General features: G+C 72.8%; 55 protein-coding genes, 2 pseudogenes and 1 riboswitch (1 of these 58 cut by a window edge). Of the genes and pseudogenes, 27 read left to right on the top strand and 30 right to left on the bottom strand.

Annotation, left to right across the window (positions count from 1 at the left end; genetic code table 11):
* A pseudogene (locus ACZ3OF_RS34610) lies at positions 1–94 on the top strand (dihydrofolate reductase family protein); the annotation flags it as partial.
* Positions 95–122: 28 nt separating this feature from the next.
* Here ACZ3OF_RS34610 and ACZ3OF_RS34615 read toward each other — a convergent pair.
* Together ACZ3OF_RS34615 and ACZ3OF_RS34620 are read right to left on the bottom strand one after the other, a co-directional pair.
* Positions 123–3,278 (bottom strand): sacsin N-terminal ATP-binding-like domain-containing protein, encoded by a 3,156-nt coding sequence (locus ACZ3OF_RS34615; protein ID WP_361676748.1) that lies wholly within the window; start codon positions 3,276–3,278, stop codon positions 123–125.
* A gap of 369 nt (positions 3,279–3,647) precedes the next feature.
* Positions 3,648–4,568, bottom strand: coding sequence for a DUF3027 domain-containing protein (locus ACZ3OF_RS34620; protein ID WP_361676745.1), 921 nt, complete (start codon positions 4,566–4,568; stop codon positions 3,648–3,650).
* A 327-nt stretch (positions 4,569–4,895) separates the two neighbouring features.
* Here ACZ3OF_RS34620 and ACZ3OF_RS34625 point away from each other — a divergent pair, with 327 nt between their 5' ends.
* The 4 genes from ACZ3OF_RS34625 to ACZ3OF_RS34640 all read left to right on the top strand — a co-directional run bounded on the left by ACZ3OF_RS34625 (position 4,896) and on the right by ACZ3OF_RS34640 (position 8,439).
* The gene (locus ACZ3OF_RS34625) at positions 4,896–6,260 is read left to right on the top strand and encodes an MFS transporter (protein WP_361676742.1); all 1,365 of its coding nucleotides are present in this window, start codon (positions 4,896–4,898) and stop codon (positions 6,258–6,260) included.
* Between the two features lie 169 nt (positions 6,261–6,429).
* On the top strand, positions 6,430–6,909 hold the full coding sequence (locus ACZ3OF_RS34630; protein WP_361676739.1) for a DUF2771 domain-containing protein: 480 nt from the start codon (positions 6,430–6,432) through the stop codon (positions 6,907–6,909).
* Positions 6,910–6,916: 7 nt separating this feature from the next.
* Complete coding sequence (locus tag ACZ3OF_RS34635; RefSeq protein WP_467308800.1) at positions 6,917–7,591, top strand: futalosine hydrolase; 675 nt, start codon at positions 6,917–6,919, stop codon at positions 7,589–7,591.
* On the top strand, positions 7,588–8,439 hold the full coding sequence (locus tag ACZ3OF_RS34640; RefSeq protein WP_361676732.1) for a 1,4-dihydroxy-6-naphthoate synthase: 852 nt from the start codon (positions 7,588–7,590) through the stop codon (positions 8,437–8,439). Before ACZ3OF_RS34635 ends, ACZ3OF_RS34640 begins: the two co-directional genes overlap by 4 nt.
* A gap of 19 nt (positions 8,440–8,458) precedes the next feature.
* Here the strand turns inward: ACZ3OF_RS34640 and ACZ3OF_RS34645 are convergent, their stop codons facing one another.
* Positions 8,459–8,842: a cold-shock protein gene (locus ACZ3OF_RS34645; protein ID WP_129767066.1), complete on the bottom strand. Its 384-nt coding sequence runs from the start codon at positions 8,840–8,842 to the stop codon at positions 8,459–8,461.
* A 151-nt stretch (positions 8,843–8,993) separates the two neighbouring features.
* On the opposite strand from ACZ3OF_RS34645, the gene ACZ3OF_RS34650 reads away from it, so the two are divergent.
* Positions 8,994–9,257 carry a hypothetical protein gene (locus ACZ3OF_RS34650; RefSeq protein ID WP_361676729.1) on the top strand — a complete coding sequence of 88 codons (264 nt, stop codon included), beginning with the start codon at positions 8,994–8,996 and terminating at the stop codon, positions 9,255–9,257.
* Here ACZ3OF_RS34650 and ACZ3OF_RS34655 read toward each other — a convergent pair.
* Complete coding sequence (locus ACZ3OF_RS34655; RefSeq protein ID WP_361676726.1) at positions 9,254–9,883, bottom strand: HAD family hydrolase; 630 nt, start codon at positions 9,881–9,883, stop codon at positions 9,254–9,256. The two genes, ACZ3OF_RS34650 and ACZ3OF_RS34655, sit on opposite strands and share 4 nt — an antisense overlap.
* A 108-nt stretch (positions 9,884–9,991) precedes the next feature.
* Here ACZ3OF_RS34655 and ACZ3OF_RS34660 point away from each other — a divergent pair, with 108 nt between their 5' ends.
* The 3 genes from ACZ3OF_RS34660 to ACZ3OF_RS34670 are packed head-to-tail and all read left to right on the top strand — an operon-like array spanning position 9,992 to position 12,869.
* Positions 9,992–10,996, top strand: coding sequence for a FecCD family ABC transporter permease (locus ACZ3OF_RS34660; protein ID WP_361676723.1), 1,005 nt, complete (start codon positions 9,992–9,994; stop codon positions 10,994–10,996).
* Positions 10,993–12,066, top strand: coding sequence for a FecCD family ABC transporter permease (locus ACZ3OF_RS34665; protein ID WP_467308805.1), 1,074 nt, complete (start codon positions 10,993–10,995; stop codon positions 12,064–12,066). The genes ACZ3OF_RS34660 and ACZ3OF_RS34665 overlap by 4 nt, the downstream gene beginning before the upstream one ends.
* Positions 12,063–12,869 (top strand): ABC transporter ATP-binding protein, encoded by an 807-nt coding sequence (locus ACZ3OF_RS34670; RefSeq protein ID WP_361676717.1) that lies wholly within the window; start codon positions 12,063–12,065, stop codon positions 12,867–12,869. Before ACZ3OF_RS34665 ends, ACZ3OF_RS34670 begins: the two co-directional genes overlap by 4 nt.
* A gap of 67 nt (positions 12,870–12,936) precedes the next feature.
* Here ACZ3OF_RS34670 and ACZ3OF_RS34675 read toward each other — a convergent pair whose 3' ends face one another.
* Positions 12,937–13,842, bottom strand: a complete 906-nt coding sequence (locus ACZ3OF_RS34675) for a hypothetical protein (RefSeq protein WP_361676714.1) — start codon at positions 13,840–13,842, stop codon at positions 12,937–12,939.
* 63 nt (positions 13,843–13,905) lie between these two features.
* On the opposite strand from ACZ3OF_RS34675, the gene ACZ3OF_RS34680 reads away from it, so the two are divergent.
* Positions 13,906–16,458, top strand: coding sequence for a helicase C-terminal domain-containing protein (locus ACZ3OF_RS34680; RefSeq protein ID WP_361676711.1), 2,553 nt, complete (start codon positions 13,906–13,908; stop codon positions 16,456–16,458).
* Between the two features lie 87 nt (positions 16,459–16,545).
* Positions 16,546–18,207 (top strand): DNA repair helicase XPB, encoded by a 1,662-nt coding sequence (locus ACZ3OF_RS34685; protein ID WP_361676708.1) that lies wholly within the window; start codon positions 16,546–16,548, stop codon positions 18,205–18,207.
* A gap of 120 nt (positions 18,208–18,327) precedes the next feature.
* Here ACZ3OF_RS34685 and ACZ3OF_RS34690 read toward each other — a convergent pair whose 3' ends face one another.
* Complete coding sequence (locus ACZ3OF_RS34690; protein WP_361676706.1) at positions 18,328–18,672, bottom strand: hypothetical protein; 345 nt, start codon at positions 18,670–18,672, stop codon at positions 18,328–18,330.
* Positions 18,673–18,719: 47 nt separating this feature from the next.
* Complete coding sequence (locus ACZ3OF_RS34695; RefSeq protein ID WP_361676704.1) at positions 18,720–18,899, bottom strand: hypothetical protein; 180 nt, start codon at positions 18,897–18,899, stop codon at positions 18,720–18,722.
* Between the two features lie 257 nt (positions 18,900–19,156).
* On the opposite strand from ACZ3OF_RS34695, the gene ACZ3OF_RS34700 reads away from it, so the two are divergent.
* On the top strand, positions 19,157–21,181 hold the full coding sequence (locus ACZ3OF_RS34700) for a HelD family protein (protein ID WP_467308808.1): 2,025 nt from the start codon (positions 19,157–19,159) through the stop codon (positions 21,179–21,181).
* A gap of 172 nt (positions 21,182–21,353) precedes the next feature.
* Here the strand turns inward: ACZ3OF_RS34700 and ACZ3OF_RS34705 are convergent, their stop codons facing one another.
* The 3 genes from ACZ3OF_RS34705 to ACZ3OF_RS34715 all read right to left on the bottom strand — a co-directional run bounded on the left by ACZ3OF_RS34705 (position 21,354) and on the right by ACZ3OF_RS34715 (position 23,665).
* A complete protein-coding gene (locus ACZ3OF_RS34705) occupies positions 21,354–21,872 on the bottom strand; it encodes an RICIN domain-containing protein (RefSeq protein WP_361676699.1) in 519 nt (172 codons plus the stop codon).
* Between the two features lie 92 nt (positions 21,873–21,964).
* Positions 21,965–22,657, bottom strand: coding sequence for an esterase/lipase family protein (locus tag ACZ3OF_RS34710; RefSeq protein WP_361676697.1), 693 nt, complete (start codon positions 22,655–22,657; stop codon positions 21,965–21,967).
* A gap of 141 nt (positions 22,658–22,798) precedes the next feature.
* On the bottom strand, positions 22,799–23,665 hold the full coding sequence (locus tag ACZ3OF_RS34715) for an aminoglycoside phosphotransferase family protein (RefSeq protein WP_467308811.1): 867 nt from the start codon (positions 23,663–23,665) through the stop codon (positions 22,799–22,801).
* A gap of 83 nt (positions 23,666–23,748) precedes the next feature.
* Between ACZ3OF_RS34715 and ACZ3OF_RS34720 the strand changes: the two genes are divergently transcribed.
* Entirely contained in the window at positions 23,749–24,486 is a 738-nt protein-coding gene (locus tag ACZ3OF_RS34720; RefSeq protein ID WP_361676691.1) for a glucose 1-dehydrogenase, read from the top strand.
* A 112-nt stretch (positions 24,487–24,598) separates the two neighbouring features.
* Positions 24,599–25,465: an AraC family transcriptional regulator gene (locus tag ACZ3OF_RS34725; RefSeq protein ID WP_361676690.1), complete on the top strand. Its 867-nt coding sequence runs from the start codon at positions 24,599–24,601 to the stop codon at positions 25,463–25,465.
* 107 nt (positions 25,466–25,572) lie between these two features.
* Here the strand turns inward: ACZ3OF_RS34725 and ACZ3OF_RS34730 are convergent, their stop codons facing one another.
* Both ACZ3OF_RS34730 and ACZ3OF_RS34735 read right to left on the bottom strand, forming a co-directional pair.
* Positions 25,573–26,262, bottom strand: a complete 690-nt coding sequence (locus ACZ3OF_RS34730) for a copper homeostasis protein CutC (RefSeq protein ID WP_467308813.1) — start codon at positions 26,260–26,262, stop codon at positions 25,573–25,575.
* 51 nt (positions 26,263–26,313) lie between these two features.
* A complete protein-coding gene (locus ACZ3OF_RS34735) occupies positions 26,314–27,258 on the bottom strand; it encodes a hypothetical protein (protein WP_467308815.1) in 945 nt (314 codons plus the stop codon).
* A gap of 163 nt (positions 27,259–27,421) precedes the next feature.
* On the opposite strand from ACZ3OF_RS34735, the gene ACZ3OF_RS34740 reads away from it, so the two are divergent.
* From ACZ3OF_RS34740 to ACZ3OF_RS34755, 4 genes are all read left to right on the top strand, one after another.
* Positions 27,422–27,712, top strand: coding sequence for a heavy-metal-associated domain-containing protein (locus ACZ3OF_RS34740; RefSeq protein WP_361676681.1), 291 nt, complete (start codon positions 27,422–27,424; stop codon positions 27,710–27,712).
* Between the two features lie 141 nt (positions 27,713–27,853).
* The gene (locus ACZ3OF_RS34745) at positions 27,854–30,124 is read left to right on the top strand and encodes a heavy metal translocating P-type ATPase (RefSeq protein ID WP_361676679.1); all 2,271 of its coding nucleotides are present in this window, start codon (positions 27,854–27,856) and stop codon (positions 30,122–30,124) included.
* 9 nt (positions 30,125–30,133) lie between these two features.
* A complete protein-coding gene (locus ACZ3OF_RS34750) occupies positions 30,134–30,292 on the top strand; it encodes a metal-sensing transcriptional repressor (protein WP_467308818.1) in 159 nt (52 codons plus the stop codon).
* A gap of 391 nt (positions 30,293–30,683) precedes the next feature.
* Positions 30,684–31,145 (top strand): PIN domain-containing protein, encoded by a 462-nt coding sequence (locus ACZ3OF_RS34755; protein ID WP_467308868.1) that lies wholly within the window; start codon positions 30,684–30,686, stop codon positions 31,143–31,145.
* Here the strand turns inward: ACZ3OF_RS34755 and ACZ3OF_RS34760 are convergent.
* The 6 genes and pseudogenes from ACZ3OF_RS34760 to ACZ3OF_RS34785 all read right to left on the bottom strand — a co-directional run bounded on the left by ACZ3OF_RS34760 (position 31,084) and on the right by ACZ3OF_RS34785 (position 34,185).
* Positions 31,084–31,710 carry a LysE/ArgO family amino acid transporter gene (locus ACZ3OF_RS34760; protein ID WP_361676670.1) on the bottom strand — a complete coding sequence of 209 codons (627 nt, stop codon included), beginning with the start codon at positions 31,708–31,710 and terminating at the stop codon, positions 31,084–31,086. The two genes, ACZ3OF_RS34755 and ACZ3OF_RS34760, sit on opposite strands and share 62 nt — an antisense overlap.
* Positions 31,707–32,006, bottom strand: a complete 300-nt coding sequence (locus tag ACZ3OF_RS34765; protein WP_389576039.1) for a DUF2087 domain-containing protein — start codon at positions 32,004–32,006, stop codon at positions 31,707–31,709. Before ACZ3OF_RS34765 ends, ACZ3OF_RS34760 begins: the two co-directional genes overlap by 4 nt.
* A gap of 48 nt (positions 32,007–32,054) precedes the next feature.
* On the bottom strand, positions 32,055–32,603 hold the full coding sequence (locus ACZ3OF_RS34770; RefSeq protein ID WP_467308821.1) for a GNAT family N-acetyltransferase: 549 nt from the start codon (positions 32,601–32,603) through the stop codon (positions 32,055–32,057).
* Between the two features lie 38 nt (positions 32,604–32,641).
* Positions 32,642–32,917: a hypothetical protein gene (locus tag ACZ3OF_RS34775; RefSeq protein ID WP_467308822.1), complete on the bottom strand. Its 276-nt coding sequence runs from the start codon at positions 32,915–32,917 to the stop codon at positions 32,642–32,644.
* A gap of 417 nt (positions 32,918–33,334) precedes the next feature.
* Positions 33,335–33,502 (bottom strand): annotated as a pseudogene (locus ACZ3OF_RS34780) (cobalamin-dependent protein); the annotation flags it as partial.
* Positions 33,503–33,669: 167 nt separating this feature from the next.
* On the bottom strand, positions 33,670–34,185 hold the full coding sequence (locus ACZ3OF_RS34785) for a PfkB family carbohydrate kinase (RefSeq protein ID WP_361676659.1): 516 nt from the start codon (positions 34,183–34,185) through the stop codon (positions 33,670–33,672).
* Positions 34,186–34,520: 335 nt separating this feature from the next.
* Here ACZ3OF_RS34785 and ACZ3OF_RS34790 point away from each other — a divergent pair, with 335 nt between their 5' ends.
* A complete protein-coding gene (locus tag ACZ3OF_RS34790; RefSeq protein WP_467308825.1) occupies positions 34,521–35,180 on the top strand; it encodes an HD domain-containing protein in 660 nt (219 codons plus the stop codon).
* A gap of 143 nt (positions 35,181–35,323) precedes the next feature.
* Entirely contained in the window at positions 35,324–36,559 is a 1,236-nt protein-coding gene (locus tag ACZ3OF_RS34795; RefSeq protein WP_361676775.1) for a Cmx/CmrA family chloramphenicol efflux MFS transporter, read from the top strand.
* 79 nt (positions 36,560–36,638) lie between these two features.
* Here the strand turns inward: ACZ3OF_RS34795 and ACZ3OF_RS34800 are convergent, their stop codons facing one another.
* On the bottom strand, positions 36,639–36,947 hold the full coding sequence (locus tag ACZ3OF_RS34800; protein ID WP_361676653.1) for a DUF4031 domain-containing protein: 309 nt from the start codon (positions 36,945–36,947) through the stop codon (positions 36,639–36,641).
* Positions 36,944–37,300: a hypothetical protein gene (locus tag ACZ3OF_RS34805; protein WP_361437067.1), complete on the bottom strand. Its 357-nt coding sequence runs from the start codon at positions 37,298–37,300 to the stop codon at positions 36,944–36,946. The genes ACZ3OF_RS34800 and ACZ3OF_RS34805 overlap by 4 nt, the downstream gene beginning before the upstream one ends.
* A 121-nt stretch (positions 37,301–37,421) precedes the next feature.
* Here ACZ3OF_RS34805 and ACZ3OF_RS34810 point away from each other — a divergent pair, with 121 nt between their 5' ends.
* From ACZ3OF_RS34810 to ACZ3OF_RS34820, 3 genes are read left to right on the top strand one after another with little or no spacing between them, the layout of a single operon-like run.
* Positions 37,422–38,408, top strand: a complete 987-nt coding sequence (locus ACZ3OF_RS34810; protein WP_361598871.1) for a MurR/RpiR family transcriptional regulator — start codon at positions 37,422–37,424, stop codon at positions 38,406–38,408.
* Between the two features lie 28 nt (positions 38,409–38,436).
* A complete protein-coding gene (murQ, locus tag ACZ3OF_RS34815) occupies positions 38,437–39,372 on the top strand; it encodes an N-acetylmuramic acid 6-phosphate etherase (RefSeq protein ID WP_361676650.1) in 936 nt (311 codons plus the stop codon).
* A 38-nt stretch (positions 39,373–39,410) separates the two neighbouring features.
* Positions 39,411–40,889 carry a PTS transporter subunit EIIC gene (locus ACZ3OF_RS34820; RefSeq protein WP_361676645.1) on the top strand — a complete coding sequence of 493 codons (1,479 nt, stop codon included), beginning with the start codon at positions 39,411–39,413 and terminating at the stop codon, positions 40,887–40,889.
* A gap of 28 nt (positions 40,890–40,917) precedes the next feature.
* On the opposite strand, the gene ACZ3OF_RS34825 is transcribed toward ACZ3OF_RS34820, so the two are convergent.
* The 3 genes from ACZ3OF_RS34825 to ACZ3OF_RS34835 form a co-directional block, all read right to left on the bottom strand.
* Positions 40,918–42,450 carry an alpha/beta hydrolase gene (locus tag ACZ3OF_RS34825; protein ID WP_467308829.1) on the bottom strand — a complete coding sequence of 511 codons (1,533 nt, stop codon included), beginning with the start codon at positions 42,448–42,450 and terminating at the stop codon, positions 40,918–40,920.
* Between the two features lie 177 nt (positions 42,451–42,627).
* On the bottom strand, positions 42,628–43,722 hold the full coding sequence (locus ACZ3OF_RS34830) for a calcium-binding protein (protein ID WP_361676639.1): 1,095 nt from the start codon (positions 43,720–43,722) through the stop codon (positions 42,628–42,630).
* 196 nt (positions 43,723–43,918) lie between these two features.
* Positions 43,919–44,518, bottom strand: a complete 600-nt coding sequence (locus ACZ3OF_RS34835) for an isochorismatase family protein (protein WP_361676636.1) — start codon at positions 44,516–44,518, stop codon at positions 43,919–43,921.
* 104 nt (positions 44,519–44,622) lie between these two features.
* Between ACZ3OF_RS34835 and ACZ3OF_RS34840 the strand changes: the two genes are divergently transcribed.
* On the top strand, positions 44,623–45,651 hold the full coding sequence (locus ACZ3OF_RS34840) for a GlxA family transcriptional regulator (protein ID WP_361676633.1): 1,029 nt from the start codon (positions 44,623–44,625) through the stop codon (positions 45,649–45,651).
* On the opposite strand, the gene ACZ3OF_RS34845 is transcribed toward ACZ3OF_RS34840, so the two are convergent.
* Positions 45,648–46,127 carry a DUF2000 family protein gene (locus ACZ3OF_RS34845; protein ID WP_467308832.1) on the bottom strand — a complete coding sequence of 160 codons (480 nt, stop codon included), beginning with the start codon at positions 46,125–46,127 and terminating at the stop codon, positions 45,648–45,650. The genes ACZ3OF_RS34840 and ACZ3OF_RS34845 overlap by 4 nt on opposite strands.
* A gap of 49 nt (positions 46,128–46,176) precedes the next feature.
* Between ACZ3OF_RS34845 and ACZ3OF_RS34850 the strand changes: the two genes are divergently transcribed.
* Entirely contained in the window at positions 46,177–47,022 is an 846-nt protein-coding gene (locus tag ACZ3OF_RS34850) for an AraC family transcriptional regulator (protein WP_467308834.1), read from the top strand.
* 44 nt (positions 47,023–47,066) lie between these two features.
* Here the strand turns inward: ACZ3OF_RS34850 and ACZ3OF_RS34855 are convergent, their stop codons facing one another.
* The 6 genes from ACZ3OF_RS34855 to thrC form a co-directional block, all read right to left on the bottom strand.
* Positions 47,067–47,630, bottom strand: a complete 564-nt coding sequence (locus ACZ3OF_RS34855) for a GNAT family N-acetyltransferase (protein ID WP_361676625.1) — start codon at positions 47,628–47,630, stop codon at positions 47,067–47,069.
* Positions 47,627–48,094: an SRPBCC family protein gene (locus ACZ3OF_RS34860; RefSeq protein WP_361676623.1), complete on the bottom strand. Its 468-nt coding sequence runs from the start codon at positions 48,092–48,094 to the stop codon at positions 47,627–47,629. The genes ACZ3OF_RS34855 and ACZ3OF_RS34860 overlap by 4 nt, the downstream gene beginning before the upstream one ends.
* A 149-nt stretch (positions 48,095–48,243) precedes the next feature.
* On the bottom strand, positions 48,244–49,872 hold the full coding sequence (groL, locus tag ACZ3OF_RS34865; RefSeq protein WP_361437039.1) for a chaperonin GroEL: 1,629 nt from the start codon (positions 49,870–49,872) through the stop codon (positions 48,244–48,246).
* 378 nt (positions 49,873–50,250) lie between these two features.
* A complete protein-coding gene (locus ACZ3OF_RS34870) occupies positions 50,251–50,454 on the bottom strand; it encodes a cold-shock protein (RefSeq protein WP_005315736.1) in 204 nt (67 codons plus the stop codon).
* A gap of 413 nt (positions 50,455–50,867) precedes the next feature.
* Complete coding sequence (locus tag ACZ3OF_RS34875) at positions 50,868–51,146, bottom strand: MoaD/ThiS family protein (protein WP_215066190.1); 279 nt, start codon at positions 51,144–51,146, stop codon at positions 50,868–50,870.
* Between the two features lie 117 nt (positions 51,147–51,263).
* Positions 51,264–52,556 (bottom strand): threonine synthase, encoded by a 1,293-nt coding sequence (thrC, locus tag ACZ3OF_RS34880; protein ID WP_383225932.1) that lies wholly within the window; start codon positions 52,554–52,556, stop codon positions 51,264–51,266.
* Between the two features lie 17 nt (positions 52,557–52,573).
* A riboswitch (SAM riboswitch) is annotated at positions 52,574–52,727 on the bottom strand.
* A 133-nt stretch (positions 52,728–52,860) separates the two neighbouring features.
* On the opposite strand from thrC, the gene ACZ3OF_RS34885 reads away from it, so the two are divergent.
* On the top strand, positions 52,861–53,802 hold the full coding sequence (locus tag ACZ3OF_RS34885) for a glucosyl-3-phosphoglycerate synthase (protein ID WP_361676620.1): 942 nt from the start codon (positions 52,861–52,863) through the stop codon (positions 53,800–53,802).
* Between the two features lie 56 nt (positions 53,803–53,858).
* Positions 53,859–54,940, top strand: partial view of a DUF7927 domain-containing protein gene (locus tag ACZ3OF_RS34890; RefSeq protein ID WP_467308842.1) — the 5' portion only. Its footprint extends 802 nt past the window's final position; the window shows 1,082 of its 1,884 coding nt (coding positions 1–1,082); the start codon lies at positions 53,859–53,861; its stop codon lies off the right edge, out of view.

The raw sequence follows: 54,940 nt of genomic DNA on the forward strand, positions 1-54,940 counted from the left end.
CGCCACGGACAAGGACGCCCAGAAGCTGAAGCTGGTCGAGCACGAGGTGTACGCCAACGGCCTGCAGAAGCAGGTCTTCGACGTCGTCCGCTGACCGGGATGGGGCGGTGGTCCGCCGGCCCCTAGTCGAACCACCTGTCCCGGGCCAGTTCCGCCGTACGCGACGGGTCCTCCAGGAGCGCCGCGACCTCGAAGCGGCGGGGCCACTGGCCCGCCGCCCAGGCGAGGCCGGCCGCGACGCCCTCCAGGGTCGCGGCGTGGATCCTGCCGTCCGGGGTCTGGCGCCAGTCCAGCTCGACACCCGCGGCGCGGAGTTCCTCGTGCTCGATGTACGAGTCCGGCGTCGCCGGCCCGAGAAGCGCGTGGACCGAGGGCGGGACGTCGTGCTCCTCGCCCACCGTGGTCACCTCGGCCTCGACGTGCTCGCTCAGCCGTCGCACCTGGAACAGCTCCGCCAGGTCCGCCGCCCGCGCCGGGGCGACCGGCAGCAGCGGGAGTCCGCCCGCGAGCGGGAGGAGGTCGGGGGCGTCCGCCACCAGGGCCTCGGAGGCGTCGACCACCACGAGTTCGCCGTCCACGACCGCACGCAGGTCGTCGGGGAGGGTGACCTGCTCGGGGTCGAGGTCGGCCAGCGCCGTGTACAGGGCGTGCAGTTGGGCACCGGACACCTCACGGTCCGGGTCGGCCAGCCGGCCGAGCAGTTCGGCCGCGCCGCCCGGCTCGTCGAGGAGCGCGGAGACCGAGGTCCGCACGCCGAGGGCCCGCAGGACCTGCTCGTCCTCGAACCCCGTCGCGTCCGCGGAGTCGTACAGGCCGATCAGCAGCGGGTCCGTACCGGCCGCCCGCAGTCCGGCGGGGCGACGGCCGTCGAGGACGGGGTGGTCGCGCAGCCACCAGGCGGTGTACGACCTTACGGTCTCGGTCGTGCCGTCCGGCATCAGGACCCGTACGGGCTGGGTGAGCGCGTCCCGCAGCGGCGGCTGCGCGAGGAGGGCGAGCGCCTGCGGCCAGGCGTCGTCGTCGATCAGATCCAGGTCCCGTACGGCGACGATCTCGGTCGCCACCGGCGGCACCGGCGCCTCCGGCAGCCGGTCGAGGACGTCCTCGCACCAGACGTCGACCGCGTCGAGCAGCCCGGCGTCGTCGGACTCGGCGAAGTCACCCTCGCGGGGTTCCAGTTCGTCCGGGTCGAGGACCAGATCGGTGGCCCGGACCAGGGCGAAGTTGGCGAGCACCCCGCAGGCGGCGAGCGGCTGCTCGCCCCAGCGGTCGGCCAGTTCGGTGTCGCAGAGGGCCAGTTCGTCCTCGCGCATCACGGCGGCGAAGGCGCTGCCGGGCAGGACCAGTTCGCCGGCGGGCGCCAGCTCTCCGTCCTCGTCGGGGAGGGCCAGCGCGCCGAGCCACGGCTCGTCGCCCGGCTCCAGCTCCGCGTCCCGGACGAGCGCGAGCACCGTCTCGGCGAGCTCGTCGGCGTCGAGGGTGTCCGCGTCCTCGTCCCAGATCTCCCCCGCGTCGAGGGAGGCGGCGACCGCCGCCCTGACCTGAGGCGTCGTCAGGACAGCGCGGGGCGTGGCCGGGAGGGCGCCGAGCTTCTCCAGGATCGGGTGGGCGGCGTCCGGGTGGGCGACCTTGAGGCCGAGGCGGGTCAGATCGGCGGGGGTGCGCTCCTGGGGGAGGAGCACGTGCCGGGGGCCGATGGTGGTACGGATCCTGGCGTCGTCGGGGGCGTCGGCCGGGGTGGCCAGCGGCACCGGGAGGCCCGACAGCCGGTCCGGGTCCACGCCCGCGAGGGAGTCGTACAGCCGCCACCACCACGACGGCGGGCGGTCCACCCCGGCGAGCCGGTCGATCGCCTCGGTCAGCGGGACGCGCCCGACACCGAGCGTGCGCAGCTCCACCCGCCGTTCGAGACCGGCGGGCAGCAGGGTCGGGAAGACCTCCGCCAGCACGGCGACGGTCTCGCGGCCCGCGCCCTCCACGACCTCGGCCTCCACCGGCCGCAGTGCGGGCACCTCCTCCGACGGCGCCTCGGGCGCCAGGAACGAGACGCGCGGCAGCCGCTGGAGGATCGCCGCGCGCAGCGCCCCGTCGAGGGAGCCCTTGCCGAGCGGTCCGGGCACCAGGTCGATCGTCGCGACCGTCACCGGCTCCCAGTCGGCGAGGAGTTCGGCGTACGCGTCGGCCGCCCGCTCGACGAGGAAGTCGGTGAGCGGCCCCGGCGCCGGGTGGCGTCGGGCGGTGTCCAGCGGGAGGGAGGCGATCAGCAGGGCGGGCAGGCCGAGCGGTTCGTCGGTGGGGGTGGGTGCGTGGACGACGGGGCTGGTACGGGGGAACTGCGGGGCGCCCTGGCCGTCCACGGGTACGGCCCAGGTCACCGACCAGAACGGGCGCAGCCGCTCCTCGACCGGCCGGTCCTTGAGGAGAACGGGGTCGAGGGGGCCGCCGTGGCTGACGGTCCGCCAGCGGCGGGTCTCCTGGGTGGCGGTGTCGTCGATGTGGACGTACGACTCGTGCTCCGCGCGGGTGAGGACCCGTGCGCCGTCCGTGGTCTCGACGACGATCTCGGCGAGGCCGGGGAGGGTGAGCAGCAGGGCGTCGTCGACGGAGTCGAGGAGCCGCTCGGCGAGGTCGACGGCGGCGGAGTCCCGGAGCGGGAGGACGACGACGGTGTCGTAACCGTCGGGCGCGGTGCCCTCGGCGGGCAGCGGGAGACGCAGGAGCGGTACGTGGCCGTCACGGCGGCGCAGCTCGTCCCCGAGGCCGGGGCTGTGCCGGGCGGCCTCGGCGGCCAGCTCGCGGGCCTCGGCGAGCGACCAGCGGACGCCGCCGTGGCGGCCGAGAACGGCGGGCTCGTCGGAGACGGCGAGGACGGCGGCGAAGCCGACGCCGAAGCGGCCCACGGCTCCGCGGTCGTGCTCGCGCTTGGCGGAGGCGCGGAGGGTGGAAAGCGACTCGACGCCGGTCGCGTCGAGCGGGGCGCCGGTGTTGGCGGCGGCGAGGAGGGCGGGGGCGTCGGGCCCGCCGGGGTGGAGGGTGAGCCGGAGCCGTCCGGTGACGCCGGCGCGGTGGGCGGCGTCGGCGGCGTTCTGGGCGAGCTCGACGACGAGGCGGTCGCGGTAGCCGCCGAGGGCGAGGTCCTCCTCGGCGTTGGCGTCCTCCCGGAACCGGGCGGGCCCGGCGCCCCAGGCATCGAGTACGCCTCTCCGCAGCCGGGCGGTGCCGAAGGGGTCGGCTCCGTCGGTCGACGTCCTGACGCTGACGCTCACGTCTGACTCCACTCTGCGGGGCGTGTTGTGCCGGTGCCCGAAGGTACCGCGCCCCACACCTCCCCCACGCCCACGGGGTGAACGCCCACACCCCGCCGCCGTGTGGGCAGTCGCCCCCACCCCACCCCACCTGCGTGTGGGCAATCGTCCCGCTGGGGCGGGACGGGTGGGCACACGGGACGGCGCCCCTGCGGGCGCGTCCGCTCCGAGCCCCCCGCACCACGAGGCGCGTCCACGCCCCAGGGCCCTGAGGGCGCCGGGCCCAAAAGGCATACGCGCCTGCCAGGGCGCCGCCCGTTGTGCCCACCCGTTCCGCCCGGCGGAACAGTTGCCCACAACGGGTGAGCAGGAGGCGCCTCGGGCGGGGGGTGGTGCCCGGGGTTACGAGTGGCCCAGGTCTTCCGACGTGTCGTCCGGTTCCGTCGTCGAGCCCGAGTCCTTCGCCGGCCGCAGCGGAAACGCATCCGCCCCCATCGAGTCCAGCACCGGCGGCGCCGGCCGCGGCGGCTTCGGCATGACCGCCGCCTCCGAGTGCCCACCGCACCCGTACGCGAGCGAGACGACCCGCCCGTCCGCCGGCGAGAACTCGTTCGCGCAGACCCCGAACGCCTGCTTCAGCGAGCCCGCCAACGGCACCAGGAACGCGCAGGAGTCGCACGACGCCGGCGCCGCCTGCGCCATCGGGGTCTTCGCCCCGAACGACTCGTCCCAGCGGTCCGCCGCCACATGCAGCCCGTACCGCGACAGCACCCGCGCCCGCCGCATCCCGAGCTCCTCCGCCACCGAGGCGATCGCGCCCCGGGACGGCGTACGGGAGACGATCTCCGCGTCCTCCGCGTCGAGGTGGTCCGCCATCTCCTCCGACACCGCGGAGTTCGGCGGCGGCGCGTCCTCGCCGGTGTACCCCGGCTCCAGCCTGAGGTCGTCCTGCTCCGTCGGCAGCAGGTCCCCCGGGCCCATGTCGCCCGGCCGCAGCCGCTCGCTCCACGGCACCCACTCCGGGGCCAGGAGGGCGTCCGAGCCCGGCAGGAGGACGGTTTCGTCCAGGGTGACGTTCTTCGCCCGGGAGGCACGGGTGACCGTCACGGCCCAGCGCCAGCCGCGGTAGCCGGGCTCCTTGCACTCGAAGAAGTGCGTGACGACCCGGTCACCGTCGGCGACCGCCTCCACATGGGCCCCGACGATGCCGGGTGCGGCAGCCTCCTCGGCGGCCGCCCGCGCCAGGTCTACCGCCTCGGCGCACAGGCGGTCGGGGGTACGCGGGGTACGCGGGGTACGGCTTCGCGTCGTCGCAGCACTCACAGGTCTCGCTTCTCTCCTACGCCGTCTCACGGGTGCGCCGGCCGAGGAGCGGGAGCGAAAAGCCCCGGGCGGCGGGCGGAGCGGACCAGGGGGCCGCATCGACGTCCGCGCCCGACATGTCTCGCGTCTCTCGGGCACACCTATCGTCATCCATTCTGCGGGATGCCGAAGAGGCGCGCGGCCGAGATCTTCCGCCGGTGGCGCGCTACGCACGCTACCCCCTCCGCCGCCCGCCGCCCACCTGCCCGCCCCAAGTGGCCCGGATCGTGGACCGACGGTCCGCCGTGCCACGGTTCACAAGTCAGGGGCGTGGGGCACTATGACGGAGTGGCAGCCGCACGGTCGTCCGCACGATCCGACGATCATGCCGGGCCGCTCAGCCGAGCGGGCCGGGCGGTCGGGCGCGCCCTGCACTGGCCGGTCACGGGCACGGCCAAGGGCATCCGCAGGGCGACACACGCGCACGGCGCGGGCGAGTCGGGGCTCGGCAAGCTGATCGAGCTGCACGCCGTGAACGGCGCGGGCGACGTCATGATCACCGTCGCGCTCGCCTCCACGGTCTTCTTCTCCGTACCGACGGACGAGGCACGCGGCCGGGTCGCGCTCTACCTGGCGATCACCATGCTGCCGTTCACCCTGCTGGCCCCCGTGATCGGCCCTCTGCTCGACCGCCTCCCGCACGGGCGGCGCGCGGCGATGGCCGGGGCGATGCTGACCCGTGCCGTCCTCGCGATCACCATGTCGGGCGCTGTGGCGACAGGCGGCCTGGAGCTGTACCCGGCGGCGCTCGGCGTGCTCGTCGCCTCGAAGGCGTACGGAGTGGTGCGCAGCGCCGTCGTGCCGCGCCTGCTGCCGCACGGCTTCTCGCTGGTCAAGGCGAACTCCCGAGTCACCCTCGCGGGGCTCCTCGCGACCGGGATCGCGGCGCCGATCGGTGCGGGGCTCCAGCAGATCGGACCGCAGTACCCGCTGTACGGGGCGTGCGCGCTGTTCCTGCTGGGCGCGTACTGGGCCTTCCGCATGCCGCACAAGGTCGACTCGGCCAAGGGCGAACGGCGGGCGCACCTGCTCACGCACGGCGAGAAGAAACCGAGCCTGCGGACGGTGGGGCCCTCGGTGCTGCACGGGCTCCAGGCGAACGCGGCGCAGCGGATGCTGTCGGGGTTCCTGATCTTCTTCCTGGCCTTCCTGCTGCGTGAGCATCCGCTGTCGGGACAGAGCGCCGCGGTGTCGCTCGCGATGGTGGCGGTGGCGGCGGGCGTGGGGAACGCGTGCGGGACGGGCGTCGGCTCGCTCCTGAAGGACCGCGGCCACGCGCCGGAGGTGATCATCGCCACGATGATCACGACGGTGTGCGGGGTGGCGATCCTCGCGGCGGCGTTCTTCGGCGGGGTGATGGTGGCAGTGCTGGGTGCGGTGGCGGGCCTGACGCAGGCGCTGTCGAAGCTGTCGCTCGACGCGCTGATCCAGCGGGACGTGCCGGAGGAGGTGCGGACGTCCGCGTTCGCCCGTTCGGAGACCCTGCTCCAGATGGCGTGGGTGGTGGGCGGCGCGATCGGCATCTCGCTGCCGCTGAGCGGCCCGGTGGGCATGTCGGTGGCGGCGGGCTTCCTGGGCCTGGGCGCCCTGCTCGCGGTCCGCGGCCTCCTGGTGGCCGCCCGCAAGCCCCTGCCGTCCCAGCCCCCGAAGTGAGCCGCCGGGCCCGGGCGCGTACGACACCGCCCCCTCCCAGCCGTCCGCCCCCGCCCGGGCGGGGGCAAGGCGCCCTGCCGGGCACTCCCACGCCGCCACATCGGCAGGAAAACGCGGCGCGCCGCACCCCCGCGTGGCGGAGTTCGACACGCCCGATAGCCTTCGGGCCATGACCGTTGCGTTCTTCACCGGCTCGCGCCGCCGGGCCGCCGTCGCCCTCGGGGCCGTCTCCGCCGGCCTCCTCGTACTCTCCGCCTGCGACAAGCCGACTCCGCTCGCGACCCTGACGGTCGGGACCGACTCGGTGCACTCCGAGGCCGCCTGCTACAACGACGGCGACGCCATCAAGGAGTCGCAGATCCAGCAGTGCCTCAACAGGAAGGCCGAGAAGACCATCACGGTCGCCGCGGACGACAAGATCCGCTTCGGCGTCGACCCCTCGATCGCCGAGAACGGGTGGACCATCTTCCTCGGTGGCCAGAACGCCGAGCCGGAGCCGTACCACAAGACGTACCGGACCATCCCGGCCAGCGCCTTCTTCTCCTCCCAGACCGGCGAGGCGACCGACGAGACCCAGGTCACCATCGTCGAGAGCGACGGCAAGAAGCTGACCGGCGTCTGGCACTTCGGGCTGAAGAAGGAATCCTGATCCTCCGGTGACGGTCCGGATCCTGATCGTGACGGCCGTGGCGGCGGAGGCGGACTCCGTCGCACGCGGCCTTCGCCTCGACGGTCCGCACGCCGCCGACGTACTCGTCGGCGGTGTCGGGCCCGCGGCCGCCGCCGCGGCAACCGCCACCGCGCTCGCGCGGGCCGCCGCCCCCTACGACCTCGTCGTCTCCGCCGGGATCGCCGGCGGGTTCCAGCCCCTCGCGCCCCTCGGCTCCGTCGTCGTGTCCGACGCGATCGTCTCCGCCGACCTCGGCGCGCAGACGCCCGACGGCTACCTCACCGTCGAGGAGCTCGGCTTCGGGCGCTCCACGCACTCCGTGCCGCCCGCCCTGACCCGGCGGATCTCCGACGCCCTCGCCCGCGGCGAACAGCGCCACACCGTCGCACCCGTACTCACCGTCTCCACCGTCACCGGCACCGCCGAGCGCGCCGCCGAGCTGGCGGCACGTCACCCCGGCGCCGCCGCGGAGGCGATGGAGGGGTTCGGCGTCGCCGAGGCCGCCGCCGCCCACGGCGTACCCGTGGTCGAGATCCGCGCCGTCTCCAACGCCGTCGGCCCGCGCGACCGCGCCGCCTGGCGCATCGGCGAGGCCCTGGACTCGCTGCGGCACACGTTCCAGCTGCTCAGCACCACCGTCTTCGTGGAGCCCGCCCCATGACGCCCAAGCTCAAGATCGCGTACTCGCCCTGCCCGAACGACACCTTCGTCTTCGACGCCTGGGCCCACGGCCGCGTCCCCGGCGCCCCGCGCCTCGACGTGACGTTCGCCGACATCGACCTCACCAACGGCTGGGCCGAGAGCGCCGACCCCGCGTACGACGTCCTGAAGGTCTCGTACGCGGTGCTGCCCTGGGTCCTCGACGAGTACGCCCTGCTGCCCTGCGGAGGCGCGCTGGGCCGCGGCTGCGGCCCCCTGGTGCTCACCCGGGAGCCGGGGCTGGAACTGACGGGGAAGACCGTCGCCGTGCCGAGCGAGCGCTCCACGGCGTACCTGCTCTTCCGGCTCTGGGCGGCGGACGTCGTCCCGGGAGGGGTCGGGAACGTCGTCGTCATGCCGTTCCACGAGATCATGCCCGCCGTGCGCGACGGGAAGGTCGACGCGGGGCTCGTCATCCACGAGGCCCGGTTCACCTACCAGAACTACGGTCTGCACGCGCTGGCCGACATGGGCGCCCACTGGGAGGACACCACCGGTCTCCCGATCCCGCTCGGTGCGATCATCGCCCGCCGCTCGCTCGGCCAGGACGTGCTGCGGAGCCTCGCGGAGGCGGCCCGTGCGTCGGTACGGATGGCCTGGGACGACCCGGCCGTCTCCCGGCCGTACGTACTCGAGCACGCGCAGGAGATGGACCCCAAGGTGGCCGATCAGCACATCGGCCTCTACGTCAACGAGTTCACGGCCGACCTCGGGGAGGCCGGCTACGCGGCCGTGCGCGGGCTGCTCACACGCGCGGCGGCCGAGGGGCTGGTACCGCCCCTCGGCCCGGATGCGCTGTCGTTCCCGTAACGGGAACGGATGGATCGGATCAGACGTCGAGCTGGTCCGCGACCGCCCGCAGCAGGCCCGCGATCTTGCCGCCCTGCGCCTTGTCGGGGTAGCGGCCGCGCTCCAGCATCGGCGTGATGTTCTCCAGGAGCGTCGTCAGGTCCTGCACGATGGACGCCAGTTCGTCGGGCTTGCGGCGCTGCGCCGCGGCGACGGACGGGGTCGGGTCGAGGACCGTCACGGAGAGGGCCTGGTCACCGCGCTGTCCGGCGACCACCCCGAACTCCACACGCTGTCCCGGCTTGAGGGCGTCGACTCCGGCAGGGAGCACCGACGAGTGGACGAAGACGTCGCCGCCGTCGTCGCGGGAGAGAAAGCCGAAGCCCTTCTCACTGTTGAACCATTTGACCTTGCCGGTAGGCACGTCCGTCCTCGTCCTCGTACTCGATGGAATGCGCCGGGAATCCGGCTCTGGAGACCGATTCAGCGGTCGCCCGCACCAAGGCTAATGGGCTTCGGGGCGGTGACAAGACGTCGCCGGTTTGTTCCTTCGGCCTGGGAACTACCCTGGCTGAATGCGTAGTGAAACCCCTTCGGCCCCCTCGGACGACAGCGCTCCGGGTGACGGCCTCGTCCGTGCCGGTGCGATTGTCTTCATCATCGGTGCGGTGGCCACGCTGGTCACGGTCGCGCCGCTGTTCCTCGGCACCGACCCGTTCCCGCCGATCGCGTACGCCGTCTGCATGCTGATGGGCGTCGGATTCCTGGTCGCGGGAGCCGGTGTGCTGCGCTCGATCGGGGCCCAGCGGCGGCAGGCGAAGGCGGCCGGGGCCAACTAGCCCCGGTACGCGTCCCACCAGGCACGGAACCCGGTCAGGTCCGGCAGCACGACGTCCGCGCCGGCCGTCTTCAGCTCCGCCTCGTCGCACGGTCCGGTCGCCACGGCCACCGAGAGCGCGCCCGCGGTCGCGGCGCCGCGCACGTCGCCGGTGTGGTCGCCGACGTACACCCCCGCGCCGTACTCGCGCAGGGCCTCCGCCTTGCCCTCGGCCCACAGTCCGCCGATGACGGCGTCGGGGTCGATGCCGAGGTGGGAGAGGTGCAGCTTGGCGTGGGGCTCGTTCTTCGCGGTGACGACGATGGCCCGGCCGCCCGCCTCGCGAACGGCTTGAATCGCATCCCGGGCGCCGGGCAGCGCGAGCGAGGGCTCGATCGCGTACGTCGGGTAGAGCGCGCGGTACTGGGCGACCCGCTCCACGATCTCCGCCTCCGGGAACCAGTGGGCCAGCTCGTGCTCAAGCGGCGGCCCGAGCCGCGAGACCGCCAGATCGGCGTCGATCGCGACCCCGACCTGCGCGGAGAAGGCCTCGTAGGTGGCCTTGATGCCGGGGCGGGAGTCGATCAGCGTCATGTCCAGGTCGAAGCCGACGGTCAGCGGGAGTCGCGGGAGAGTCATGGGTGACATTGTGCCCGGGTGTTCGAACAGGCCTGCTGCTTAGACTGACCCCCGCCGACCGGGTGAGCGAAGGCTTGCCGAAGTCGACGTACCACCCGCACCTCCCGATGGGCCTCGATGACCGCCGCTCTCCGTTCCAGACGCGTTCTGGCCACCGCCGTCGCCGTCGTCGCCCTCCTCCTCGCGATCCTGCTGAGCCTCGCCGTGGGCGCCCGGGCCATCGCTCCGTCCACGGTCCTCGACGCGCTGCTGCACGGCGGCACGAGCGACGACGCCGAGGTCGTACGGCAGATGCGCGTCCCCAGGACCCTGATCGGGCTGATGGTCGGCGCCGCCCTCGCCCTCGCCGGCACGGCCCTGCAGGGCATCACCCGGAACCCCATCGCCGATCCGGGGATCCTCGGCATCGGTCAGGGCGCCTCGGTGGGCGTGGTCCTCGCGATCGCCTTCGCCGGGGTGCACACGCTGACGGGGTACGTGTGGTTCGCCTTCGCGGGCGCGGCACTCGCCTCGGTCGCGGTGTACGCGATCGCCTCCAGCGGGCGCGGCGGAGCGACGCCGGTGAAGCTGGCGCTCGGCGGCGCCGCGATCAACGCGCTGCTGCTGTCCGTGACGACCGGGGTGCTCACGACCAGGGCGTCGGCCCTGGACGAGTTCCGGTTCTGGCAGATCGGCTCGCTGGACGGGCGGGACGCCGAGGTCGTCGGCCAGATCTGGCCCTTCCTGCTGCTCGGCGCCGTGCTCGTGCTCTCCGTGGCCCGGGGCCTGGACGCGCTGGCGCTCGGCGAGGACGTGGCGAAGGGGCTCGGCCAGCGGGTGGCGACGGTACGGATCGTGGGCGGTGTCGGGGCGACCGTGCTGACCGGCGCGGGGGTCGCGGCGGCCGGACCGATCGCGTTCGTCGGCCTCGCGGTTCCGCACATCGCCCGCGCCATCGTCGGCGGCGACCACCGCTGGGTGCTGCCGATGGCGGCGCTCGTGGGGCCCGTGATGCTGCTGGTGTCGGACGTGATCGGGCGGGTGCTCTTCCCGCCGGGCGAGGTGCCCGCGGGTGTGATGACGGCGCTCATAGGGGTGCCGTTCCTGGTGACGCTGGTGCGCCGGAAGGCGGTGCCGGCATGACGACGGCGTCCGTACGTTCCGCCGGGCGCGTACGTCCTGCCGGGTACGGGGTCGTGCGCGCGGGGGGCGGGTCGTTCCTGCTGCACCGGCGCTCGGCGCTGGTGGCCACGGGTCTCCTGCTGCTGCTCGCCGCGGTCTGCGTCGCGTACCTCTGTGTCGGCGAGAGGTTCGTCGCACCGGGCGAGGTCCTGAAGGTGGTCCTCGGGCAGGAGTCCCGGTCCGCGTTCGTCGTCGAGGAGCTGCGGATGCCGCGGCTCGCGGTCGGGCTGATGGTCGGCGCCGCGTTCGGGATCGCCGGCGCCCTCATCCAGACCGTCGCCCGCAACCCGCTCGCCAGCCCCGACATCATCGGCATCAGCCAGGGCGCGGGCGCGCTGACGGTGGGCGCGATGACCTTCGGCCTCACCTCGTACACCGTCCTGCCGTACCTCTCGGTCGTCGGCGGCATCGCGGCCGCCGCGCTCGTGTACGTCTTCGCGTGGCGCGGCGGGCTGCACGCGACGCGGTTCGTTCTGATCGGGATCGGCTTCGCGATCGCGCTGCGCTCGCTGATCACCCTGTTCATGACCAAGGGCGACTACCTGGTCGCCCAGCAGGCCCAGATCTGGATGACCGGCTCACTGAACGGGCGCGGCTGGGACGAGGCGGCGCCGATCCGCTGGACCCTGATCGTGCTGCTCCCGGCGATCCTGTGGGCGGCGCGCGCGCAGCGCACGGTGTCGTTGGACGACGACACGGCGACAGCGCTGGGGGTCTCGCTCGGGCGGGTCCGGCTGGGGCTCGTGTGCGTCGGCGTCGTACTCGCGTCGGTGGCCACGGGGGTGGCAGGTCCGGTCGACTTCGTGGCGCTGCTCGCGCCGCAGATCGCCCGGCGGATGACGCGTACGGCGCAGATCCCGCTGCTGTGCTCGGCCCTGATGGGGGCGTTCGTCGTGGTCCTGGCCGACCTCCTGGGCAAGCGGCTGTTCTCGCCGACCGAGCTGCCGGTGGGTGTCCTGACGGCGGCGGTCGGCGCCCCGTATCTGATCTGGCTCATCGTCCGGAGCCGAAGCGTGGGAGGAAAGTCGTGAGCCGGCTGACCGCGCGCGAGCTGACGCTCGCGTACGAGGACCGTACGGTCGTGGAGGAGCTGGACCTCGCCGTCCCGGACGGCAAGGTGACCGTGATCGTCGGTCCGAACGCGTGCGGGAAGTCGACGACGCTGCGGGCGCTCGGGCGGCTGCTCAAGCCGGCGGGCGGGGCGGTGCTCCTCGACGGGGAGTCGCTGGCGAAGCTGCCGACGAAGCGGATCGCGCAGTCGATCGGGCTGCTGCCGCAGACCCCCGTCGCGCCGGAGGCGATCACGGTCGCCGACCTCGTCTCGCGGGGGCGTCAGCCGCACCAGGCGTGGTGGCGGCAGTGGTCGGAGGCGGACGAGCGGGCGGTCGTGGAGGCCATGGCCTCGACGGACGTCGCCGCGCTGGCCGACCGGTCGGTGGACGAGCTGTCGGGCGGTCAGCGGCAGCGGGTCTGGATCGCGATGGCGCTCGCGCAGGAGACGGATCTGCTGCTGCTCGACGAGCCGACGACGTACCTGGACATCGCCCACCAGGTGGAGGTCCTGGACCTGGTGCGCCGCCTGAACGTGGCGCGGGGCAGGACGGTCGTCCTGGTCCTCCACGACCTGAACCAGGCGGCGCGGTACGCGGACCACCTGGTGGCGATGAAGGCGGGGCGTGTGGTGGCGGAGGGGGCGCCGGAGGACGTGGTGACGGCGGACCTGGTCCGCGACGTCTTCGGCCTGAAGTCGGTGGTGGTCCCGGACCCGGTGACGGGCTCGCCGCTGGTGGTGCCGGGGGCACCGTGGGGAGCGGTGCCGGCGCCCAGGGGGTGACGGGGCTCGTCGTGGGCAGGCGTTCCGGACCGCCCCCGCGCAGACGTTTGACGCCCCCCGAGGTGCGTCAGGCGTGGCGGCGGGTGCGCCACAGGAGGTAGAGCGACGTCGCGATCGCCGCGCCCTTCAACGTCCACGGCCACGTCTCCGAGATCGCCGCCCCCAGCGCCTCGCTCCCCGCCGCCACCGGCTCGCCCCAGCGGCCGTCCACCCGGCCCCAGAGCCAGACCGCGCCGGCCGTCGCCGCCAGGAGCGGGAGGACGACGACCGCGAACCGCGTCTCCCCTGCCGAGAGGCGGCGCGAGCCGTACGCGAGGAGCCAGCCCAGGGCCAGCGCCACCAGCGAGCCGAAGACCGCGCCGCCGAGCAGCAGCAGCGCCGCCACCAACAGCACCGGGCTGCCGACCCGGGCGCGGCGCGCCGGGGCCGCTTCCTCGGGCTGCCGCAGACGCAGGACCCGGCGCCACACGGGCCGGCGCCCGGCGGCCTCCGGGGCGGGTTCCTCCGCGTCCTCCTCCGTATCGCCCGGTGGCGGCTTCAGGATCTCCGGGATCTCCACCCCGCCCCTGAACCCCGGCACCAGGTCGTCCCCCGGAAGCGCCGTCTCGCGGTCGTCCAGCCGCCACCAGTCCGGTTCCGTGTCGGCCGACCCGACCTCGTCCGTCCCGGCCAGGTGCGGAGGCGCCGCTCCGGCGTCCGGCTCCGGGCGGGGCGTCGGCACCGGGGGCGAAGACGGCGGCGGCGTGGTCCCCGCCGCGCGGTCCACCACCTCGTCCGGCGAGCCCAGCTCGTCGAGGAGGGAGCGGACCGCCGTCGGACTCTCCCGGCCGTACGTGGCGCGCCGGCGGTCGATCTCGCCCCGGAGCGACGACACGAGCTTCATCCGCGCCCCCGACGGCAGCTGTCGCTGCTGCGCCAGATCGCCCACCCGGCTCAGATAGTCGAAGACCAACTGGTCGCTCTCGATGCCCACAAGTCCCCTCCACGGCCGGTACGCCCCGACGTTAGCGCCCGAGCAGGGGCTAACGTGGGGCGGATGGGGATCGGTGAGCTCGATCGGGAGGCGCACGTGCCCGGAGGAACTGGCGCCGCCGCTGCGCCGCGCACGCTCGCGGAGGCGCTGCGCGCGCGGGGCGACGAAGGGCTCGCCGCGCTGCTGCGCGCGCGCCCCGATCTGCTGTCCCCCGTACCGAACGACCTGACCCAGCTCGCCACCCGGGCCGGCACCCGCGGCTCCGTGGTGCGCGCGCTCGAACGGCTCGACCGGTTCACGCTCCAGACCGCCGAGGCGCTGGCCGTGGCCCCGGACCCCGCCCCCTACCCCGTGCTCCTCGGTCTCCTCACCGGCGACGACGGCGACCCGGACATCGAGGCCGCGCTGCCCCGCGCCGTGGAGGTGCTGCGCGAACAGGCCCTGGTCTGGGGCGAGGACGAGCGGCTGCGGCTCGTACGGACCGCGCGGGAGCTGCTCGCGCCCTCCCCGCAGCACCCGTCCCCGACCGGTCTCGGGCCGACCGTCTCCGAGTCGACGGCGGGGATGTCGCCGGGCCGGATCCAGGAGATCCTCGCGGCCGCGGGGCTGCCCGCGACGCACGACCCGGTGTCGGCGGTGGCGGCGCTGACGGAGCTGTTCACCGACCGGGACCGGATGGGCGCGCTGCTCGACACGGCGCCGCCGGACGCGCTGGCGGTGCTCGACCGGCTGGTGTGGGGCCCGCCGTACGGCGAGGTCACGGCGAACCCGGCCCCGCCGGTCCGCTGGCTCCGCGACCGCGGCCTGCTGCTGCCCGCCTCGACCCGCACCGTCGTCCTGCCCCGGGAGGCGGCGCTGCACCTGCGCGGTGGCCGGGCGCACCGCTCGCCCGAGCCGCACGCGCCCGCCCCGGCCGTTCTGCGCGAATACCGTCCCCAGGTTGTGGACAACGCGGCGGCGGGCCAGGCGTACACGGCGCTCGCGACGGTCGAGGAGCTGCTGAAGAGCTGGGACCAGGGCGGCCCCGCCGTCCTGCGCGCGGGCGGGTTGTCCGTACGGGACCTCAAGCGGACCGCCACGGCGCTGGACGTGACGGAGCAGGTCGCGGCGTTCTGGCTGGAGCTCGCGTACGGGGCGGGGCTGCTCGCCTCGGACGGCGAGGCGGACGAGCGGTACGCGCCGACGCCCGCGTACGACGACTGGCTCGATCTGCCGCCCGCCGAGCGCTGGGCCCGGCTCGCCACGTCCTGGCTGGTGGGGACGCGGACCTCGGGGCTGATCGGCGGCCAGGACGCGAAGGGCCGCACGCTCTCCGCCCTGGGCCCGGACCTCGACCGGGGCGCGGCACCGGAGGTACGGCGCCGGGTCCTCACCCTCCAGGCGACGCTGCCGCCCGGCGTGGCGGCGGACCCGGAGGCCCTGCTGGCCCGGCTGCGGTGGGAGCGCCCGCTGCGGGGCGCGTCGGGCACGACGACGCCCGGCGCGGCAGGGAACGCGAGCCCCACCGACCTCCGCTCCCGCATCGCCCACTGGACCCTCTCCGAGGCCGAGCTGCTCGGGATCACCGGGCGCGGCGCCCTCGCCTCGCCCGCCCGGGCGCTGCTCAACCTGCCGCTCGCCGAGGCGGCCACCGAGCCGGTCGCCGAGCACGGCGTCGAGCTGTCCGTCGCCGCCGCCCGCGCCGCGACCCTGCTCGCCCCGCTGCTCCCCGAGGCCGTCGACCACGTGCTCCTCCAGGCCGATCTCACCGCCGTCGCACCGGGGCCGCTCCGGCGACCGCTCGCCGACATGCTCTCCGTCCTCGCGGACGTGGAGTCGAAGGGCGGTGCGACCGTCTACCGGTTCACGCCCGGCTCGGTCCGCCGCGCCCTCGACGCCGGGCGCAGCGCGTCCGACCTCCAGGACTTCCTGACGGCCCACTCCCGTACGCCGGTCCCGCAGCCGCTCTCGTACCTCATCGACGACGTGGCACGGAGGCACGGCCACCTCCGGATCGGCGCCGCCTCCGCCTACGTACGCTGCGACGACGACGCGCTCCTCGGCGAGATCCTGGCCGACAAGCGGTCCGCGTCGCTGCGGCTGCGCCGCCTCGCGCCGACCGTGCTCGCCGCCCAGACCGACCCGGGGGCGCTGCTCGAAGGGCTGCGGTCGATGGGGTACGCCCCGGCCGCCGAGTCCGCGGCCGGCGACGTCCTGATCACCCGCGCCGACGCCTACCGCACCGGCGCCCGCACCGCGCCCGCGCCCGTCCCCGACGGCCCGCCCGCACCGGACGCGACGCTGCTCGGCGCTGCGGTCCGCGCGATCCGGTCGGGGGACGCGGCCGCGACGGCCGTGCGCAAGGAACGCCCCGATGCCCCGGCCCGCGTCGGTGGCGAGCTGCCCCGCACCTCCCCCGCCGAGACCCTGGCCACGGTCCAGGCCGCCGCGATGACCGGCTCCGCCGTCTGGATCGGCTACGTCAACGCGGAGGGCGCGGCGAGCCAGCGCGTCATCGCCCCGGTCCGGGTGGAGGGCGGTTTCGTGACCGGCTACGACCACACGGCGGACGAAGTCCGCACGTACCCCCTCCACCGCATCACGGGTGTCGCGGAGCTGGCGGACGACCAGGTCTAGCCGTCGGACCGGTGCGGCGGCCCCCACCTGCATCGGCCGGGTGTCAGGCACACTGGATGTTTGGCCCGTGCGAAGGGATGTACGTACGTGAACGGACCACTCATCGTCCAGAGCGACAAGACGCTGCTCCTGGAGGTCGACCACGAGCTCGCCGACGCCTGTCGGCGGGCCATCGCGCCGTTCGCCGAGCTGGAGCGGGCGCCCGAGCACATCCACACGTACCGGGTGACCCCGCTCGGCCTGTGGAACGCGCGGGCCGCCGGGCACGACGCCGAGCAGGTCGTCGACGCGCTCGTCGAGTTCTCCCGCTACCCCGTGCCGCACGCGCTCCTCGTGGACGTCGCCGAGACCATGGCCCGCTACGGCCGGCTCACGCTCTCCAAGCACCCCACCCACGGGCTCGTCCTCACCTCCACCGACCGGCCCGTCCTGGAGGAGATCCTCCGCTCGAAGAAGGTGCAGCCGCTGGTCGGCGCCCGGATCGACCCGGACACCGTCGCCGTCCACCCCTCCGAGCGCGGGCAGATCAAGCAGACGCTCCTGAAGCTGGGCTGGCCCGCCGAGGACCTCGCCGGGTACGTCGACGGCGAGGCGCACCCGATCGAGCTCGCCGAGGACGGCTGGGCCTTGCGCCCGTACCAGAAGCAGGCCGTCGAGGGCTTCTGGCACGGCGGCTCCGGTGTCGTCGTGCTCCCCTGCGGCGCCGGAAAGACGCTGGTCGGCGCCGGGGCGATGGCCCAGGCGAAGGCCACCACGCTCATCCTGGTCACCAACACCGTCTCGGCCCGTCAGTGGAAGCACGAGCTGGTGAAGCGGACCTCGCTCACCGAGGACGAGATCGGCGAGTACTCCGGCACGAAGAAGGAGATCCGGCCGGTCACCATCGCCACCTACCAGGTGCTCACGACCAAGCGGAAGGGGATCTATCCCCACCTGGAACTCTTCGACTCCCGCGACTGGGGCCTGATCGTCTACGACGAGGTGCACCTGCTGCCCGCGCCCGTCTTCAAGTTCACCGCCGACCTCCAGGCCCGGCGGCGGCTCGGACTCACGGCCACGCTGGTGCGCGAGGACGGGCGCGAGTCCGACGTCTTCTCGCTCATCGGCCCGAAGCGGTTCGACGCGCCGTGGAAGGAGATCGAGGCGCAGGGGTACATCGCGCCCGCCGACTGCGTGGAGGTCCGGGTCAACCTGACGGAGTCGGAGCGGCTGGCGTACGCGACCGCCGAGACGGAGGAGAAGTACCGCTTCTGCGCCACGACGGCGACGAAGCGGAAGGTGACCGAGGCGCTGGTGCGGAAGTTCGCCGGGCAGCAGATCCTCGTCATCGGCCAGTACATCGACCAGCTGGACGAGCTCGGCGAGCATCTGGACGCGCCGGTCATCAAGGGCGAGACGTCGAACGCGCAGCGCGAGAAGCTCTTCGGGGCGTTCCGTGAGGGCGAGATCAGCGTGCTCGTGGTCTCGAAGGTGGCGAACTTCTCCATCGACCTGCCGGAGGCGACGGTCGCGATCCAGGTGTCGGGCACGTTCGGCTCGCGCCAGGAGGAGGCGCAGCGTCTGGGCCGGGTGCTGCGGCCGAAGGCCGACGGGCACCAGGCTCACTTCTACTCGGTCGTCGCGCGCGACACGATCGACCAGGACTTCGCGGCGCACCGCCAGCGGTTCCTGGCGGAGCAGGGCTACGCGTACCGGATCGTGGACGCGGACGAACTGATGGCGGGCGAGGGCGAGCAGGCGGGCCAGTAGTGCCGCGGTCCGGGTCCGGTGGGTCGACCGGCGCCGGGCTCCGGTGGCCCGGTCGGCGGCGACGTCGGCCGGGTCCGGGACAGCACGTCCACACGTACGCCGGCCTGGCATCCCGCTCCGTCAGTCCATCATCGCGATCACCGGGGCGATCAGCGCCAGCGTGTACTGGAGGGCCACCGCGTACGTGCGCGCGCTGTGGGCCAGGACCGAGCGGGGCAGTACGGCGGCGACGAGACCGGCCAGGGTGCCGAGGCCCAGCGCCCAGAAGGCCGCGTCGATCGCTGCACCGGCCCTGCCGTCGTCGCCGATGCTGTCCTCCAGCATGACGATCCCGGTGGCGACGAAGGAGACGAAGAGCAGCAGGAGGCCGCAGAAGGCGAAGATCCGCAGCGCGCGGGCGGACGGGGCCGTCGGGTCGGGCGTGGCCGTCGGAGCCGCCGCCTGGGGTGCCTGGTTCGTCGTCATGCCCCGATCACATCAGCGGCGGACGGGCCGGGCATGAGCGGTCGTACTCAGTCCGGGCCCCCGACGTACTCGGGTCGAGGGTTCCTGACCCCCGCCTCCTCGGCGTACCGGCCGAGCACGACGACGTCCACGGCGGCGGTGCCGTAGGCGCGTATCGCGCGGAGCGCGAGGGCGAGGCGGCGCGAGCGGGGGATCGTACGGTCCGGGGTGAAGGTCGCTGTGGTCATGTCTCCATGATGGAATCCGGACATTCCGAACACATCAGGCTGGGGGTGGAAACCTCAGTCCCCCTCAGGAGGGACCCGCCCCCTACGGGTCCGGTCGGGGCCCTCCCCCACGGAAAACCATTCGCCTCCCCCGCGCCCCCGAAGCTACAATCTCCGACTTCCCCGCCTCCCTCCGTGGAGCGCCGCCGCCCGGTCGGAAACCGGCGGCCGCCCTGTCATGTCCCGTGTGTCCCGCACCCCGGCCCGGAGGCTTCCGCATGTCCACGTCCGTCGATCCGCTCGCGCGCGAGCGCGCCCATCTCGCCGACTCGCGCGCCGCGCTGCGGGCGATGCGCGAGGACGTCGAGGCGCTCGACATCAAGGACGTCACCGCGAACTGGGTCAACTCGCTCGTCCTCGGCCGCCAGATCGAGGAGCGCATCAAGGCCCTCGCCGACCTCTCCCACACCCCGCTCTTCTTCGGCCGGCTCGACTACCTGCACACCACGCAGGAGGGCCAGCGCTTCTACATCGGCCGACGGCACGTCCACGACGCCGACGGCGACCCCATGGTCATCGACTGGCGCGCGCCGGTCTCCCAGCCGTTCTACCGGGCGTCGAAGAAGGACCCGCAGGACGTCGGGCTGCGGCGACGGTTCGGTTACACGGGCGGCGAGCTCACCGCGTACGAGGACGAGCATCTCTCCGACCCGGCCGAGCAGGAGCGGACGAGCCGGCTGCTCCAGACCGAGATCGAGCGCCCGCGCGTGGGACCGATGCGGGACATCGTCGCCACCATCCAGCCCGAGCAGGACGAGATCGTACGGTCGGGGCTCGGCGGCACCGTCTGCGTCCAGGGCGGCCCCGGCACCGGAAAGACGGCCGTGGGCCTGCACCGGGTCGCGTACCTCCTCTACGCGCACCGGGACCGGCTCGCCCGCACCGGCACGCTCGTCATCGGGCCGAACCGCTCCTTCCTCCACTACATCGAGCAGGTCCTCCCCGCCCTCGGCGAGCTGGAGGTCCAGCAGGCCACCGTCGACGACCTCGTCGCCCATGTCGAGGTGCGCGGCACCGACGAGGCGGCGACGGCGACCGTCAAGGGCGACGCGAGGATGGCGGAGGTGCTGCGCCGCGCGGTCCGCTCGCACGTCACGCTGCCGACGGAGCCGCTGATGGTGGTGCGCGGCTCGCGCCGCTGGCGTGTCCCCGCGTACGAACTGGAGGAGATGGTCCGCGAGTTGCTGGACCGCGACATCCGTTACGGTGCCGCCCGGGAGGCGCTTCCGCAGCGCATCGCGCACGCGGTCCTGGTCCGCATGGAGCAGGCGGGCGAGGCCCCCGACGACCGGGTGCAGGACGCGGTGGCCCGCAACACGGCGGTGAAGGCGGCCGTGAAGGCGCTCTGGCCGCCGGTCGACCCGGCGAAGCTTGTGCTGCGGCTGCTGGGCGACGCCGAGTTCCTCGCCGCGCACGCGGCGGGAATCCTGACCGAGGACGAGCAGAAACTGCTGCTGTGGGCGAAGCCCGCCCGGTCGGTGAAGTCGGCGGAGTGGTCGGCGGCGGACGCGGTCCTGATCGACGAGGCGAAGGACCTGGTGGAGCGGACGCACTCGCTCGGCCACGTCGTCCTCGACGAGGCGCAGGACCTCTCCCCGATGCAGTACCGGGCCGTCGGCCGCCGCTGCACGACCGGTTCGGCGACGATCCTGGGTGACCTGGCACAGGGCACCACGCCGTGGGCGACCGAGAGCTGGGCGCAGGCGCTGACGCACCTGGGCAAGCCGGAGGCCGTGGTCGAGGAGCTGACCGCCGGTTTCCGTGTGCCGCGCGAGGTCATCGCGTACGCCTCCCTGCTGCTGCCGTACATGTCCCCCGGTCTGGCGGCGGTCGAGTCGGTCCGTGAGAACCCGGGCTCGCTGTCGATCCGCCACCGCGAACCGGCGGAGCTGGACGCCGGGGTCGTGGCGGCTTGTGTGGAGTCCCTGGAGCACGAGGGCTCCATCGGCCTGATCGCCGCCGACGCCCGGATCGCGCCGCTCGCGGAGGCGCTGACGGCGGCCGGGCTGGCGTACCTCTCCCCCGGCGAGGAGACGACGGCCGAGTCCCGCCTGACGCTCGTCCCGGCCTCGCTGGCGAAGGGCCTGGAGTACGACTACGTGGTCCTGGACGACCCGGCCGCCGTCGTGGACGGCGAGCCGGACGAGCGGACGGGACTGCGGCGGCTGTACGTGGCGCTGACGCGTGCGGTGTCGGGACTGACGGTCGTCCACTCCTCGCCGCTGCCGCCGCAGTTGGCCTAGCCGTCGGCCGGCCCGCCACCCGCGCCCGGGCATGGGCGCGGGCGCGGGCGCGGGTGGCGGGCCCGGGCATGCCCGGGCCCGGGATCGATGCACCGATGCGGCTGCCGCCCTGCATGGCGGAGCCCCCTCCGCCCGATGGCGGAGGGGGCCGATTCATACGTCTGCTACGAGCCTAGATCCGCCACCAGCCCTGGTTGCTCCCGCCGTTGCGGTCCCACATGATGAGCTGGGTGCCCCAGACACCGGTGCCTCCGGGGACGTCGACCACGTGACCGCTCGTGGTGTTGGTGATGGTGTTGCCCCATCCGCCATCGACGTTGAAGACCTGATTCCACTTGCTGTTGCAGTGCCAGAGGATCAGCTTGGCGCCCAGCCTGGTGTCGTCGTGCCGGTCCAGGCACAGCCCGTTCGCGGCGTTGACGATCGTCGGGCGTCCCCTGGAGTCGGTGCTCGAGTACCAGTGCTGGTTCGAGCCGCCGTTGCACTCCCACTGGATCACTGCGGCACCGGGCCCGGCGCTGCCACTGCCGTCCATGCACAGCTTGGTCGCGCTGTTCATGAGCCGCGCGCTGAACGAGTCGGCGGAGGCGGGCTGCGCCATCACGAGGCTGCTGCCGACCACCGCCAGGCCGGCGGTGGCCGACGCCAGCGCGCCCCGGACCGTCCTGTTCGACTTGATCTTTGAGATCATGTTTCCCCCAAATCCCTTGCCACGCCCCCGAGGACGCGGCTGTTGATCAAGGTCGATCATAGGGCACCGCCCGGCGCGACCCCCGGCCTCGACTAGCCGGCCAGGAAGGCGCGGACCCCCCGGGAGACCCCGTCGTCGCCGAGCAGCGCGTTGTGGTCGAGGCAGCCGGCGGCGTTGTTGGTGGCCCCGGTCAGCGGCACACTGCTGTCGGGGTGGATGACCTCGTCGCAGTTCGACCACCAGGTGGCGTACCGGACGGCGCCGGGGGTCTCGTCACCCTCGGCCAGCTTCTTCTGGACGTAGGAGCCCGGGGTCATGTCGCGGCAGGCCTGGTCCCACAGGGCGCAGGCCCACGCCGTGCCGGTGCCGTGGTTGGGGCCGGCGAGCGAGACCCAGTGGGCGACGGAGGACTGGCCGGCCGCGTCGAACTTCACGTACCAGCGGGTGAGGAGGCTGCCGAAGGAGTGGGCGACGAGGTCCACGCGGCTCGCGCCGGTCCGCCGCCTGACGTCCGCGACGTACGCGGCGAGTTCGCCGGCGAGGACCTCGTTGACGGACCGGTGGGTGTCGTAGCCGAAGGAGAACAGTTCGGCGTCGGTGTACCCGTCGGCCTCGAGGTCCTCGCGCAGGCCGCCCCAGACCCCGGGGTCCGCGTTGTATCCGTGGACGAGGACGACGGGTGTACGGGCCTGCGCCGCCCCCTCGGCGGGCCCGGCGGCGGCCGGGACGAGCAGGGACGCGACGATCGCGAGCAGCGGGACGAACCTGACACGGAGCCTCAACACGCTTCCCCCTACGAGGTGTTACGCACGAGTAGTGAGGGGCATGGTGCGGCCTGCGGGGCGGGATGGCCAGCCTCGTGCGCCCACCTCATGCACGGATTCTCACGCGCCCGGTGTCACGCGCCTCGGCTCACGCGTCCTGCCTCATGCTCCGGGTGCGAACTCCGGGAGCGCCTCGGTCCACGCGCGGTGGGCGACGGCGGCGAGGACGGGGTTCCTGCCCCGGTAGTAGTGCTCCGTGACCAGTCCCCAGCCCAGGGCCCACCCCCGGCCACGGGCCCAGGTGGCGTCGTCGACCCGGGCCGCCTCGCGGAACAGCGGGCGGGTCTCGGGGGTGAGGAGCGTCCAGGCGGCCATCATGTCGCAGGCCGGGTCGCCGGTGCCGACGCCGCCGAAGTCGATGACGGCGCTGAGCCGCCCCTCGCGGGTCAGCAGGTTGCCGGGCAGCAGGTCGCCGTGGACCCAGACGGGGTCGCGGTCCCACTGCGGCAGGCGCAGCACCGACTCCCAGGCCTCGGCGGCGGCGCCGTCGACCGTACCGTCGGCGCCGAGGTCGCGGAGGGCACGGTCGATGTAGTCACCGGTCCACTCGGTGACATGGCCGCCCCGGAAGGACGTCGGCCCTCCGGTCGCGTCCACGCTCCGCAGCGCCATGCCGAAGCGGCCCAACTCGACGGCGGCATGGGCGAGATCGTCGATCGGAGCGTCGAAGGCGTTGGCGCCGTCGAGCCAGCCGTACACCGACCAGGGCAGGTCGAAGCCCTCCCCGGGCCGCCCCTCGCCCAGGGGAACGGGCACGGGCAGCGGGAGGTGCGGGGCGAGGTGCGGCAGCCAGCGCTGCTCCTTGGCCACGCCCCCGGCGGTCTCGGCGGTCTTCGGCAGCCGGACCGCCATCGCGTCGCCGAGGCGGTACATGTCGTTGTCCGTACCGGCCGACGGCACGCGCGTGACGGGCAGCCCGGCCCACTGCGGGAACTGGGCGGCGATGAGAGCGCGCACGAGGTCGACCATGGCGGGGAGGGTAGTCGGCGGCCTTCTCGGGGGGCCATCGAATTACGGTGGGGGCGGCGCGACCGCGAGAAAGGTGGACCATCATGTCCCGTACGACCGTCGTCACCGGTGGGAGCCGTGGGATCGGTGCCGCGACCTGCGTACGTCTGGCAGCGGAGGGGCACGATCTGGTGCTCGGGTACGTACATGACGCCGGCGCCGCCGAGAAGACGGCCGCGGCGGTCCGGGCGGCCGGGGCGCGGTGCGTCGTGGTCCGGGCGGACACGTCGGTCGAGGCGGACGTGGAGCGGCTGTTCGACACGGCCGAGGCCGAACTGGGGCCGGTGGACGGCCTGGTGAACAACGCGGGCGTGACGGGTCCGCTGGGGCGTCTCGCGGACGCGACGACGGAGAACCTGCGCCGGGTGGTGGAGGTCAACCTCCTCGGCTACCTGCTCTGTTGCCGCCGCGCCGCCCGCGACATGGCCGCCCGGGGCGGCGGGGCGATCGTGAACATCTCCTCCGCCGCCGCGACGCTCGGCAGCCCGGACGAATACGTCCACTACGCGGCGACGAAGGCGGCGACGGACGCGCTGACCGTGGGCCTCGCCAAGGAGCTGGGCCCGGACGGCGTCCGGGTCAACGCGGTGGCCCCGGGCACCGTGGAGACGGACATGCACGCGACGATGGGCGACCCGGACCGCCCGGCGAGGGTCGCCCTCACCACCCCCCTGCGCCGCGCGGGCCGCCCGGAGGAGATCGCCGCGGCGGTGTCCTGGCTCCTGTCCCCGGACGCGTCGTACACGACGGGCACGATCCTCCGCGTCTCGGGCGGCCGCTGACGAGGGGCACGCGGGGCGGCGAGGCGACCCGACCGCAGCGGGCACAGGATGTCGGGTCCGGCACAGTGGGACGTCCCTAGCGTGGAGATCAGTGAGGGAAGGACGGCCAGGAGTGCTGGAGCGGCTGAACGAGGCCATGGACCACATCGAGGACCACCTCGACGAGCCCGTCGACGCGGCCGAGCTGGCCCGTATCGCCATGACGTCGGAGTACCACTTCCGGCGGATGTTCTCCGCGCTGGCGGGCATCCCGCTCTCCGAGTACGTCCGCCGCCGACGGCTGACGCTCGCCGGGGCCGAGGTGCTCGCCGGGGAGCGGACGCTGCTCGATGTCGCGGTGCGGTACGGGTACGGCTCGGGCGAGGCGTTCGCGCGTGCCTTCCGCGCCGTGCACGGGGTCGGTCCCGGCGAGGCGCGGCGGACGGGTGCGGCACTGCTCTCCCAGCCACGGATGTCCTTCCGGCTGATCGTCGAAGGGAGCAGCAGCATGCGGTACCGAGTGGTGGAGAAGGACGGGTTCAGGATCGTGGGCAGGGGGACACAGGTCCCGCTGGTCTACGAGGGGATGAACCCGTCCATCGTGGAGTTCGTCAAGAGCATCGGCATGGAGACGCTGGGCCGCTGGGAGGAGTACGCGACCGGGGAGCCCGGCGGTGTCGTGGCCGCCGTCGGCAACCACTCCGCGGACGACGCGGAGGGCACCGAACTCGACTACTTCCACGGGGTGGTGAGCGACGCTGAGGTGCCCGGGGCTTCGGAGAGCCTCGATGTCGAACCGGGGACGTGGGCGGTGTTCGAGTCCTCGGGCGAGTTCCCGCTGGCGGTCCAGTACCTCTGGCGGGACGTGTACACGCAGTGGTTCCCGTCGAACCCGTTCCGGAGCCGGCCGGGTCCGTCGCTCTCGCGCACGCGGGTGTCCGAGGACGGTACGCACGCGGACGCGGAGCTGTGGATCCCGGTGGAACGGGTCGCCGGCTGAGCACCGGCGCCGGACGCGGCGCCGGGCCGCCCGGGGGTCCCGGCGTTACGCGTCCGGGCGTCCGGGCGTCCCGGCGTTACGCGTCCGGACGCCCGGGCGTCTCGGCGTCACGCGTCCAGTGCCTCGCGCCAGACCCTGACCGCCTCCGGGGAGACCGGGCACTTCCAGCCCTGGGGGCGGGCCGCGCCGCCGATGTGGAAGGCATCGAGGCCCGCCGCGCGGAGTTCCGGGAGGTGGTCGAGGCGGAGGCCGCCACCGACGAGGATCTGCGGCTCGTAGCCCGGCTCGCCCGAGTGTGCCGCCTCCGCCTCGAGGACGGGCAGGCCGTCGTCGACGCCCGTGGCCGCGCCCGCCGTCAGGTACGTGTCGAGGCCCGGCAGGTCGGCGAGCTGCTTGCGCAGCGCGTGGCGGTCGGCCGCGCGGTCGATCGCCCGGTGGAACGTCCACCGGCAGCCGTCCAGGACGGCGATCAGCCGCTCCACGGCCACCAGGTCCGCGTCGCCGTCCGCCGTCAGGAAGCCGAGCACGAACTCCTCCGCGCCCGCCTCCCGCAGGTCGCAGGCGCGGGCCACCAGTGCGTCGATGTCACCCACCGCGAAGCCGTCCGTCAGTCTGAGCATCACGCGCAGCGGGATGTCCACGGCGGACCGGATCGCGGCGAAGCCGGTCCGTGACGGGGTCAGCCCGTCGGCCGCCATGTCGGTGACCAGCTCGAGGCGGTCCGCCCCGCCTGCCTGGGCGGCGACGGCGTCCTGCTCGTCGAGGGCGATCACCTCAAGGACTGCACGGTTGCTCATCGAGCCCATTCCTCCATGAATGACGGCTACAGGTCTAGTCCAATGACCACCCTAGCCGTGCGCGTGGCCTCCCGCATCGTGCGGCGCCTCATCCGCCCCCGCCGCCTGCCCCGCGTGCACCGTGAACGCCGCCGTCCGCACCTGCCCGTCGTGCTGGAAGTCGAGGAACAGCCGGTACGAACCGGCGCTCGGCGCCGTCGCGGTGAAGGAGACGTCCGGACCGGGGCCGCCCTCGTTGGGGTGGACGTGCAGGTAGGCCAGGTCGCCGTCGCGCAGGGCGACGAGATGGCCGTACGCCCCGAGGTAGGGCTCCAGATCGGTGACCGGCTTCCCGTCCTTGCGCACCGTGAGCTTCAGCTCGCCCGCCCGGCCCGGGGTGAGCGTGCCACCCAGCTCGACCTCGTAGCCGTCGGCGGTCGCCGTGCGCGCGGCGGCGGGGAGCGGGCGGGGCGCGTACGCGCCGGGTACGGACAGGTCCACGCCCAGCGTCACGCCCGTGGCGTTCTTCACCGCGGGCTTGAAGTCGGCGAAGGCCTTGTAGCCGCCCGCGGCCGGCAGGTCGACCGGTGTCGACCAGGTGCCGTCGGCCGCGCGCACGGGGTGCAGGTGGCGGTAGACCGTGAGGTCCCGCGAGGCGACGATGAAGTGCAGTTCCTTGCCGTGCTCGGTGGTGAACGCGGTGACGTTCCTGCCTCCCGCGTCCTTGATCGAGAACTTCAGCACGCTCTCGCCCCGGGCCGGCTCCGGCGTCTCCATGGCCAGCGTGTAGCCGCCCTCGGAGACCTGGAGGCCCCCGGCGGCGGGCGCGTCGGCGGCGCCCTCGTCGTGGCCGCCGTGCCCGGTCGCCTCGCCCGCACTCTCCTGCCCCCCGTGCTCCTCGTGCACGGCCTTCGCCGGTTCGCCCACGGGCCCGACGCCCTGGCCGACCCCGTACGCGGTGCCGAAGGTCGCGGCGAGCGCGGCGGCGAAGGCGGTGATCTTCACTCCGGTGTTCATGGCAGCTCTCCCGTACGTGAGTAACCGTTCGATGCAACTCACGATACCCCTAGGGGGTATCAAGTCAAGTTGCGATGACGCTTGCGTGCGATACCCGCTGGGGGTATACATGGAGACGAACGGATACCCCCCAAGGGTATCCACCCCCAGCGAGGAGGAAGACATGGGTTCCTGCTGCACTCCTGACGGCAGCTGCTCCACCGACGCAGGCGCGGCGGCGACCGCAACCGCCGTCGCCGACAGCACCGCCACCGTCTACGCCGTGTCCGGCATGACCTGCGGACACTGCAGGACCGCGATCACGACCTCGGTGTCCGCGCTCGACGGCGTCATCTCCGTGGACGTCGACATCGCCGGCGGCCTGGTGACCGTGACCACGGGCGGCGCCCCCGACGACGCCGCGATCGCCGCCGCCGTCGACGACGCCGGCTACGACCTCACCGGCCGCGCCTGACCGTCCGGCCCGAGCCCGACCCCAGCCCGAGCCCGAGCCAGAACCCGGCCGCCGGGGCCCGTCCCTCCATGGGCCCCGGCCCCCGACCCGGACCCCCGCCGCACGAGGCCGGCAGACCGAGACCGACGAATGAGGTGTTCCATGACCACGACCACTCCGGGCGCCGCCCAGGTCGAGCTCGCCATCGGCGGCATGACCTGCGCCTCGTGCGCGGCCCGCATCGAGAAGAAGCTCAACCGCATGGACGGGGTGGAGGCCACCGTCAACTACGCCACCGAGAAGGCGAAGGTCACCTTCGACGCCGCAGCCGACGTCTCCGTCGCCGACCTGATCGCCACCGTCGAGGCCACCGGCTACACCGCCCAGGAGCCCGCTCCCCCGCGGGCCGAGTCCGGCGGCGAGGACGGGCCCACCGACGAGGAGAAGGCCGACGAGGAGCTCCGGCCCCTCAGGCAGCGGCTCGTCACCGCCGTCGCGCTCGCCGTCCCCGTCATCGCGATGGCGATGATCCCGGCGCTCCAGATCGAGTACTGGCAGTGGCTCAGCCTCACCCTCGCCGCGCCGGTCGTCGTCTACGCCGCCTGGCCCTTCCACAAGGCCGCCTGGACCAACGCCAGGCACGGCGCGGCCACCATGGACACCCTGATCTCGGTCGGCACGATCGCCGCGTTCCTCTGGTCCCTGTGGGCCCTGTTCTTCGGGACCGCCGGTACGCCGGGCATGACGCACCCCTTCGAGTTCACGATCGCCCGCACCGACGGCGCCGGGAACATCTACCTGGAGGCCGCGGCCGGTGTCACCGCCTTCATCCTCGCCGGGCGGTACTTCGAGGCCCGTTCCAAGCGCAAGGCGGGCGCCGCGCTCAAGGCGCTGATGCAGCTGGGGGCCAAGGAGGTCACCGTCCTGCGCGGCGGCCGTGAGGTCACCGTACCCACCGCCGAACTCCAGGTCGGGACGCGGTTCCTGGTCCGCCCCGGCGAGAAGATCGCCACCGACGGCACCGTCGTCGAGGGCTCCTCCGCCGTCGACGCCTCGATGCTCACCGGCGAGTCCGTACCGGTCGAGGTCTCCGTCGGCGACTCCGTCACCGGAGCCACCCTGAACGCCGGCGGCCGGCTCGTCGTCGAGGCCACCCGCGTCGGCGCCGACACCCAGCTCGCCCGCATGGCCAAGCTGGTCGAGGACGCCCAGAACGGCAAGGCCGCCGCCCAGCGCCTCGCCGACAGGATCTCGGCCGTCTTCGTGCCGGTCGTCATCGCCCTCGCGCTGGGCACCCTCGGCTTCTGGCTCGGTACGGGCTCCGGGCTCACGGCCGCGTTCACCGCCGCCGTCGCCGTACTGATCATCGCCTGCCCCTGCGCCCTCGGCCTCGCGACCCCGACCGCGCTCATGGTCGGGACCGGGCGCGGCGCGCAGCTCGGCATCCTGATCAAGGGGCCCGAGGTCCTGGAGACGACCCGCAAGGTCGACACGATCGTCCTGGACAAGACCGGCACCGTCACCACCGGCCGGATGACCCTGATCAAGGTCCACACCGCCGACGACGTCGACGAGACCGACGTCCTGCGTCTCGCGGGCGCCCTGGAGCACTCCTCCGAACACCCGATCGCCCAGGCCGTCGCCACCGGCGCGGCCGCCAGGGTCGGTACGCTCCCCGCCCCCGATGACTTCGCCAGCATCCCGGGGCTCGGCGTCCAGGGCGTCGTCGACGGCCACGCCGTCCTCGTCGGCCGCGAGAAGCTGCTCGAAGAGTGGGCGATGGGGCTGCCCGACGGGCTCAAGTCCGCGAAGGACAGCGCCGAGAAGGCCGGGAGGACCGCGATCGCGGTGGCCTGGGACGGGGAGGCCCGCGCGGTCCTGGAGGTCGCCGACGCCGTCAAGGAGACCAGCCCCGAGGCGATCAGGAGGCTGCGCGCGCTCGGTCTGACCCCGATCCTGCTGACCGGTGACAACAAGGCCGTCGCCGAGGCCGTCGCCGCCGAGGTCGGCATCGACGAGGTCATCGCCGAGGTCATGCCCCAGGACAAGGTGGACGTCGTCAAGCGGCTTCAGGCGGAGGGGCGTTCGGTCGCCATGGTCGGCGACGGCGTGAACGACGCCGCCGCGCTCGCCCAGGCCGACCTGGGCCTGGCGATGGGCACCGGCACCGACGCCGCCATCGAGGCCGGCGATCTCACCCTCGTACGGGGAGACCTGCGGGCGGCCGCCGACGCGATCCGGCTCTCGCGCCGGACGCTCGGCACGATCCGCTCCAACCTGTTCTGGGCCTTCGCCTACAACGTGGCCGCCCTGCCGCTCGCCGCGGCCGGACTGCTCAACCCGATGATCGCCGGCGCCGCGATGGCCTTCTCCTCGGTCTTCGTGGTCGGCAACAGCCTGCGCCTGCGCGGCTTCCAGGCAGCCGACAAGTGACTGACCCAGGTGTCGGCCGTCAACGCGGCGCTCCAGTCCTGCGCCGTGACCCTCCTGGACGAGCACCTCAGCTGCTGTGTCACCGAGGCGATCGCCCAGGGCGGGGACCAGGCGAAGGTGAAGGCGGGCGAGGCCTCCAAGGCCATCGCCCGGCTGATCAGGACCTGACTCCCTCCTCGGGAGGGGATCAACCGCCCTTGCGCGAAGGGCAGTCGGCGGACAGCCGGACGCTCAGGCGAATACAGAGCCCGAGCACCTGGCGGAGGAGCGTCAGCTCCACCGAACCGGGCGGACCGGGGCCGCAGACCTTCGTGCAGGGGCGGTTCTTCCACGGGGTCGACATCCCGCATTGTACCCCCAGGGGGTACATCTCGCACGAATGAGCGGCCCGTACGATGGGCGGCCCGCGGCCGGACAGGGCCGCGAGGGGAGGGATGCGCGTGTGCCATACAGCCGCTGTGGAGGCTCCATGTCCAAGACGGCGGTCGACGTCCTCGAAGAGCGGGAGCGGCAGGGGCTGTGAACTACCTCGGCGGTCTGGCGCCTTCTTCGGCGCCAGATCGGCGAACCGTGGCCCGATCGCGTGGCGCGTGGCCAGGTGGCCGTCTGCCCGCCGGTGGAAGCCGAGTTGATGCCCGGCCTGCGCACCGACCGCGACCACGAACCCTTCTTCACGATGCTGAACCAGACGTTCGGCCGGGTTCCCGCACTCGACGACCCCTGGCCGAGGATCATCGCCGTTCAGCGGGAGTTGGTGAGGATCGGACACCACCGGGGCCCCTCTCCCATGGACATCCTCATCGCGCTCACCGCCGAGCAGCACCGCCTCACGCTGATCCACGTGGACGACGACTTCACCGCGATCGCCAAAGTGCGACCGGAGATCTCCATGCTCCGCCTCCGGCCGCACCGGACGGCTAGCGCCCCTCCGCAGGTGACGGGACCTGTCCGCCTCCGGATCAGCTCACGAGGTGGATCGCCAGGCCCGCGATCAGGGTGCTCGACACGAGCGCGGTCGTGAGCCGGCCCCGGGGGCCGGTGAGGCCTCGGCCCAGGAGGGCTCCTCCGGAGGCCAGGAAGAGCTGCCAGCTGGCGGAGGCGACCAGGGCGGCCAGGACGAAGACCGTACGGTCGACGGGCGTCGCCGGACCGGACGGGCCCGTCGCCAGGATCAGGGCCACGAAGTAGATCACGGTCATGGGGTTCAGGATCGTGATGCCCAGGAACGTGAGGAAGGCGCGCGCCGGGGTCAGGGGGCTGTCGCGATCGTCCCGGCTCGCGACGTTCCGCGCGCGGTGGGCCCGTAGGGCCGTCCACGCGGAGCGGGCGGCGAGGCCCACGAGGACCACCGCCGAGACCCAGCGCAGCGGCGCCATGACCGGCGTGAGCAGCGGTACGAGCGCCGAGCCGCCGAGGACCGCGATGAGGGCGTACACCCCGTCCGCCGCGGCGATGCCGAGCGCCGCGGCCGCTCCCGTACGCCAGCTCGTGCGTGCCGTGACCGCCACCAGGTAGGCGCCGACGGCGCCGACCGGGATCGCGATGCCGTAGCCGGCGATCAGGCCGGCCACCACCGCGGCGGTCACGCGACGGACAGGATCGGGCCTCCGGGGGAGCCGGGCTGCTGCTGTCGGCGGTAGCTGGCGCCGTCCTTCGTACGGGAGAGCAGGCCGCCGGTCACGAGGTAGCGGCGCAGGGCCGGGAAGTCCTCGTGGACGGTCAGGAGCGCCTCGTTGACCTCGCGCTCGGTGTAGGAGCGGGCGGGGTCGAAGAGCGTCTCCGCGAGGTGGGCGAGCAGCTGCGCGCGGCGCGGGGCCCTGCGCGGGATCGCCTTCAGTCGTCCTTCGGCGGAGAAGAGGTCCGCCACGGGGTGGGAAGTCATGCGCGGAAGCGTGCCGCGCGACGCCCCGCCCCGGCAACGCAATTTCGTTCAGACCACGGGCAGGGACGGATCGGGTGTCCAGGGGTGCGGCGCGGTGACGGACCAGCGTTCGTGGTCCCGCCAGGCCCCGTCGATGTAGAGGTAGTCGGGCGACAGCCCCTCGTAGCGGAAGCCCAGCCGTCGGACCACGGCCAGGGACGCCTTGTTCGCGGGCTGGATGTTGGCCTCCAGCCGGTGGAGGCGCAGGTCGGTGAAGGCGTACCGCAGGGCGGCGGTGAGCCCTTCGGTCATGTACCCGCGGCCGGCGGACGGGGCGAAGGCCGCATAGCCGAGGGACGCGCCCTGGTAGCGGCCCCGGATGACCGAGTTGATGTTGACCATGCCGGCGGTCGCGCCGGTCTCCCGGACGCGGACGAGAAAGCCCAGGTTGGTGCCGTCGTCGAAGCGGCGCATCCAGGCCTGGAACTCGTCCGCGGTCGCGGGCAGCTGCATCCAGGGCCCATGCAGCTCGGAGCTGGCGCGCACGAGAGCGCAGAACTCGTCCTGGTCGGCGAGGGTGAGCGGGCGTAGTTCGACTCGTGACGGCATCGTGAGCATGGGCCAACGCTAGGCCCGCGAGCGGCGGGCCACCACGTCTAGGGCGTGATCCTGGCCGCCGGACCGTAGATCGTCGGCCGGAACTCCAGATCACCGAACTCCGCGAAGATGGGGCCCGCCTGCTGCACGAACGCCTCGAAATTCTCCTTCGACTCCCACAGATCCACCACGAACCACCCGCCCTCGGCCGGCGCCCCGGCGTGGGAGATGAACCCCTCGGGCGGCCAGAACGAGGAGGCGAGAAGCTTCGCGTTGACCGAGTCGTACTGCTGTTTCGTGACACCCGGCAGGTGGACGGTGACGATGACGGCCATGGGATGCTCCCGTACGTGGGCGTGGACGGATGGGGTCCCGACCAGCAGACCACCCACCTCCCCCACCCGCACCGCGACGACGCCCGAACGGGCAGGCCGGGAGCCGCCCGCGAAGGCCACGGGCTCAGCGGTAGACGAGGAGTTCCTGTTCCGTCGCGCCCGACAGGTCGTAGCGTGTGCCGACCAGTGGGCGGCCCGCGTAGAGCCGGATCAGCGTCGCCGCCTCACCCCGGTAGCGGTCCGGGGCGCGGCCGGGCAGTTCGTTGCCGAGGAGGACGGGCTGCCCCGGGCGCTCCGCCAGGTCGGCGACGAGCGCCGGGGTCTCCCGGCGGCGGCTTGTGGCCGTCAGGAGCGGGAGGGCCAGTTCCAGGCTCGCCCCGCCGTACGCGCCGGGCTGACCGAAGGCCTCCCGTACGTCTCCGGCGTGGACCCCTTCATGATCACGGTCGACTTGACCAGCAGTCCCGACATGCCGATGACGTCGGCGCGGTGCTCCTCGGCGGCGTCGAGGATCGCGGAGACCGGCTGCTTGATGCCGAGGTTCACCACGGTGTAGCCGTTGTTGGAGAGGATGATGTCGACGATCTCCAGCGCCGGCCGCCCCTTCAGCGCCTCCGCGAGATCGGCCTCCAGGCTTCTGGAAGTCGTCCATCGTCGGATCGGCGGCCTGGAGCATGGTGCCCATCGCCCCGTCGGCGACGACGACCCGGGTGGCGAACTCTTCCCGCAGCGACCTCCTCATGACAACCCCCTCAGATGGACGAGGAGTTCGGCCGTGCTGCCCATGCCGTACGCCGTCCTGATCCGGTCCAGGAGCGGATCGCGGTGCAGCCGGTACTCCTGCGTCCCACGTGGTCGAGGACGGTGGCGGCGACGGCGCAGCCCAGCTGCGCCGCGCACCGCTCCGGCACGCCCCACGCCGTCGCGGCGAGGGACCCGGCGCGGAAGGCGTCCCCGACTCCGGTCGGGTCGACGACCGCGGGCACCGGCACCGCGGGGACGGCCAGGGTGTCCCGGCCCTCGCCCCGGACACGGACGCCGGTCTCGCCGTGCGTGGTGACCCAGGCGCCGACCCGGCGCAGGATCTCCGCCTCCGACCAGCCCGACCTCCCGCCGAGCAGGGCCGTCCCGTACGCGTTGGAGAACAGCCCACCGCGCGCCGTCCACCAGCTCCCGCACCTCCTCCGACAGAGCCGCGCCAGCTGCTGCGACGGGTCGGCGGCGAACGGGATGCCGAGCTCGCGGCAGGTGCGGGTGTGCCGGAGCATGGCCTAGGGGTCGCCCGGGGAGACCAGGTCCGGACGGCCCGTCCGGGCGACGACCTCCCGCAGCTCGATCTCGCGGCCTCGGCCATCGCTCCGGCGTAGAAGGTGGCGATCTGGTTCTGCGCCCGGTCGGTGGTACAGACGAACCGGGCGGTGTGAAGCGACGCGCTGACGCGCACCGAGTCGGTGTCCACACCGTGGTCCTTCAGATGGTCGGTCGCGATGGATCCGGTGACAGCGATCGCATACCCATGGGGGTATGTAAGGGAGTGCGGAAGGCCCACTGCCGGGCTGGCGGAACACGAGCTTCCAGCCCCTCGGGGCGGCAGAATGCAGCCATGACCGAACCCGTGGACCCCGCCCTGCTCCAGCGCTGGAACGCCACCCTGCGCGCCGCCCGCGCCGGCCGCGAGGGCCCGGACCCGTCCCCGTACGGCCGGAACCTGCTGGCGCGCTGGGCGGAGCCGCAGCGCAGGTACCACACGGTCGACCACCTGCGGGCGGTCCTCGACCGCATCGACGAACTCGCCGACCAGGGCGGCGAGGGCGGGGAGTTGGAGCTGGTCCGGCTGGCCGCCTGGTTCCACGACGCGGTCTACCGGCCGGACCGCTCGGAGAACGAGGAACGCTCGGCGATCCTGGCCGAAAAGGCCCTGCCGGAGGCGGGCCTCACACCCCACGAGGTGGCGGAGGTGGCCCGCCTGGTGCGCCTGACCGTGACCCACGACCCGGCGGACGGCGACCTCAACGGCGAGACCCTCTGCGACGCGGACCTGGCGATCCTGGCGACGGACGAAGATGCGTACGGGGGGTATACGCGCGCGGTCCGCGAGGAGTACGCCTTCGTCCCGGACGACGCGTTCAGGGAGGGCCGCGCGACGGTCCTCCGCCAGCTCCTCTCCCTTCCCCGCCTCTTCCGCACCCCCTACGGCGCGGCGGCCTGGGAGGAACGGGCCCGCAGGAACCTGGCCCGGGAACTGACGGACCTGGGCGCCTGAGGCCGCCCGGTCCGCATCGCGAGACACCCGTCACAGAGGGAATGTCAGGCACAAACCGCAGGTTGACGCATGTCATGCCGTCAACCTCAGCCGAGCGCGCCGAAGCCGCCACCGCCCCCGCGGCGCCGTCCACGCCCACCCGCCTGCCGCTGGCCGTCTACATCCTCGGCCTCTCCGTCTTCGCGCTCGGCACGAGCGAATTCATGCTGTCCGGCCTTCTCCGATCCATCGCCGACGACATGAACGTCTCCATACCCCGCGCCGGCCTGCTGATCTCGGCCTTCGCGATCGGCATGGTCGTCGGCGCCCCGCTGCTCGCCGTCGCGACCCTCCGGCTCCCCCGCAAGACGACGCTCGTCACCCTGATCACCCTCTTCGGCCTCGGCCAGGTCGCCGGTGCGCTGGCGCCGAACTACGCGGTCCTCTTCGCCTCCCGCGTCGTGAGCGCGCTCGCCTGTGCGGGCTTCTGGGCGGTCGGCGCGGCCGTCGCCATCGCGATGGTCCCCGTCGGCTCACGCGCCCGCGCGATGGCGGTCATGATCGGCGGCCTCTCCATCGCCAACGTCCTCGGCGTCCCCGCCGGCGCCTTCCTCGGCGAGCACCTCGGCTGGCGCGCCGCGTTCTGGGCGGTCGGCGTGGCCTCGGCCGTCGCGCTCGTGGGCGTGGTGACCCGCATCCCGCACATCCCGGTCCCGGAGACCAAGCCCCGCCTCAAGCGGGAGCTGGCGATCTACCGCGACCGGCAGGTCCTGCTCGCGATCGTGATCACCGCGCTCGCCGCGGGCGGCGTCTTCTGCGCGTTCTCGTACCTCGCTCCGGTCGTCACGGACGTCGCCGGGATCGACGCCCGCTGGGTCTCCGCGATCCTGGGCCTCTTCGGCATCGGCGCGCTGATCGGCACGACGATCGGCGGCCGGGTCGCCGACGCCCACCTCTTCGGGGTCCTGCTCAGCGGCGTCACGGCCTCGACGGTCTTCCTGGTCGCCCTGGCCCTCTTCGCCTCCAGCCCGGTCGCCGTGATCGCCCTCTCCTTCCTCCTGGGCGTCTCGGCCTTCTACACGGCCCCCGCGCTCAACGCCCGTATGTTCAACGTCGCCGGCGCCGCCCCGACCCTGGCGGGCGCCACGACGACGGCCGCCTTCAACCTCGGCAACACGGCGGGCCCCTGGCTCGGCGGCACCACGATCGACGCCGGCCTCGGCTTCGCCTCGACGGCCTGGGCGGGCGCGGCGATGACGGCGGTGGCCCTGGCGACGGTCGCCCTGGCGCTGCGCCTGACCCGCCGCCCGTCGAGCAGTCAGGTCATCGCCTCGTCCCCCGCGGCCTCGTCGTCCCCCGCCCGCCAGGACGACCTCGTCGCCTGCCGCACGTCCGACTGACCCACACGGCCCTGCCGACAGGCGGCCGCATCGCGTCGCGCGGACGTCGTCGGGCCTTCCGGGCGGGCCGGGGGTGCGTTTACGTCGTCGCCTCGGGCCCCGGCGCCCGGGTCGGCTCCGGAGCGCGCCTCGGGAACTTCGGGCGTCGTAGGCCCGCCGCGGTGATCAGGCGGACCAGTTCCTTCGAGCCGACCTCGACCGCGCCCGCCGCCACCGCGTCCGCGTAGCGGTCCGACGGAATGTCGTAGTGGTCGCGCTCGAAGGCGCGGGGCGGGGCGCCGATCGCGGCGGCGAAGGCGTGGAGCTCCTCGTGCGAGACGTCGCTCACCAGGTGCGACCACATGCGGCCGTGGCCCGGCCAGGTCGGCGGGTCGATGTAGAGGGTCACCTCAGGCCGCCCACCGGGGCGACCACGACGCCCGCCTTGCCGCAGACCCAGTGCGGGTCCGGGCCCAGCTCGGGTTCGACGTCCAGGGCGTGCGGGTCGCCCGAGGAGCAGACGGGGCACAGCGGCCAGCGGCCGTACCGCTCAAGGAGGGAGTCCTGGACGTCCTGGGCGATGAGCCCGGCGACGTAAGTGATGCCCTCGGGCCACTGCTCGACCCACCAGCGCCGGTGGGTGACGGCGTCCTCCACCATCGACACGACCTCGGCCGCGGCCACGTCGCGTGCCGCCAGATCGGCGAGGACCAGGGCGCGGGCGGCGTGCAGCGCCTGCTCCAGCGGGTCGATGTCGTCCATGCACACATTGTCACCCGACAAGCCTCAGGGGCGAAGGTCCCGCTCGCATCCGGGACTCGTCCAGGCCTTCCGGGACCGGTGGGGTCTTGACGCTCCCGGTGCGCGAAAATATCTTTCAAGTGTGACCAATGACGTGAAGGAAAGTTTCAGCGGCCAGGTGCCCGCGCCCGGGGCCCCGTCCTCGCCGCCGCCCTCCGCCGCGTCCGGTGCGGGGTCCGGCCACGACGCCCCGCCCGCCCCCGCCGCCCTCGCGGCCAAGGTGCGTACCCTCGCGCCGTCCATGACCCGCTCCATGCAGCGGGTGGCCGAAGCCGTCGCCGGGGACCCGGCGGGCTGCGCCGCCCTCACCGTCACCGGCCTCGCCGAGCTCACCGGAACCAGCGAGGCGACCGTCGTCCGCACCGCCCGGCTCCTCGGCTACCCCGGCTACCGGGACCTCCGCCTCGCCCTCGCCGGCCTCGCCGCCCAGCAGCAGTCCGGCCGCGCGCCCGCCGTCACGGCCGACATCGCGGTCGACGACCCGGTGGCCGACGTCGTCGCCAAGCTCGCCTACGACGAGCAGCAGACCCTCGCCGACACGGCCGCCGGACTCGACACCGTCCAGCTCGGCGCCGCCGTCGCCGCCCTCGCCGCCGCCCGCCGCATCGACATCTACGGCATCGGCGCCTCCGGCCTCGTCGCCCAGGACCTCGGCCAGAAGCTCCTCCGCATCGGCCTGATCGCGCACGCGCACAGCGACCCGCACCTCGCCGTCACCAACGCCGTACAGCTCCGCTCCGGCGACGTCGCCATCGCCATCACCCACTCCGGCTCGACCGGCGACGTCATAGAACCCCTCCGCGTCGCCTTCGACCACGGCGCCACCACCGTCGCGATCACCGGCCGCCCGGACGGGCCCGTCTCGCAGTACGCCGACCACATCCTCACCACCTCCACGGCCCGCGAGAGCGAGCTGCGACCCGCGGCCATGTCCTCCCGTACCAGCCAACTCCTGGTCGTGGACTGCCTGTTCACCTGTGTCACCCAACGTACGTACGAGACGGCGGCGCCTGCCCTCGCGGCCTCGTACGAAGCCCTGGCCCACCGCCACTCGCCCCGCACCCGGTAGCACCGGGAAACCCTCGAAAGAGCCGCACGTGTCTTCTGCTACGTACTCCGAACTGCGCGCCCAGCTGGCCACCCTCACCACCGAGGCGTTCCGTCCCGAGCTCGCGGAGATCGACCAGCTCCCGACCCTCGAGATCGCCCGCACGATGAACGCCGAGGACCAGACCGTCCCGGCCGCCGTCGCCGCGCAGCTGCCGCTGATCGCGGCCGCGATCGACGCCACCGCCGCCCGCATGGCCCAGGGCGGCCGGCTGATCTACGCCGGCGCGGGCACCGCCGGTCGGCTCGGAGTCCTCGACGCCAGCGAGTGCCCGCCCACCTTCAACACCGACCCCTCGGAGGTCCTCGGTCTGATCGCGGGCGGCCCGTCGGCCATGGTGAGGGCGGTCGAGGGAGCCGAGGACTCGGCGGAGCTCGCCGCGGCCGACCTCGACGCGCTGAAGCTCACCCCGAACGACACGGTGGTCGGCGTCTCCGCCTCGGGCCGTACCCCGTACGCCATCGGCGCCGTCGCGCACGCCCGCACCCAGGGCGCGCTGACGATCGGCCTGTCCTGCAACGCGGACAGCGCGCTCGCCGCCGCCGCCGAACACGGCATCGAGGTCGTCACGGGCCCCGAACTCCTCACCGGTTCCACGCGGTTGAAGGCGGGTACGGCGCAGAAGCTGGTCCTCAACATGATCTCGACGATCACGATGATCCGGCTCGGCAAGACGTACGGAAACCTGATGGTCGACGTCCGCGCCTCCAACGACAAGCTCCAGGCGCGCTCGCGACGGATCGTCGCCCTGGCCACCGGCGCGCCGGACGAGCAGATCGAGACCGCCCTCGCCGCGGCGGACGGCGAGGTGAAGACCGCGATCCTGATGATCCTCGCCGACATCGACGCCAAGGCCGCCGACCGGCGCCTCACGGACTCGGCGGGCCATCTGCGGGCCGCCCTGCACGCCGAGACAACCCCCTGAACCTCCCCCGTCCCCGCACAGCAAGGCACCACCGCACCATGAGCACAGACGACAAGAACCGCGCCATCGCCGCCGCGATCCTCCCCCTCGTCGGCGGCGCAGAGAACATCGACTCCGTGGCCCACTGCATGACCCGGCTCCGGCTGGGTCTGCGGGACCGCTCGCTCGTCCAGGACGAGGCCCTGAAGGCCCTGCCGTCCGTGCTGGGTGTGGTGGAGGACGACACGTACCAGATCGTGCTCGGCCCCGGCACGGTCGCCCGCGTGACGCCGGAGTTCGAGGCCCTGGTGGCCGCGGCCCCCCGGCCGTCCGCCGACGGACTCGCCGCCCAGGGCGCCGCGATCAGGGCGGCGCGGAAGGTGAAGAACCAGACGCCGTTCAAGCTCTTCCTGCGCAGGATCGCGAACATCTTCGTCCCGCTCATCCCCGCCCTCATCGGCTGCGGCATCATCGCCGGCCTCAACGGCCTGCTGATCAACCTGGGTTGGTTGCCGGGCGTGACGCCCGCGCTCGCGGCGATGGCGAGCGGGTTCATGGCGCTGATCGCGGTCTTCGTCGGCTTCAACACGGCGAAGGAGTTCGGCGGTACGCCGATCCTGGGCGGTGCGGTCGCGGCGATCATCGTCTTCCCCGGTGTCGCGAAGATCGACGCGTTCGGCCAGACGCTGTCGCCCGGGCAGGGCGGTGTGCTCGGCGCGCTGGGCGCCGCGGTGCTCGCGGTGTACGTCGAGAAGTGGTGCCGCCGCTGGGTGCCGGAGTCCCTCGACGTGCTGGTCACGCCGACCCTCACGGTCCTGGTCTCCGGCCTGGTCACGATCTTCGGCCTGATGTTCGTGGCCGGTGAGATCTCCACCGCGATCGGCGACTTCGCCAACTGGCTCCTCGCCAACGCCGGTGCGGGCGCGGGCCTCGTCCTCGGCGGGCTGTTCCTGCCGCTGGTGATGCTGGGGCTGCACCAGGCGCTGATCCCGATCCACACCACCCTGATCGAGCAGCAGGGATTCACCGTCCTGCTGCCGATCCTGGCGATGGCGGGCGCGGGCCAGGTCGGCGCGGCGGTCGCGGTCTACTTCAAGCTCCCCCGCAACGGCTCCATCCGCCGCACCATCAAGTCCGCCCTCCCGGCCGGCTTCCTCGGCGTGGGCGAGCCCCTGATCTACGGCGTCTCGCTCCCGCTGGGCCGCCCGTTCGTCACGGCCTGCGTCGGCGGCGCGTTCGGCGGCGGCTTCGTCGGCCTCTTCAACATGCTGGGCGACAAGGTCGGCTCCACGGCCATCGGCCCCTCGGGCTGGGCCCTCTTCCCCCTCCTCGACGGCAACAAGGGCCTGGGCGGGACGATCGCGATCTACGCGGGCGGGCTGCTGGTCGGCTACGTGGTCGGGTTCGTGACGACGTACTTCTGGGGCTTCAGCCGGGAGCTCCTGGAGGAGTTCGACGTGGAGACGGACCCGGTGGAGGTGCCCGTGGCCGCGGGTGGCCCCGTGGCGCCGGAGGCACCGGAGCCCGTACGGGTCTGACCCTGCCCCTGAGGACGGGCGTGCGTGGTCAGTTCGCGCAGTACGTGTCCCGAGCCGGCCGCTTCCCCGTCCGCAGGAACTCCGTCACCGCCGCGTTCCCGCACGCGTTGCCGTTGCCCAGGTACATGCCGTGCCCGCCCTGGTCGACCGAGACGAGCCGGGCGCGGTCGCCGAGGGCCGCGCGCATCTTCAGACCGGCGGCGTACGGGGTCGACGGGTCTCGGAGGCTCTGGATCATCAGGATGTCGGACGGACCCCGGTCCGTGATCCGGGTCGGCTTCTCCGCCGGGGCCTTCCAGAAGGAGCAGGGCGTGATGTTCACCGGGAACCCGGCCGTGAGCGGTCGACGGGCGCGGTCCGCGGCGACGGCCCGCTCGTGGGCGGCGACGGAACGCGGCCAGCTCACGTCGTTGCAGATGACGCCGACCATCATCGCCGCGTCCTCGTCCGGCAGTGCGGCGGCGAGCTCCGGCGGAAGCGCGGGCTTGCGCGTCGGGTGCTGGGCGTCCACCACCAGCCGGGCGAACCCGGCGAAGGCCGCGTCGCTGTAGAGCGCGTTCTGCAGGGCCTGCAGGAGCACGGTGCCGGTGAGCGGGACGCCCGGGGTGGTGGACTCGGCCGGCGCGCGGTCAAGCCGCTCCGCCAGCGCGATCACCAGCGGACGTACGTCCTCGGGACGCTCCGCGAGACGCAGCCCCTGCGTCTCGCGGTCCGGGTGCGCCGCCCACGCCGCGAAGTCGGGGAACCGGTCGTCCGCGCCCTCCCCCAGGTACGCGAGCCAGCCTCTGGCCACGCGCTTCGGGTCCGGGTCGTTGCTGCTGTCCAGGACCCAACGGTCGGTCCGGTGCGGGAACTTCTGCGCGTACACCGCGCCCACATACGTACCGTACGAGACTCCCCAGGCCGACAGCTTCTCCTCGCCGAGCGCCCGCCGGAACCGGTCCAGGTCCCGCGCCTGGTTCGCCGTCGTCATGCTCGCCAGCTCGTCACCGCCGTTGCGCGCGCATGCCTCGGCGGTCCGCCGGGACCGGGCGACGTTCTCGGCGATGCTCCCGTCGGCGCCCGGCCAGGAGCGGAGGGTCACCATTCGCCGGTCGTCCTCGTCCAGCCCGCAGCTCGCCTTGACGCTGCCGCCCACGCCGCGCGGGTCCATCGCCACCAGGTCGTACGCACCGCCCAGTTCGCGCCGCAGCGCATCCCCCTTCATGGTCAGCCGCTGGACGCCGGAACTCCCCGGGCCCCCGGGGATCACGGCCAGCGCGCCGCGCCGCTCGCCGGGCCGGTCGCTGCGGATCCGGGAGACGGCGATCCCGACCTGGCGGCCCCGGGGGTCGCTGTAGTCGAGGGGGACGGAGAGGGTTGCGCACTCCTGCCCGGGCAGCGGCTTGGGCCTCAGGTGCGGACGGGTGACGGCGCACTCGGTCCACGCGAGTCCTGCCGACGGGGTCACGGCGGCGGAGGCGGGACCCGAGGCGGAGGCGGGACCGGCCGCGGTGAGGCCGGCCACGACGGCGGCGGAGGAGAGGGCGATCAGCAAGGCCTTGGAGGCGTAAGTCGTCATGCGGCAAGCTTTGTTGACGTTCCGTCATGATCCCATCCGGCAGCCGGGACGGTCCGAGGTGGGGCTGCCCCCCGACCCGGCCCCCGGCCGGACCCCAGCCCGTCCCGTCCTGGTCCCGTGCCCCAGCCCCGTCCGGAGGCCGCCCTGACGGGGGACGTCCTCCAGGGACGTCCTGCGTCAGGGCACGTTCGAGACCGTCTCGCAGCCGCCGGCCGCGACGTCCGTCCCGGCCTCGCCGTCGCAGACGTCGGGGGATCCGGCGCCGCCGAGCAGCACGTCGTTGCGCGGACCGGCCTTCAGCCGGTCGACGCCGGCGCCGCCGAGGAGCGTGTCGTCCCCGCCCGCCGTGCCGACCGTGTTCTCGATGAAGAAGTCGGCGTTGTCGCCGAGCAGCCGGTCGTCGCCGCCCCGCCCTTCGATGAGGTCGTCGCCCGCGCCGGTGGGCGCCGTGGTGTTCACGGAGCTGTCGCCGAGGAGGACTTCGCCGGCGCTGCCGCCGACGATCCGGTCGTCGCCGGCGCCGGAGGCCGTTCCCTCCGCCGCGTTGTGGTCGCCGATGGCGAAGAACCCGCCGTCCGCGCCCAGCTCCAGGAGATCGTCCCCGCCGTTCCCCGAGGCGTTCCGCTGCGCGTTGTTGTCGCCGATGAGGATGTCGGTGCCGGCGCCGCCGCGCAGCACGTCGTCACCGGCACCGGCCGCGTCGGTGACGGTCGCGACGGAGTCCCCTGCCATGTCGTCGGCGCCCGCGCCGCCGTCCAGTACGTCGTCGCCACCACCGGTCGCACTCGAACCGCGGCTGTCACCGGCCACGACGTCGTCGCCCGGCCCGGCGAACACCTGGTCGTCGCCACCACCGGTGGCGACCCCGGCGAGCGCGAAGCTGTCACCGCCGAGCCGGTCGTCGCCCTCGCGGCCGAACACACGGTCGTCGCCGCCGCCGGTGGCGTCGCCGGTGAGGGCGAGCACGTCACCACGCGCGTTGTCGTCGCCCGCCCCGGCGTCGATCCGGTCGTCACCCAGGCCGCCCGCGACGAGGTCGTCACCGCCCAGGGCGCAGATCAGATCGTCGCCGCCCCCACCGTCGATCGTGTCCACACCGTCCGACCCGACGATCACGTCGTCGCCGGCGGTCCCCAGGATCGCCCCGGCCCCCGTGATGCTCGCGGGCACGCCGAAACACGTGGGCTGAGCCGCGACGGCGGTCCCGGTCGGCAGACCGAGAGCGAGCAGCGCGGCGGCGGCCATCAGAGCGGAAACGCGGCAGGAAACCATACGGACCTCCAGAAGTCCGGAATCGTCACGGAACGTCACCTCTGCGGACGTTCGGTCACCAGTCCGGACGCTACGTCGCCACCTCGCGGGCGGCGACCGGTGGCCGCATTCGGGTGCCGGTGGCCGCATTCGGGATCTGCCCGGCGGCTCGGATCAGCCCGGGCTCAGCCCGGCCCCCAGCTCGGCTCGGCCCCGCTCACCTCAGATCCGCCCCCGACGCCACCACGACCCCGTACAGGTCCCCGATCGTCGCGAGGGCGCTCCGGTGCAGCTGGTCGGCGGTCACGTCGGCGGCCGTCGTCCGCAGCGGGCGGGTCGCGCAGGCGTCGGCGACGACCGTGGGGCGGTTGCCGCGCAGGAACGCGCCCTCCGCCGTGAACGTCACGCACATGTGCGTCATGAATCCGGCGACCACGACGTCCTTGTGCCCGGCGGCGTCCACGTGTTCGGCCAGGTCGGTGCCGACGAAGGCGTTCGGGACCTTCTTGACGACGACCGGCTCGCCCTCGACCGGGGCCACGCTCGGGTGGATCGCGCCGATCTCCTCCCGTATGTCGTACGGCGTGCCCTCACCGCCGTCGTTGACGACGTGCACCACCTTCGCCCCCGCCTCCCGCGCCCGGGCGAGGAGCGCGGCGGCGGAGTCGAGCGCGGCCCGCCAGCCGTCCAGCTCCATCACGCCGCGCGTGTAGGTGTTCTGGTAGTCGACGAGGATCAGCGTCGCGTCGGAGAGCGACGCCGGCGTCTCGTCGAAGCCGTTCAGTTCGCGCAGAGTCGTCGTACGAGTCGTACCCATGGAAGAAATACCCCCTGGCTCGGGCTGTTTCGCTACGTCTGAAACGCTATGGCCGACCCCGACGCGTCGGCAATGTCGCCCAACTTGCAGATACGGACATCGAGATGAGCCCGGTGGAACGACTGATCGTCATCGTCCTCTTCGAGGGCGTCGACCTGCTCGACGTCACCGGGCCGCCGGAGGTCTTCTCGCTCCTGCGCCGCGAGACGGACGACGCGTCCGGTTACCGCGTCGTCCTCGCCGCCGAGACGACGGACCCCGTCACCACCTCCGCCGGCGTACGGATCCTCCCGGACCTCACCTTCGGCGAACTGCTCGGCGCACCGGGCACCCGGAGCATCGACACCCTCCTCGTCCCCGGCTCCGTCGAGGTCGACGACCTGCGGCGGGTCCACGCCCTCGCCGACCCCGCCGTCGTCGACCGGGTGAAGACCCTGGCCGAGCGGACGCGCAGGGTCGCCTCCGTCTGCGTGGGAGCGCACATCCTCGCCGCCGCGGGGCTCCTCGACGGCAGGCGCGCCACCACCCACTGGTCGACCGCCCGCCAGCTCGCCACCGACCATCCGCTGGTCGAGGTCGACGCCGACCCCATCTTCATCCGCTCGGGTGACGTGTGGACGGGCGCGGGGATCAGCGCCTGCCTCGACCTGTCCTTGGCCCTCGTCGCCGAGGACTTCGGCGAGACCGTCGCGCTGCGCGTCGCCCGGCAGCTCGTGATGTACCTGAAGCGCCCCAGCGGACAGAGCCAGTTCAGCGTGCCCCTCGAACCGGTCTCCACGACCCGGCGCATCGAGGACCTCCGCCTCCACATCACCCGCCACCTCGACGAGCCGCTCACCGTCGACGACCTCGCCGCGTACGCGCACGTCAGCAGCCGCCAGCTCACCCGGATCTTCAAGGAGGAACTCGGCGTGACGCCGGGCGTCTACGTCGAGTCGGCGCGCGTCGAACGGGCCCGCGCGGCGCTCGAAACCACCGATGCCACCCTCGAACGGATCGCGTCCGGCTGCGGTTTCGGTACGACCGACACCCTGATCCGGGCGTTCCGGCGCCGCCTCGACACGACACCCACGGAGTACCGGCACCGCTTCCGTACGGGCCCCGTGGAGGATGCGCGCCCGTACGGGTCCTAGGGGTGCATCCGGGCGCCCTTGAGCACCTTGTCGACGGCGTTGCGCGGCCCGTGGACGGCGAGCCCCACGAGATCCAGCCGGTCCCCCGGCACCGCCCGGACCGCCGCGCGGTTGTCCCGGTCGTTGCCGGTCGCGAAGAGCTCGGCGGTGAACACCGCGCGGGGCAGCTCCCGCGCCAGGGCGCGGCCGTGCGCGGCGCCCAGGGTCTCCTTCGTCCCCTCGAAGACGAGGACGGGCTGCCGGAACATGGGCAGGTACGGCGTGCCGTCGGCATCGGCGTACGGCTCGCCGATCACCTCGGGGAGCGCGGAGCCGATGCCGCTGACCAGGAACGCGGTGACGTTCAGCCGCTGCCAGGTCTCCAGGTCCTCGCGCAGCAGGACGGCGATCTTGGTGTCGAAACGCACGGGGGCGTTGTCGGGGGTGACCTCGGGGGTGGTCTCGGGGCCGTTCTCGGCGGTGCTCTCGGTGGTCATACCCTGAGACTGCCCGTCGTCCTGCGGCCCCTTCTTGTACGTTCTTGGCATGGTGGCGCGGCAGGAGGCACGGCAAGAGGTCTCGGCGTGGCGCCCGACGGTCCCGGGTGTCGTGGAGGTCTTCCACGCCCACTTCACCGAGCACGCGTACCCGATGCACGTCCACGACGTGTGGACCCTGCTGATCGTCGACGACGGCGCGGTCCGCTACGACCTGAACCGGCGCGAGCACGGCACCCCGCACGACACGGTGTCCCTGCTCCCGCCCCACGTGCCGCACAACGGCTCACCCGCCACGGAGCAGGGCTTCCGCAAGCGGGTGCTCTATCTGGACCTCACCCAGCTGGACGAGAGCCTCATCGGCGCCGCCGTCGACGGCCCCGACATCGTCGACCCGCTGCTGCGCGCCAGGGTCGGGCAGCTGCACACGGCGCTCACGCACCGGAGCGACGACGAGCTGGAGGCGGAGAGCCGCCTCGCCCTGATCTCCGAACGCCTCCGCGGCCACCTGCACCCCCGCCTCGCCGCCGTACCGGGCCCCCGGGCGCGGGCCGCACGCGGCGTGGCCCACGACCTGCGGGACCTCCTCGACGCGCGCCTGCGCGACGGCCTGCCCCTGACCGAGGCGGCCAAGCTCGTGCACGCGCACCCCACCCACCTGGTCCGCGCGTTCACCTCGACGTTCGGCATCGCCCCGCACCAGTACGTCACGTCCCGCCGCATCGCCGAAGCCCGCCGCCTCCTCCTGGCCGGCCGTCCGGCCGCCGAGGTGGCGCCGGCGACGGGCTTCTACGACCAGTCCCACCTCACCCGCCACTTCCGGCGCCACGTCGGCACCACGCCCGGCCGGTACACCGGGGCCCTGCGCTCCGGAGCGCCTCGGTCGCGGCGCTGAGCGGATCGGACCGCCCCCGAGCCGCCCGGCCACGGCCCCCGAGCTCACGCTCCGCCGTCGTCCCCGGCCGTCGGGACACGCACCCGCCCGTACATGAACATGTCCCGCCGCTCTCCGCCCACTTCCTGCCAGGACCGCAGCAGCCCCTCCCGTACGTACCCGGCCCGCTCCGCCGTCCTCGCCGAGGCCTCGTTCCACGGTTCGACGAGCAACTGGAGGCGGGGGATGCCCAGTTCATCGATCGCCCACTCGCTCAGCGCCGTGAGCGCCGCCCCCGCCGCGCCCTCGCCGCGGCAGGAGGGCGCCACCCAGTAGCCGACGGTCGCGCGGCCTTCGGGGAGGTCGCGGAGCCAGAGGCCGATCATGCCCGCCGGACGGTCGTCGCGGCGGCGGACGATGACGAAGGAGTAGCCGGCGCCCGTCTCGGACCGGCTCCACTGGCGGCGGACGAACCCCTCGCCCTCCGCCTCCGAGTACACCGGCGGGACCGTGGTGATCAGCGGGATGTACGGATCCGTCGACGCCTCCTCCACGAGCGGCAGGTCCGCGCGCTCCCACGGGCGCAGGTCGTACGCCCCGGCCGGCAGCAGCGGCACGTCCAGGCTCACATCGTCTCCAGATAGGCCGCCAGGCGGTCGTACTCCTCCTTGACCCCGGCCTCCATCCCCGTCGCCAGCGCCTGGTCGCGGATCTCCGACGAGGGCCAGAGCGACGTACTGGTGAGCGCCGTGCCGCCGTCGGGCGTGTCGTCGAAGGTGAGGGTGACGTGGACCGGAGGTCCTGGCATGAGCTCGAAGACCTCGGTGTAGACGAGGCGCTCGTTCGGGACGATCTCCTCGTACGTGCCGGAGAAGACGATCTCCCGGCCGTCGGGGGCCTTCTGGCCCCAGCGCCACGTGCCGCCGATGCGGAGGTCGACGTCGGAGATCACCGTGGGCAGGGCGGCCACGCCGTACCACTGCCGTACGTGCTCGGGTTTCGTCCACGCCTCCCAGACACGGGCGGGCGGGGCGTCGAAGGTCCGGGTGATGACCAGCTCGCGGTCGGCCGGTGTCGTCAGCAGCGTGATCATGGATCGCTCCCGCCTTCCGAGAGGCTCCGCCTTCCGAGAGGGGCGGACCGCCCCACCCCACCAGCATCACCCCGAACGCCCGAGGGCGGCACCCCCAGCTGGGGGTGCCGCCCTCGGTCGCGTACAGCGAGGAACTACCGAGCCGAGGCTCAGAAGTCCATGTCACCGCCCGGCATGCCACCCGGGGCGGCCGCGCCGGCCTTCTCGGGCTTGTCGGCGATGACGGCCTCGGTGGTCAGGAACAGCGCGGCGATGGAGGCCGCGTTCTGCAGGGCGGAACGCGTCACCTTCGCCGGGTCGATGATGCCCTCGGCGATGAGGTCCACGTACTCGTTGGTCGCGGCGTTCAGGCCGTGACCGACGGGCAGGTTGCGGACCTTCTCCGCCACGACGCCACCCTCGAGGCCGGCGTTGACGGCGATCTGCTTCAGCGGGGCCTCCAGGGCCAGCTTCACGATCGCGGCACCGGTGGCCTCGTCGCCCGAGAGGTCGGCCTCGAGCTTCTCGAAGACGTTGGAGGCCTGGAGCAGGGCCACGCCACCACCGGCGACGATGCCCTCCTCGACGGCCGCCTTCGCGTTGCGAACGGCGTCCTCGATGCGGTGCTTGCGCTCCTTGAGCTCGACCTCGGTCGCGGCACCGGCCTTGATGACCGCAACACCGCCGGCGAGCTTCGCCAGGCGCTCCTGCAGCTTCTCGCGGTCGTAGTCGCTGTCCGAGTTCTCGATCTCGGCGCGGATCTGGTTGACGCGACCGGCGACCTGCTCGCTGTCACCGGCACCGTCGACGATCGTGGTCTCGTCCTTGGTGATGACGACCTTGCGGGCGCGGCCCAGCAGGTCCAGGCCGGCGTTCTCGAGCTTGAGGCCGACCTCCTCGGAGATGACCGTGCCGCCCGTGAGGATGGCGATGTCGTTCAGCATGGCCTTGCGGCGGTCGCCGAAGCCCGGAGCCTTGACCGCGACGGACTTGAAGGTGCCGCGGATCTTGTTGACGACCAGGGTCGACAGGGCCTCGCCCTCGACGTCCTCGGCGATGATCAGCAGGGGCTTGCCCGACTGCATGACCTTCTCCAGGAGCGGGAGCAGGTCCTTCACGGAGGAGATCTTGGAGTTGACGATCAGGATGTACGGGTCGTCCAGGGACGCCTCCATACGCTCCATGTCGGTGGCGAAGTACGCCGAGATGTAGCCCTTGTCGAAGCGCATACCCTCGGTGAGCTCCAGCTCCAGACCGAAGGTCTGGGACTCCTCGACGGTGATGACGCCTTCCTTGCCGACCTTGTCCATCGCCTCGGCGATGAGCTCGCCGATCTGGGTGTCGGCGGCGGAGATGGAGGCCGTGGAAGCGATCTGCTCCTTGGTCTCGACATCCTTCGCCTGCTCGAGCAGGGCGCCGGAGACGGCCTCGACGGCCTTCTCGATGCCGCGCTTGAGGGCCATCGGGTTGGCGCCGGCCGCCACGTTGCGCAGGCCCTCGCGGACGAGCGCCTGGGCGAGGACGGTCGCGGTGGTCGTACCGTCACCGGCGACGTCGTCCGTCTTCTTGGCGACTTCCTTGACCAGCTCGGCGCCGATCTTCTCGTACGGGTCCTCGAGCTCGATCTCCTTGGCGATGGACACACCATCGTTGGTGATCGTGGGGGCGCCCCACTTCTTCTCGAGGACGACGTTCCGGCCCTTGGGGCCAAGGGTGACCTTGACGGCGTCGGCGAGCTGGTTCATCCCGCGCTCGAGACCGCGCCGTGCCTCCTCGTCGAACGCGATGATCTTGGCCATGTGAAGTGGTCCTCCCGGACATGGGGTGGATAACGCTCCAGGACCGCGCCGACGCCCGCGACGGACGGCCTGCGTGCCCTGTGGTTCCTTGCCCCACCTGGCCGCGGACCTCGTCTGCCCGATCCTCGTAAGCACTCTCACCTTCAGAGTGCTAACGCCAATGATTAGCACTCGGCACAGGAGAGTGCAAGGCCGTCCCGAAGGGACGTCGATGAGGGGTGGCGGTCGGGCGACGGGCGGGGGCAAGCGCCTCTCGATGATCGGAACCCCGTCGCGCCACCTCCCGCGCACGCACGAGGGGTCCGCATCCTGGTCAGGATGCGGACCCCTCGGCGTGAGAACGCGTGAGTGCGTACGTGGTGGCCGATCGCGCCGTGCTCAGACGGCGAGCTTGACCATGTCCGCCTGCGGACCCTTCTGGCCCTGCGAGATCTCGAACTCGACCCGCTGACCCTCTTCAAGGGTGCGGTAGCCGTCCATCTGGATCGCGCTGTAGTGGACGAATACATCCGCACCACCGTCGACCGCGATGAAGCCGTAGCCCTTCTCCGCGTTGAACCACTTGACGGTGCCCTGAGCCATGCCTAACTCCCCTATTACTGGCCCTTGCGCGGGACCCGCACTTCGCGGGACCCGGGTCAGACCCTGCGCCGGAACGCGTCGACCGCGGCTGAATGTATCTGCCCAACTGCCCTCTGCAACAGGTCAATCGGGCGAGAATTCTGGGCATGGCGTAAAGGAGAATTCAGGAGAATTCACTGAATTCCGGGGCAAGTCGGGCCCGGCAAAGTGCGCAGAAGGTACACAACACTCGAACACTTTGGCTGCTTCTTGTCGGGCGCGGACGCATTCTCATATGCGTCTGGCACAAGCAGCGAGGGGAGGCCGGGGGGACTTCCCCAACTCTACCGCGCTCAACCATGCAGAATTGCCCCCTCCGCTTCTCTCGCGGAGGGGGCAATTCGGTTACGCCGGGTAACAGGGCGGCGGAAGGCTCAGCAACCGCCGGCCACCGCGGGGATGATCGAGACGCCCGCGCCGTCCGGCGTCGCCGTCTCCAGGCCCTGCTCGAAGCGGACGTCGTCGTCGTTGACGTACACGTTCACGAAGCGGCGCAGCTTGCCCTGGTCGTCCAGGACGCGGGCCGCGATGCCCGTGTGGTTCTTCTCCAGGTCGGCGATGACCTCGGACAGGGTCGCGCCCTCGGCGGCGACCTCGGCCTGGCCGCCGGTGTAGGTGCGGAGGATGGTGGGGATGCGGACCTTCACGCTCATGGGCTGATCACCTTCGGTGGCTACGGGGCGGGTGCGGGGCGGGCGGGGACGGGGAGCGGGGCGGCGGCCGGAGCGGCCGGAGCACCGGCCGCCCCCGCACCCCGGCGGTCGCGGGCGTCAGCCCGCCAGGCCTGCTTCGCGGAACGCGTCCAGGCTCGGGCGGATCGTCGCGGTCGCCTGCGAGGTATCGGCCACCGCGTCCAGCGTCTTGAGGCCGTCACCCGTGTTGAGCACGACCGTGGTGAGGGCCGGGTCGATGAGGCCGGCCTCGACCAGCTTCTTCGTCACGCCGACCGTCACACCGCCCGCCGTCTCGGCGAAGATGCCCTCCGTGCGGGCCAGGATCTTGATCGCCTCGACGACCTGCTCGTCGTCGACGTCCTCCACCGCGCCACCCGTGCGGCGCGCGATGTCGAGGACGTACGGGCCGTCGGCCGGGTTGCCGATGGCGAGCGACTTGGCGATGGTGTTCGGCTTCTGGGGCCGTACGACGTCGTGACCGGCCTTGAAGGCCGCCGACACCGGCGAGCAGCCCTCGGCCTGCGCACCGAAGATCTTGTACGGCTTGTCCTCGACCAGGCCCAGCTTGATGAGCTCCTGCAGGCCCTTGTCGATCTTGGTGAGCTGCGAGCCGGAGGCGATCGGGATGACCAGCTGATCCGGGATCACCCAGCCGAGCTGCTCGCAGATCTCGTACGCGAGCGTCTTGGAGCCCTCGCCGTAGTACGGCCGCAGGTTGACGTTGACGAAGCCCCAGCCCTCGCCCAGCGGGTCGCCGATGAGCTCCGAGCAGAAGCGGTTGACGTCGTCGTAGTTGCCCTCGATGCCGACGAGCTCACCGCCGTAGACGGCGGCCATGACGACCTTGCCCTGCTCCAGGTCGTGCGGGATGAACACGCAGGAGCGGAAGCCGGCGCGGGCGGCGGCGGCGCCGACGGCGCCGGCCAGGTTGCCGGTGGAGGAGCAGGACAGGGTGGTGAAGCCGAAGGCGCGGGCGGCCTCCAGGGCCTGGGCGACGACACGGTCCTTGAAGGAGTGCGTCGGGTTGCCGGAGTCGTCCTTGACGAAGAGCTTGCCGGGCTCGACACCGAGCTCGCGGGCGAGGTTGTCGGCCTGGACGAGCTTGGTCCAGCCGGGGTTCAGGTTCGGCTTCTCGGCGACGTCCGCCGGGACGGGCAGCAGCGGGGCGTAGCGCCAGATGTTGGCGGGGCCGGCCTCGATCTGCTTGCGCAGCGCCTCGGGGTCACCGGTGGGGAGGTCGTACGCGACTTCGAGCGGGCCGAAACAGAGCTCGCAGGCGAAGATCGGGCCGAGCGGGAAGACTTCACCGCATTCCCGGCACGAAAGGCCGGAAGCGGGACCGAGATCGACGGTCCGGGAGGTTTCGGTGGAAACAGTCTGTACAGCCATGGAGGCGAGGCCCTTTCTCCTCATCTTTCCCATGACGAATGTCGTCATGAGACGGATTTGGCACCTTCCCTAGCCGGGAGCCTCGCTGGCGCGTTGTGTACGCGGACGAGACCGACTGGAGGGTTGCCGGGGCTTCAACGGGCCGTTTCCCTCTGCCCCTCTGGATGAGCGGTATTCGATTGTGTGAAGCGGTTGTGAGACGCGGGTGGGACCCCGACATGCATCGGGCATCCGCGTTGTTCAAGACTGTAACCGAAGGCCCGGAGGGTTGAACCTGCCGTCCGAACCGCGAGATGGAGATCACGTGCTGGAGGAAGTGGAGCGCTGGCTGGGCCGGCGGTCCTGGTCCGTGGCGGACCGTTCGCTCGACCGCATCCTGGCGGCGAAGCACGGGACGACGGTCAGCGTCGTCCTGCCCGCGCTCGACGAGGAGGCGACGGTCGGCGACATCGTCTCCGTGATCCGCCGGGAGCTGATGACCGAGGCCGTCCCGCTCGTGGACGAGCTCGTGGTGATCGACTCCGGTTCCACCGACCGTACGGCGGAGGTCGCGGCGGCGGCCGGGGCGCGTGTCGTGGCGCGCGACGCGATCCTCCCCCGGATACCGGCCGTGCCCGGCAAGGGCGAGGTGCTGTGGCGGTCACTGATGGTGACGCGCGGCGACATCGTCTGTTTCGTCGACGCGGACCTGCGGGACTTCTCCGCCGACTTCGTCACCGGGATCGTCGGCCCGCTGCTCACCGACCCCGACGTCGACTTCGTGAAGGCGATGTACGACCGTCCGCTGGGCGACGCTCCAGGTCAGGGCGGCCGGGTGACCGAGCTGGTGGCACGGCCGCTGCTCAATCTGCACTGGCCGCAGCTGGCCGGCTTCGTGCAGCCGCTCGGCGGCGAGTACGCGGCGCGACGCTCGCTGCTCGAACGGCTGCCGTTCCCCGTCGGTTACGGAGTGGAGCTGGGCCTGCTCGTGGACGCGCTCCACACGGTGGGTCTGGACGCCCTGGCCCAGGTCGACGTCGGGGTCCGCAAGCACCGGCACCAGGACGGCCGGGCGCTCGGACGGATGGCGGCGGCGATCTACCGGACGGCGCAGCTGCGCCTCTCCCGCGGGCATCTCGTGCGGCCCCGGCTGACGCAGTTCGAGCGGGACGACACCGGTTTCACCCCGCGGACGTACGCCGTGGACACCGAGGAACGGCCGCCGATGATCGACATCACGGAGTACACGCACCGCCGCGTGGCGTAACCCCGAATGATGATGCTTTTTGCATACATTTCGGTTTTATGCCGTTCACCCATCGAATGACCACGCTGCTGGCGGCGCTCGGCCTCGCCGCCGGCTCACTCGGTTCGCTCGGCTCGCTCACCCTCGCCGCGGCCGGTCCGGCCGTGGCGGATGTGGTGGAGCCCTTCGGCAAGCGCTACGAAGCGTCGCTCCACGGCGACTTCACGACCATCGGCAACACGGTCATGGGCTGCCCCACCGCCCCCGCCGACCTGGCCGCACGCTGCGCCACAGCGGCCGCGGGTCAGGGCCGCGAGGACAACGACACGTTCGCCATGGAGCGGATCGACACCGCGGCCATGAGCGCCGGATACGGCTCCAGCATCGGCCACGTCGTGATCCCGGTCGGTGCCCGGGTCGCGTACGCCCGGCTCTTCTGGGGCGGCAACGACGGTACGTACAGGGCGCCGAGCGGGGCGCAGACGAAGCGGTGCGACAGCTCCGGCGGCCGCGACGTGGTGACCTCCCCGGGCGACCACGCCACGACCGAGCCGCGCATCAGGGTCGGGGCGGGACCCGAGACGCCGGTGTCGATCGACAGCATGGTGACCGACCCGGCCGACACCGGCGGCCCGCACTACTACACGGGCGAGTCGGACGTCACGGCCGCGTTCGCGGGCGTGACCGGCACCGACATCCGGGTCGCGGTCGGCGACATCTGGGCGGCCGACGGCCAGGGCTGTGTGGCGGGCTGGTCCCTGACGGTGGTCCACGAGTTCCCCGGGCCCGAGCCGGCCTTCGCCCCGGACCGGCGCGCCGTCCGCATCTACGGCGGGCACGTCCTCCAGCGGTCCACCTCCCCCGCGACCACGATCACCGTCGACGGCTTCCACCGGACGGCGGGCAGGGCGCGGGCGAGCGTCACGGCGTACGAAGGTGACCGGAACACGCCGGGCGACCGCTTCCTCGTCGACGGCAGGAACGTCACCGAGGCCCGCACCGGCGACGCCGGCAACTTCTTCGTCGGCGGGCACGACGGCGCCGTGTCGCCCGCGCTGACGAACAACCTGAGCATCGACGCCAAGACCTTCGACATCCCGGAGGGCGCCGTTCCGGCGGGCGCACGGTCGGCGGAGCTGACCTTCACGACAACGGGCGA

It is taken from the genome of Streptomyces sp. NPDC022552, from assembly GCF_055561875.1.

Excerpts from the sequence above, each read along its gene's own strand:
- ACZ3OF_RS34630 (WP_361676739.1), top strand. The coding sequence starts at position 6,430 with ATGACCGTTGCGTTCTTCACCGGCTCGCGCCGCCGGGCCGCCGTCGCC.
- ACZ3OF_RS34640 (WP_361676732.1), top strand. The coding sequence starts at position 7,588 with ATGACGCCCAAGCTCAAGATCGCGTACTCGCCCTGCCCGAACGACACC.
- ACZ3OF_RS34650 (WP_361676729.1), top strand. The coding sequence starts at position 8,994 with ATGCGTAGTGAAACCCCTTCGGCCCCCTCGGACGACAGCGCTCCGGGT.
- ACZ3OF_RS34655 (WP_361676726.1), bottom strand. The coding sequence starts at position 9,883 with ATGTCACCCATGACTCTCCCGCGACTCCCGCTGACCGTCGGCTTCGAC.
- ACZ3OF_RS34660 (WP_361676723.1), top strand. The coding sequence starts at position 9,992 with ATGACCGCCGCTCTCCGTTCCAGACGCGTTCTGGCCACCGCCGTCGCC.
- ACZ3OF_RS34665 (WP_467308805.1), top strand. The coding sequence starts at position 10,993 with ATGACGACGGCGTCCGTACGTTCCGCCGGGCGCGTACGTCCTGCCGGG.
- ACZ3OF_RS34680 (WP_361676711.1), top strand. The coding sequence starts at position 13,906 with ATGGGGATCGGTGAGCTCGATCGGGAGGCGCACGTGCCCGGAGGAACT.
- ACZ3OF_RS34690 (WP_361676706.1), bottom strand. The coding sequence starts at position 18,672 with ATGACGACGAACCAGGCACCCCAGGCGGCGGCTCCGACGGCCACGCCC.
- ACZ3OF_RS34695 (WP_361676704.1), bottom strand. The coding sequence starts at position 18,899 with ATGACCACAGCGACCTTCACCCCGGACCGTACGATCCCCCGCTCGCGC.
- ACZ3OF_RS34700 (WP_467308808.1), top strand. The coding sequence starts at position 19,157 with ATGTCCACGTCCGTCGATCCGCTCGCGCGCGAGCGCGCCCATCTCGCC.
- ACZ3OF_RS34705 (WP_361676699.1), bottom strand. The coding sequence starts at position 21,872 with ATGATCTCAAAGATCAAGTCGAACAGGACGGTCCGGGGCGCGCTGGCG.
- ACZ3OF_RS34715 (WP_467308811.1), bottom strand. The coding sequence starts at position 23,665 with ATGGTCGACCTCGTGCGCGCTCTCATCGCCGCCCAGTTCCCGCAGTGG.
- ACZ3OF_RS34720 (WP_361676691.1), top strand. The coding sequence starts at position 23,749 with ATGTCCCGTACGACCGTCGTCACCGGTGGGAGCCGTGGGATCGGTGCC.
- ACZ3OF_RS34730 (WP_467308813.1), bottom strand. The coding sequence starts at position 26,262 with ATGAGCAACCGTGCAGTCCTTGAGGTGATCGCCCTCGACGAGCAGGAC.
- ACZ3OF_RS34735 (WP_467308815.1), bottom strand. The coding sequence starts at position 27,258 with ATGAACACCGGAGTGAAGATCACCGCCTTCGCCGCCGCGCTCGCCGCG.
- ACZ3OF_RS34740 (WP_361676681.1), top strand. The coding sequence starts at position 27,422 with ATGGGTTCCTGCTGCACTCCTGACGGCAGCTGCTCCACCGACGCAGGC.
- ACZ3OF_RS34745 (WP_361676679.1), top strand. The coding sequence starts at position 27,854 with ATGACCACGACCACTCCGGGCGCCGCCCAGGTCGAGCTCGCCATCGGC.
- ACZ3OF_RS34765 (WP_389576039.1), bottom strand. The coding sequence starts at position 32,006 with ATGACTTCCCACCCCGTGGCGGACCTCTTCTCCGCCGAAGGACGACTG.
- ACZ3OF_RS34770 (WP_467308821.1), bottom strand. The coding sequence starts at position 32,603 with ATGCTCACGATGCCGTCACGAGTCGAACTACGCCCGCTCACCCTCGCC.
- ACZ3OF_RS34775 (WP_467308822.1), bottom strand. The coding sequence starts at position 32,917 with ATGGCCGTCATCGTCACCGTCCACCTGCCGGGTGTCACGAAACAGCAG.
- ACZ3OF_RS34785 (WP_361676659.1), bottom strand. The coding sequence starts at position 34,185 with ATGCTCCGGCACACCCGCACCTGCCGCGAGCTCGGCATCCCGTTCGCC.
- ACZ3OF_RS34790 (WP_467308825.1), top strand. The coding sequence starts at position 34,521 with ATGACCGAACCCGTGGACCCCGCCCTGCTCCAGCGCTGGAACGCCACC.
- ACZ3OF_RS34805 (WP_361437067.1), bottom strand. The coding sequence starts at position 37,300 with ATGGACGACATCGACCCGCTGGAGCAGGCGCTGCACGCCGCCCGCGCC.
- ACZ3OF_RS34820 (WP_361676645.1), top strand. The coding sequence starts at position 39,411 with ATGAGCACAGACGACAAGAACCGCGCCATCGCCGCCGCGATCCTCCCC.
- ACZ3OF_RS34825 (WP_467308829.1), bottom strand. The coding sequence starts at position 42,450 with ATGACGACTTACGCCTCCAAGGCCTTGCTGATCGCCCTCTCCTCCGCC.
- ACZ3OF_RS34830 (WP_361676639.1), bottom strand. The coding sequence starts at position 43,722 with ATGGTTTCCTGCCGCGTTTCCGCTCTGATGGCCGCCGCCGCGCTGCTC.
- ACZ3OF_RS34835 (WP_361676636.1), bottom strand. The coding sequence starts at position 44,518 with ATGGGTACGACTCGTACGACGACTCTGCGCGAACTGAACGGCTTCGAC.
- ACZ3OF_RS34840 (WP_361676633.1), top strand. The coding sequence starts at position 44,623 with ATGAGCCCGGTGGAACGACTGATCGTCATCGTCCTCTTCGAGGGCGTC.
- ACZ3OF_RS34845 (WP_467308832.1), bottom strand. The coding sequence starts at position 46,127 with ATGACCACCGAGAGCACCGCCGAGAACGGCCCCGAGACCACCCCCGAG.
- ACZ3OF_RS34850 (WP_467308834.1), top strand. The coding sequence starts at position 46,177 with ATGGTGGCGCGGCAGGAGGCACGGCAAGAGGTCTCGGCGTGGCGCCCG.
- ACZ3OF_RS34860 (WP_361676623.1), bottom strand. The coding sequence starts at position 48,094 with ATGATCACGCTGCTGACGACACCGGCCGACCGCGAGCTGGTCATCACC.
- groL (WP_361437039.1), bottom strand. The coding sequence starts at position 49,872 with ATGGCCAAGATCATCGCGTTCGACGAGGAGGCACGGCGCGGTCTCGAG.
- ACZ3OF_RS34870 (WP_005315736.1), bottom strand. The coding sequence starts at position 50,454 with ATGGCTCAGGGCACCGTCAAGTGGTTCAACGCGGAGAAGGGCTACGGC.
- ACZ3OF_RS34875 (WP_215066190.1), bottom strand. The coding sequence starts at position 51,146 with ATGAGCGTGAAGGTCCGCATCCCCACCATCCTCCGCACCTACACCGGC.
- thrC (WP_383225932.1), bottom strand. The coding sequence starts at position 52,556 with ATGGCTGTACAGACTGTTTCCACCGAAACCTCCCGGACCGTCGATCTC.